Annotated in this window: 50 protein-coding genes and 2 pseudogenes; 33 read left to right on the plus strand and 19 right to left on the minus strand. The window is 63.4% G+C overall.

Annotation, left to right across the window (positions count from 1 at the left end; all coding sequences use genetic code 11):
• The first annotated feature begins 115 nt into the window (after positions 1–115).
• The 9 genes from GVL61_RS14375 (at position 116) to GVL61_RS14415 (ending at position 10,291) form a co-directional block, all read left to right on the plus strand.
• Positions 116–301, plus strand: a complete 186-nt coding sequence (locus GVL61_RS14375) for a hypothetical protein (RefSeq protein ID WP_159981275.1) — start codon at positions 116–118, stop codon at positions 299–301.
• 129 nt (positions 302–430) lie between these two features.
• Positions 431–997, plus strand: coding sequence for a DUF1003 domain-containing protein (locus tag GVL61_RS14380; protein WP_159981277.1), 567 nt, complete (start codon positions 431–433; stop codon positions 995–997).
• A 426-nt stretch (positions 998–1,423) separates the two neighbouring features.
• Complete coding sequence (locus tag GVL61_RS14385) at positions 1,424–2,137, plus strand: haloacid dehalogenase-like hydrolase (RefSeq protein ID WP_235037702.1); 714 nt, start codon at positions 1,424–1,426, stop codon at positions 2,135–2,137.
• 149 nt (positions 2,138–2,286) lie between these two features.
• On the plus strand, positions 2,287–3,138 hold the full coding sequence (locus GVL61_RS14390; protein WP_159981281.1) for a MipA/OmpV family protein: 852 nt from the start codon (positions 2,287–2,289) through the stop codon (positions 3,136–3,138).
• On the plus strand, positions 3,135–4,247 hold the full coding sequence (locus tag GVL61_RS14395) for an MBL fold metallo-hydrolase (protein WP_235037703.1): 1,113 nt from the start codon (positions 3,135–3,137) through the stop codon (positions 4,245–4,247). Before GVL61_RS14390 ends, GVL61_RS14395 begins: the two co-directional genes overlap by 4 nt.
• Positions 4,248–4,609: 362 nt before the next feature.
• Complete coding sequence (locus tag GVL61_RS14400) at positions 4,610–5,953, plus strand: SRPBCC family protein (RefSeq protein ID WP_159981283.1); 1,344 nt, start codon at positions 4,610–4,612, stop codon at positions 5,951–5,953.
• A 29-nt stretch (positions 5,954–5,982) separates the two neighbouring features.
• A complete protein-coding gene (locus GVL61_RS14405; protein WP_200844775.1) occupies positions 5,983–6,438 on the plus strand; it encodes a hypothetical protein in 456 nt (151 codons plus the stop codon).
• Between the two features lie 32 nt (positions 6,439–6,470).
• Positions 6,471–7,172, plus strand: coding sequence for a TetR/AcrR family transcriptional regulator (locus GVL61_RS14410; protein ID WP_159981287.1), 702 nt, complete (start codon positions 6,471–6,473; stop codon positions 7,170–7,172).
• A gap of 650 nt (positions 7,173–7,822) precedes the next feature.
• Positions 7,823–10,291, plus strand: coding sequence for an AMP-binding protein (locus GVL61_RS14415; protein WP_200844776.1), 2,469 nt, complete (start codon positions 7,823–7,825; stop codon positions 10,289–10,291).
• 82 nt (positions 10,292–10,373) lie between these two features.
• Here GVL61_RS14415 and GVL61_RS14420 read toward each other — a convergent pair.
• From GVL61_RS14420 to GVL61_RS14445, 6 genes and pseudogenes are all read right to left on the minus strand, one after another.
• A pseudogene (locus GVL61_RS14420) lies at positions 10,374–10,505 on the minus strand (IS630 family transposase); the annotation flags it as partial.
• A gap of 156 nt (positions 10,506–10,661) precedes the next feature.
• Positions 10,662–11,765 (minus strand): NAD(P)/FAD-dependent oxidoreductase, encoded by a 1,104-nt coding sequence (locus GVL61_RS14425; protein WP_159981291.1) that lies wholly within the window; start codon positions 11,763–11,765, stop codon positions 10,662–10,664.
• A 1-nt stretch (position 11,766) separates the two neighbouring features.
• Entirely contained in the window at positions 11,767–12,855 is a 1,089-nt protein-coding gene (locus tag GVL61_RS14430) for a type III polyketide synthase (protein WP_159981293.1), read from the minus strand.
• On the minus strand, positions 12,852–14,072 hold the full coding sequence (locus GVL61_RS14435; RefSeq protein ID WP_159981295.1) for a beta-ketoacyl synthase: 1,221 nt from the start codon (positions 14,070–14,072) through the stop codon (positions 12,852–12,854). The genes GVL61_RS14430 and GVL61_RS14435 overlap by 4 nt, the downstream gene beginning before the upstream one ends.
• Positions 14,069–14,299 (minus strand): acyl carrier protein, encoded by a 231-nt coding sequence (locus GVL61_RS14440; protein ID WP_159981297.1) that lies wholly within the window; start codon positions 14,297–14,299, stop codon positions 14,069–14,071. Before GVL61_RS14440 ends, GVL61_RS14435 begins: the two co-directional genes overlap by 4 nt.
• Entirely contained in the window at positions 14,296–14,643 is a 348-nt protein-coding gene (locus tag GVL61_RS14445; RefSeq protein WP_159981299.1) for a DUF2147 domain-containing protein, read from the minus strand. The genes GVL61_RS14440 and GVL61_RS14445 overlap by 4 nt, the downstream gene beginning before the upstream one ends.
• A gap of 242 nt (positions 14,644–14,885) precedes the next feature.
• Between GVL61_RS14445 and GVL61_RS14450 the strand changes: the two genes are divergently transcribed.
• On the plus strand, positions 14,886–15,551 hold the full coding sequence (locus tag GVL61_RS14450) for a methyltransferase domain-containing protein (RefSeq protein WP_159981301.1): 666 nt from the start codon (positions 14,886–14,888) through the stop codon (positions 15,549–15,551).
• Positions 15,552–15,636: 85 nt separating this feature from the next.
• Here the strand turns inward: GVL61_RS14450 and GVL61_RS14455 are convergent, their stop codons facing one another.
• Genes GVL61_RS14455 through GVL61_RS14465 form a run of 3 tightly spaced genes read right to left on the minus strand, consistent with a single transcriptional unit; the run spans position 15,637 to position 23,383 of the window.
• Entirely contained in the window at positions 15,637–18,762 is a 3,126-nt protein-coding gene (locus GVL61_RS14455) for a CHAT domain-containing tetratricopeptide repeat protein (RefSeq protein ID WP_159981303.1), read from the minus strand.
• A 34-nt stretch (positions 18,763–18,796) separates the two neighbouring features.
• Positions 18,797–22,072: a FecR domain-containing protein gene (locus GVL61_RS14460; protein ID WP_159981305.1), complete on the minus strand. Its 3,276-nt coding sequence runs from the start codon at positions 22,070–22,072 to the stop codon at positions 18,797–18,799.
• A 15-nt stretch (positions 22,073–22,087) separates the two neighbouring features.
• Complete coding sequence (locus GVL61_RS14465; RefSeq protein WP_159981307.1) at positions 22,088–23,383, minus strand: tetratricopeptide repeat protein; 1,296 nt, start codon at positions 23,381–23,383, stop codon at positions 22,088–22,090.
• A 284-nt stretch (positions 23,384–23,667) separates the two neighbouring features.
• On the opposite strand from GVL61_RS14465, the gene GVL61_RS14470 reads away from it, so the two are divergent.
• Complete coding sequence (locus tag GVL61_RS14470) at positions 23,668–24,096, plus strand: hypothetical protein (protein ID WP_159981309.1); 429 nt, start codon at positions 23,668–23,670, stop codon at positions 24,094–24,096.
• Positions 24,093–24,599 (plus strand): hypothetical protein, encoded by a 507-nt coding sequence (locus GVL61_RS14475; protein WP_159981310.1) that lies wholly within the window; start codon positions 24,093–24,095, stop codon positions 24,597–24,599. The genes GVL61_RS14470 and GVL61_RS14475 overlap by 4 nt, the downstream gene beginning before the upstream one ends.
• A gap of 49 nt (positions 24,600–24,648) precedes the next feature.
• Here the strand turns inward: GVL61_RS14475 and GVL61_RS14480 are convergent, their stop codons facing one another.
• Both GVL61_RS14480 and GVL61_RS14485 read right to left on the minus strand, forming a co-directional pair.
• Complete coding sequence (locus GVL61_RS14480) at positions 24,649–25,806, minus strand: aldo/keto reductase (protein ID WP_159981312.1); 1,158 nt, start codon at positions 25,804–25,806, stop codon at positions 24,649–24,651.
• A gap of 14 nt (positions 25,807–25,820) precedes the next feature.
• On the minus strand, positions 25,821–26,678 hold the full coding sequence (locus GVL61_RS14485) for an aldo/keto reductase (RefSeq protein WP_159981314.1): 858 nt from the start codon (positions 26,676–26,678) through the stop codon (positions 25,821–25,823).
• Between the two features lie 585 nt (positions 26,679–27,263).
• On the opposite strand from GVL61_RS14485, the gene GVL61_RS14490 reads away from it, so the two are divergent.
• On the plus strand, positions 27,264–28,157 hold the full coding sequence (locus tag GVL61_RS14490) for a LysR family transcriptional regulator (RefSeq protein ID WP_159981316.1): 894 nt from the start codon (positions 27,264–27,266) through the stop codon (positions 28,155–28,157).
• Between the two features lie 168 nt (positions 28,158–28,325).
• Here GVL61_RS14490 and GVL61_RS14495 read toward each other — a convergent pair whose 3' ends face one another.
• Positions 28,326–29,234, minus strand: coding sequence for a LysR family transcriptional regulator (locus tag GVL61_RS14495; protein WP_159981318.1), 909 nt, complete (start codon positions 29,232–29,234; stop codon positions 28,326–28,328).
• A gap of 146 nt (positions 29,235–29,380) precedes the next feature.
• On the opposite strand from GVL61_RS14495, the gene GVL61_RS14500 reads away from it, so the two are divergent.
• The 6 genes from GVL61_RS14500 to GVL61_RS14525 all read left to right on the plus strand — a co-directional run bounded on the left by GVL61_RS14500 (position 29,381) and on the right by GVL61_RS14525 (position 33,236).
• On the plus strand, positions 29,381–29,869 hold the full coding sequence (locus GVL61_RS14500; protein WP_235037704.1) for a cupin domain-containing protein: 489 nt from the start codon (positions 29,381–29,383) through the stop codon (positions 29,867–29,869).
• 4 nt (positions 29,870–29,873) lie between these two features.
• Positions 29,874–30,182 (plus strand): tautomerase family protein, encoded by a 309-nt coding sequence (locus tag GVL61_RS14505; protein WP_159981320.1) that lies wholly within the window; start codon positions 29,874–29,876, stop codon positions 30,180–30,182.
• A complete protein-coding gene (locus GVL61_RS14510) occupies positions 30,157–30,300 on the plus strand; it encodes a hypothetical protein (protein ID WP_159981322.1) in 144 nt (47 codons plus the stop codon). The genes GVL61_RS14505 and GVL61_RS14510 overlap by 26 nt, the downstream gene beginning before the upstream one ends.
• A gap of 483 nt (positions 30,301–30,783) precedes the next feature.
• Positions 30,784–32,049: an MFS transporter gene (locus tag GVL61_RS14515; RefSeq protein WP_159981324.1), complete on the plus strand. Its 1,266-nt coding sequence runs from the start codon at positions 30,784–30,786 to the stop codon at positions 32,047–32,049.
• A 260-nt stretch (positions 32,050–32,309) separates the two neighbouring features.
• Positions 32,310–33,050: an aquaporin Z gene (gene aqpZ, locus GVL61_RS14520; RefSeq protein WP_159981326.1), complete on the plus strand. Its 741-nt coding sequence runs from the start codon at positions 32,310–32,312 to the stop codon at positions 33,048–33,050.
• Between the two features lie 24 nt (positions 33,051–33,074).
• Positions 33,075–33,236: a hypothetical protein gene (locus GVL61_RS14525; RefSeq protein ID WP_159981328.1), complete on the plus strand. Its 162-nt coding sequence runs from the start codon at positions 33,075–33,077 to the stop codon at positions 33,234–33,236.
• Positions 33,237–33,476: 240 nt separating this feature from the next.
• On the opposite strand, the gene GVL61_RS14530 is transcribed toward GVL61_RS14525, so the two are convergent.
• Positions 33,477–34,382, minus strand: coding sequence for a LysR family transcriptional regulator (locus GVL61_RS14530; protein ID WP_159981330.1), 906 nt, complete (start codon positions 34,380–34,382; stop codon positions 33,477–33,479).
• A gap of 103 nt (positions 34,383–34,485) precedes the next feature.
• Here GVL61_RS14530 and GVL61_RS14535 point away from each other — a divergent pair, with 103 nt between their 5' ends.
• From GVL61_RS14535 to GVL61_RS14545, 3 genes and pseudogenes are all read left to right on the plus strand, one after another.
• Entirely contained in the window at positions 34,486–35,667 is a 1,182-nt protein-coding gene (locus tag GVL61_RS14535) for a sulfotransferase (protein ID WP_159981332.1), read from the plus strand.
• The gene (locus tag GVL61_RS14540; protein WP_159981334.1) at positions 35,664–36,695 is read left to right on the plus strand and encodes a hypothetical protein; all 1,032 of its coding nucleotides are present in this window, start codon (positions 35,664–35,666) and stop codon (positions 36,693–36,695) included. Before GVL61_RS14535 ends, GVL61_RS14540 begins: the two co-directional genes overlap by 4 nt.
• A 101-nt stretch (positions 36,696–36,796) precedes the next feature.
• Positions 36,797–36,940, plus strand: a pseudogene (locus tag GVL61_RS14545) (IS3 family transposase); the annotation flags it as partial.
• 28 nt (positions 36,941–36,968) lie between these two features.
• Here GVL61_RS14545 and GVL61_RS14550 read toward each other — a convergent pair.
• The 3 genes from GVL61_RS14550 to GVL61_RS14560 all read right to left on the minus strand — a co-directional run bounded on the left by GVL61_RS14550 (position 36,969) and on the right by GVL61_RS14560 (position 39,654).
• Positions 36,969–37,550 carry a TetR/AcrR family transcriptional regulator gene (locus GVL61_RS14550; RefSeq protein ID WP_159981336.1) on the minus strand — a complete coding sequence of 194 codons (582 nt, stop codon included), beginning with the start codon at positions 37,548–37,550 and terminating at the stop codon, positions 36,969–36,971.
• Positions 37,551–37,821: 271 nt separating this feature from the next.
• Entirely contained in the window at positions 37,822–38,403 is a 582-nt protein-coding gene (locus tag GVL61_RS14555) for an outer membrane protein (RefSeq protein ID WP_159981338.1), read from the minus strand.
• Positions 38,404–38,667: 264 nt separating this feature from the next.
• On the minus strand, positions 38,668–39,654 hold the full coding sequence (locus tag GVL61_RS14560; protein ID WP_200844785.1) for an endonuclease/exonuclease/phosphatase family protein: 987 nt from the start codon (positions 39,652–39,654) through the stop codon (positions 38,668–38,670).
• A gap of 154 nt (positions 39,655–39,808) precedes the next feature.
• Between GVL61_RS14560 and GVL61_RS14565 the strand changes: the two genes are divergently transcribed.
• From GVL61_RS14565 to GVL61_RS14605, 9 genes are all read left to right on the plus strand, one after another.
• Positions 39,809–40,531 carry a hypothetical protein gene (locus GVL61_RS14565; protein WP_159981342.1) on the plus strand — a complete coding sequence of 241 codons (723 nt, stop codon included), beginning with the start codon at positions 39,809–39,811 and terminating at the stop codon, positions 40,529–40,531.
• An 87-nt stretch (positions 40,532–40,618) separates the two neighbouring features.
• Positions 40,619–41,227 carry an RNA polymerase sigma factor gene (locus GVL61_RS14570; protein ID WP_159981344.1) on the plus strand — a complete coding sequence of 203 codons (609 nt, stop codon included), beginning with the start codon at positions 40,619–40,621 and terminating at the stop codon, positions 41,225–41,227.
• The gene (locus GVL61_RS14575) at positions 41,211–42,161 is read left to right on the plus strand and encodes a FecR domain-containing protein (RefSeq protein WP_159981346.1); all 951 of its coding nucleotides are present in this window, start codon (positions 41,211–41,213) and stop codon (positions 42,159–42,161) included. Before GVL61_RS14570 ends, GVL61_RS14575 begins: the two co-directional genes overlap by 17 nt.
• Before the next feature lie 91 nt (positions 42,162–42,252).
• A complete protein-coding gene (locus tag GVL61_RS14580; protein WP_159981462.1) occupies positions 42,253–44,532 on the plus strand; it encodes a TonB-dependent receptor in 2,280 nt (759 codons plus the stop codon).
• The gene (locus GVL61_RS14585) at positions 44,519–45,265 is read left to right on the plus strand and encodes a DUF2334 domain-containing protein (protein ID WP_159981348.1); all 747 of its coding nucleotides are present in this window, start codon (positions 44,519–44,521) and stop codon (positions 45,263–45,265) included. Before GVL61_RS14580 ends, GVL61_RS14585 begins: the two co-directional genes overlap by 14 nt.
• 60 nt (positions 45,266–45,325) lie before the next feature.
• Positions 45,326–46,489: a glycosyltransferase gene (locus tag GVL61_RS14590; protein ID WP_235037705.1), complete on the plus strand. Its 1,164-nt coding sequence runs from the start codon at positions 45,326–45,328 to the stop codon at positions 46,487–46,489.
• A 47-nt stretch (positions 46,490–46,536) separates the two neighbouring features.
• Complete coding sequence (locus GVL61_RS14595; protein ID WP_235037706.1) at positions 46,537–47,499, plus strand: hypothetical protein; 963 nt, start codon at positions 46,537–46,539, stop codon at positions 47,497–47,499.
• Positions 47,499–48,023 carry a DUF2141 domain-containing protein gene (locus GVL61_RS14600; protein ID WP_159981352.1) on the plus strand — a complete coding sequence of 175 codons (525 nt, stop codon included), beginning with the start codon at positions 47,499–47,501 and terminating at the stop codon, positions 48,021–48,023. Before GVL61_RS14595 ends, GVL61_RS14600 begins: the two co-directional genes overlap by 1 nt.
• A 5-nt stretch (positions 48,024–48,028) precedes the next feature.
• Positions 48,029–49,183 (plus strand): glycosyltransferase, encoded by a 1,155-nt coding sequence (locus GVL61_RS14605; RefSeq protein ID WP_159981354.1) that lies wholly within the window; start codon positions 48,029–48,031, stop codon positions 49,181–49,183.
• A 41-nt stretch (positions 49,184–49,224) separates the two neighbouring features.
• On the opposite strand, the gene GVL61_RS14610 is transcribed toward GVL61_RS14605, so the two are convergent.
• Genes GVL61_RS14610 through GVL61_RS14620 form a run of 3 tightly spaced genes read right to left on the minus strand, consistent with a single transcriptional unit; the run spans position 49,225 to position 54,625 of the window.
• The gene (locus GVL61_RS14610; protein WP_159981356.1) at positions 49,225–52,275 is read right to left on the minus strand and encodes an efflux RND transporter permease subunit; all 3,051 of its coding nucleotides are present in this window, start codon (positions 52,273–52,275) and stop codon (positions 49,225–49,227) included.
• Positions 52,272–53,297: an efflux RND transporter periplasmic adaptor subunit gene (locus tag GVL61_RS14615; RefSeq protein WP_159981358.1), complete on the minus strand. Its 1,026-nt coding sequence runs from the start codon at positions 53,295–53,297 to the stop codon at positions 52,272–52,274. Before GVL61_RS14615 ends, GVL61_RS14610 begins: the two co-directional genes overlap by 4 nt.
• Entirely contained in the window at positions 53,294–54,625 is a 1,332-nt protein-coding gene (locus tag GVL61_RS14620) for a TolC family protein (protein ID WP_159981360.1), read from the minus strand. The genes GVL61_RS14615 and GVL61_RS14620 overlap by 4 nt, the downstream gene beginning before the upstream one ends.
• A gap of 192 nt (positions 54,626–54,817) precedes the next feature.
• Between GVL61_RS14620 and GVL61_RS14625 the strand changes: the two genes are divergently transcribed.
• Both GVL61_RS14625 and GVL61_RS14630 read left to right on the plus strand, forming a co-directional pair.
• Entirely contained in the window at positions 54,818–55,492 is a 675-nt protein-coding gene (locus tag GVL61_RS14625) for a response regulator transcription factor (RefSeq protein ID WP_159981362.1), read from the plus strand.
• Positions 55,482–56,855, plus strand: a complete 1,374-nt coding sequence (locus GVL61_RS14630) for a HAMP domain-containing sensor histidine kinase (RefSeq protein WP_159981364.1) — start codon at positions 55,482–55,484, stop codon at positions 56,853–56,855. The genes GVL61_RS14625 and GVL61_RS14630 overlap by 11 nt, the downstream gene beginning before the upstream one ends.
• The last annotated feature ends 387 nt before the right edge of the window (positions 56,856–57,242 follow it).

Here is a 57,242-nt window from a genome sequence, read left to right on the forward strand (position 1 = left end):
CGGGCCAGTTCCGTTGTCGTGCCGATGGTCACGAGCGGGACCGCTTGCTTCCAGAAGGCGGCGGCGGCGGCGCAGAACTCCGTGCTGGGTACGGGCGGCGCGCCGCATCGTCACCTTGGGCGCGGGCTTTGCGGCGGGCGAAGAGATTGTCGACCATATGTTCGGCGGCGGCGAACGCAGGGCGGGCGCTGGCAGCGAGTATGACCCCGGGGTCAATCAGGACATGGGCGGAGCGGACTTCGGCATCTCCAACGACAGTTCGTGGGACGATGGCGCATCGGGCAGCGACAGCGGCTGGTAGGTCGAGGTTCTGCCGAACGCCGGAGAGGTGTGCGCTGCATTCGGCATTATCGTCGAACCGCCGTGGATCGTTTGCCCATAATGCCCTAGGAGACAGAACGACTGCGATGGCGTTATGGAGGCAGAAGCCATGACCAAGGCGGATATCAGGTACCTTGCCCAGTCCCTGCTCGGGAAACAACCCGATGCTCTCGATACCGAGGAGCAGAATGTCCTTGAGGACATTCAGAACCAGAATCCGACGAGCCAGGACGCTGCCGATATCGCCGATCAGCGCGCGTCGTTCGGCGACAGGCTGTCGGACAAGGTCGCCGGTATAGGCGGTTCCTGGGGTTTCATCATTTCGTTCGGGGTCGTCCTGTTCGGATGGATGGTGCTCAACACCGATGTTCTGGGGCACTGGCACCTGGCCTTCGATCCCTACCCCTACATCTTCCTCAATCTGATGCTTTCGATGCTGGCAGCCGTGCAGGCGCCGATCATCATGATGAGCCAGAACCGTCAGGCCTCCATCGACAGGCTGGCCGCCAGCATCGACTACGAGGTGAACTTGCGCGCCGAACTGGAGATCATGCGGATCCAGGACAAGCTGGACCAGGAAGTAGCGGCGCAGATTTCAATCCTGCTCGATGGGCAGCGGGCCATGGCCGAGCAACTCGGGCAACTTCAGGTTACCTTGGCGGCTCAAAGCAACTGAGCGGGTTGTCCGAAGATATGCCTTCGGCATATACCTCCAACATTCTTATCCGTTTCGGATTTAAGCTGATTTTGAATAAGAATCTTCGCCCCTATTCGCTACGATAGACGGGCCTTGGTCTGCCAGAATCTGCGTCTTCTTCGCCGTGCCAATCGACCTCGCGCTGGTCGTCAGCCTGGTCGATGCCGTGATCAGCGTGATGCAGTAAGGCTGGCCCAGACTCAGATCGATGTCCTTCGTATGGTGTGTGGCTGGGTCGGTTGAGGCAAGCTGGAGCGCAGCGGCAGAGTCGGCGCTTGAAACGCCGTAATTGTGCGTGCGTGATTACGCGGATTTCATCGGGCGGCCACTGCCCGGTAGCCCACACCGTGCGAGGATCGTGTCGCCATCGCTGCTTTCACCGCAGCGGTGCGAAGGATGAATGCCATGGTGCACGCCGATATCGACTTTCGCGAAATGGTTCAGGGCGCGGGGATACCTGCAATGCAGGAGGGACGGTGTGCCATGTTCGACCTCGACGGCACGATCCTGACCCACGATTCCACGGCCCGGTGGATCGCCGTGCGCCTGCGTCGCTCGCCGCTGCGCTGGCTTGTTTCGGGCATGGTGGCAGTGCTCGCCTTGCCGCTCCTTGCCGTGCCGCAGTGCCGGAAGGTCGCCGGATCGATGCTGCTTTGGGTGGCCAGCTTCGGCATGGACGAGGCCGGGTTGCATCGCTCGTTCGCAGCCTTCGCGGATGAACTTTGGGCCGGCAAGGCTACGGCCTGCCGCCAAGGTGCCATTGCCCGTCTGAAGTGCCATGTCGCAGAAGGCGACAGGATCGTGGTGGTGACCGCTGCGCCGCTGCCGCTCGCGCAGGCGATCGTCGGGCATCTGGGGATAAGGGTGGTCACGCTCGGCTCGCGGCTGGAGCGCAGGGCGGGGGGCTGGGTGCTTGCCGATCACTGCCGGAATCGCCGCAAGTGCGCGGCTCTCGCAGAAGCTGGCTACGGCAGCGGCTGGTCTTTCGCCTACAGCGACAGCCTCGATGATCTTCCTTTGCTTGAAGGGGCAGAGCACCCTTTTCTGGTGAACGCCAGCAGTCGCACCCGTCGCTATCTGCGTGGTCATCTGCCCCCTATCGCGGCGGTCTGCTGGTAGCTGCGACGGGCAGCAGACTCAATTCCCGATGACCGGGCACCGGAGTTTGTATTTTGAAGTTACTTGAGGCACTCCAAGTAAAAACAGGGATGGAGAAGGCTATGGCCGCGTTAGCGTATCCGTGGGCAGGTAGGCATGCACGAAAGTGGATGGCGCCGCTGATACTTGCTCCAGCAGCCATCTCATTCTGCGGCCTGGCGCAGGCGCAAGATGTTTCGGGGCGGCCGGACGATCTAAAAGTCGGCGGGGACCGGATTTCCGTCGGTGTCGGTGTGGCGTCGACGCCCACTTACGTGGGGTCCGACAAGTCGACTGTCATTCCCATGGCCGCAGTACAGGGGCAGGTTTCCGGCATCAGTTTCAACACGATGGGAACGGCGATATACGTCGACGCGGTGCCCTCCAGTGGAAAACCCGGCTGGAAGCTGGAGCTTGGCCCGCTGGCAGCGCTGCGGCTCGACCGTACGAGCAGGATCGGCGACAGTGCGGTTCGCGCGCTGGGCAAACTGAACACCGCAGTCGAACTGGGCGGTTCGATCGGTGTCCAGCGGACCGGGGTGATCACCAGCGCTTACGACACTTTCTCCGCCAGCCTTTCGTATCAGTACGATGTTGCGAAGGCGCATTCCAGTTACGTGCTGAGCCCTGAAATCGATTATGATACTCCGCTTTCCGAACATGCCTTCGTGTCGTTCTCAGGCTCCGCGGATTATGTCGGCAAGGGGTTTGGCAACTACTACTACGGCATCGACGACGCTGGCAGCCTTGCCAGCGGGCTGCCGGTCTATACCGGTGCGGACAAGGCTGGGTGGAAGGACTGGAATGTCAGCATGATGGTGCTGCATTCTCTGACCGGCAACCTGACCCATGGACTCGGCATATTCGCCACCGGCGGTTACCAGCGGTTGCTAGGCGCCTACCGCCGCTCGCCGATCGTGGCCGACGTCGGTAGCGCGAACCAGTGGAGCGGAGCCGTTGGCATCGCCTATACCTTCCGATGATGGCGGCAGCATACTGTCGGTCGGCCAAGGCGATACTTGTACCGATCGCCACCCTGTCCATACTTGGATTGTCCGGGTGCCTCGATCGCAACCGGACACCGGCCTCGCGGGTCTATTACCACGGACCGAAGTCCGATCACTTCGATGGGGCGCATTTCTTCAACCCTGAAGGCGAGCAGGGCAGCGGCGGTGGGAAACGTGACGGTGTCGGCACGTTCCTGCGCATTGCCGAAGGACGTGGGGGGCATCACACCTGGCCCTCGTCTGTTCCGGTGGTTCAGACCGTACCGCCGCTCCGCGTGGAAGGCGGGCGTATGCTGGTCACCTGGATCGGGCATGCGACGACGCTGGTGCAGACGCAGGGTGTCAATATCCTCATCGATCCGGTCTGGGCCTGGCGTGATTCCCCGCTGCCGTTCGTCGGCCCCAAGCGCGTCCGGGAGCCGGGCGTGAAACTGACCGACCTGCCGCCGATCGATATCGTCCTGATCAGCCACAACCATTACGATCACCTCGATATCGGCGCGCTCAAGGAGATCGAGCGGCGCGATCATCCGTTGATCGTCACCGGTCTGGGGAACGATACCCTGCTTGCGGAACATGGGCTGAAGGCCACGGCGGGCGACTGGGGTCAGTCGATTCCCTATCGTCCGGGTATCGCGATCGAAATCACGCGCGCCCATCACTGGAGTGCCCATTGGTACGACGATATCGACCGCGCGCTGTGGTGCGGCTTTCGCGTCGAGCTTCCGGGCGGCGATGTCTACTTCGCTGGCGATTCCGGTGACGGCAAGATGGCCTGGGCGAGCGAGGTCGCCCGCGAAGGCCGACCGATCCGGCTCGCACTACTGCCGATCGCCCCCTACAAGCTGACCTCGCCGCAGACAGGTAACCACATGGACCCGGACCAGGCCGTCGACGCCTTCCGTATCCTGCGCCCGGCCCATGCCCTGGCGGTGCATTGGGGGACTTTCGAACTTGGCGCTGAAGCCATCGGAGATGCGCCGGTTCGCCTCGGCGAGGCGCTGCGACGAAATGGCATAGCGGCCGATCGCTTTCGCGCGATGGACGCCGGGCAAAGCTGGGACATCCCTGGCATGGAGGAGTGACGGATTGCTCATGCTCCGTACTTCGCAGGCCGAGGCATGAATAGTAGCCGTCTGAAAGACAGGCGCATTGAAGAGAGTGTCGGGGCCTCAAGGGACGAGCGAATCGCGCTTCGCGATGTGCGTTTCGTGGATTGATGTTGAAGCTGAAATCATAAGATGAAAGCCGGCCGGATGCCGATGCCGGCTGGTTCACCGCGACTTTTCGCTTTCCGACGATTCCCGCAATAGCCGCCGCGCACCGTTGGCCGGCAAATAGGTGAAGCTGCGCCGTCAAATAAGAGAATGATCCTACATATTTCCTATTGTAGCGATACGCTATGTATCATAAAAGGGTGGAAATCACGAACCAGGGAGAGGTTCACATGAATGAACAGACTGGCGTCCGGCCGTTTGCCGACATCGACTTTTCCGCCTTGAATTGGCGGATCGGGACCGACCGTTATACTTCGCCCGAAATCCAGGATCTCGAACGCGAAACCATATGGAGCAAAGTATGGCAGATCGTCGGGCGGGCGGACGAACTGCCAGATAGTGGCGACTGGAAGCTCTACACCCTGTTCGACCAGTCCTACGTCATCGTGCGCGGCCGCGACGGTGTGCTGCGCGGTTTCGTCAATGCCTGCCGTCACCGGGGCAACATTCTGTGTACCGAGAAAAAGGGGCACGCAGGCCGCTTCACTTGCCCTTATCACCTCTGGACCTACGGGCTCGACGGTAAGCTGATCGCCGTCGCCCGGCCGGATCTTGTCGGCGACATCGACAAGGGTGATCACGGCCTGGTGGAAGTGCCGGTCGAGGCTTTCGCGGGTTTCATCTTCCTCACCCCCAACAAGGACACCAAGCCGCTGGCCGAGTTCCTGGGCGAGGAAGTGATGGAACGCCTTGCGGCCTACAGGCTCGACGAGATGACGCCGGTCGGCATGGACGTCCGGGAGGCCCTTGATTGTAACTGGAAGGTCGTGATCGATGCCTTCTCCGAAGGATATCATATCATCGGCGTTCATCCTGAACTGCTCTCGGTGATCGACCTGGAAGCCGGCAACAGCCGCCACGGCTTCTTTGGCGATCACGGCATGGCCGTATCGCCCTTCGAAGTGAAACAAACCGCCGAGTGCGGCCTGGACGCGCAGGTGGAAGGCATCCGCAACCTGCCCGGCACATTTCCGACCGTCGCCGAAGTCCTGCCGCGCTTCGAGGAGTTGGTGAATGCATACCGCGATCCGTCGAGCGCCATCTCCTTCCCGGAAGGAGTGACGGTGCGCACGCTGTTGCAGCAGGCCACGCGAGAAACGCTTACGGGCAAAGGCCTCGATGTCAGCGCCCTGACCGATGACCAGATGAGCGATAACCAGGGCTGGTTCCTGTTCCCTAACTTCTTCATGACCATCCGCGCCGGCGAGGCAACGACGATCATGGCCTATCCACACCCAGGCGGCGATCCGAACAAATGCGTGTGGCACGTCACGGCCTACATGTGGCTGCCCCCGGCAGTGCGTACTCAGTACCGTGCCGAGCCAATCGAAGTGACAGAACCGAATAGCTATCCCTACTTCCTGGCGCTGCAGCAGGATTACGAACAGATGCCGCGCCAGCAGAAGGGGCTGCGTAATTCCGGCCTCGGCCACATGTCGCTAATCCGCGAAGAACTGAGCATCGCCCGGTTCCACACCGTCCTCGATCGCTATCTTGCCCGCCAGTCCGCCTGAATGGAGACCCTGCAATGACGATGTATGAAATGGCCGATGTGATCGGCAATTATACCGGCCTTACGCGCAAGGCGCTCGATTACGGCGAAACGATCAAGGCGCTCATTGACGCGTCCAAGAATGCTGGCTTCGATCCCGTTCGGTGGGATGAGCTGGGCGCCTTTCTGAATATCCCGACTTTTGAGCGCATCGGAAACTTCAAGGAAGTGATGGACTGGCAAACCTACCGAAACTTCCTCGTTGACTGGGCGCCCGCCGCAGATTGGGAATGCTCGTTCAAGCGCGTGACGGAAATCGGCAACCTGGTTCTCCTCGAACTGGAGGAGCGCACGGTGATGGGCGGCGCGAAAAATGAGGTCAATTCGCTCTCGGTCTACGAGTTCGACGACTTGGGCAAGATACGCCACCTCGACATCTATCTCCAGATGGCGCTACCCGATCCCGCGATGCTCGCCAGCTATGCAGACGTTAACATTGCGGGGTGACAGCCTGCCCGCGGGTCCTCTAGTCCAGCAGCATGGAAGCGAAAAAGCCCACACACCTCTTTGATGGCAAGCCGCAACGCGAACCGCGCACGGATGGCCGGAGGCCGGGGCGCCCGACGCGTGAGATGATCGAGCAGCGCAACGAGGAGCTGCTCGATCGCTCTCTCGACTTGTTTCTGGACAAGGGCTTCGATGCGACGACGATCGACATGATCTGTGCCGAAGTCGGTATGGCCCGCAAGACCATCTATTCGCGCTACGGCGACAAGGACACCCTGTTCAAGGCGGCCCTGCAGCGCGCGATCGACCAATGGATCATCCCGGTAGACCGTCTGCGCGCGCAGGAATGCGACGACCTCGAGGCAACACTCGTTGCCGTCGCTCGCCTGTGGGTTTCCAATATCAAAAAAGATTCAGGGATGCGGCTGGTGCGGATCGCAAATACAGAAGTATTTCGCAGCCCTGAAATTGCCCGCTATCTCTGGGAACGTACCGCCGAACCGACGATCGGTTATATCTCCGACCTGCTGGAACGACGTCTGCGGCCGGGTGCTCCATCCGTTCCCGATGCGCGTGACGCTGCCGCTTCGTTCCTGATCCTTGTCGTGGAAGGGTCGGTGCAGCTGACGTTGTGGAACCAGATGTCACCTGACGATTACGACCGCCAGATTCTGTACCGCACTCGCCTATTTCTCAATGGGGCTTCGAATGAAGCAGGCCCATTGCCGAACTGATCTTGCTTCCTCAAGGACGGCCGATCTTGATCCTGGTATTGGATCGCGCGGTTTGACGGTGCGATCCTGGAAGTCACATGTGGTCCGTGCGTGACGGAAGCGCCACGGCCAGGCATGCCGTAAGAGCAGCAATGCAGCGATCGCAAACTTCACTCGCGGCGCTGCATCAAAAGCGGGAGCGTTAGGCCGTGCGCAATCTGCTCCATCGCTTCCTGTCATCAAAATCAGGATTGAAGGCATCCGAAAATTTAGAGCCTATTCAATGGCGGCATGAATTCGGTAGCCAACGCGGGGCATCGGTTCGGTCGTACCATCCCATCTCCATATAACGCCCTGGATCAGCAGTTCGAGGAAACCGGCAGATGTTCCAATCGGCCGTTGCCGATGCCTTATCAGCCAAATTAGCGCACCTCCGACAGGCCCCTCATATTCTGGGCCGGTCCACGAGACCCGATCTTTCGACCAAGCTTCTCTGTGGGCATTTCTCACTACTTGCTTGAGATCATGAGCAGAAATATTCTTCGCCGTACTGCATGGTCCCGCTTTGTCTACATGGCTGATTCGTGCCGTATTCATCGAAATCGCTTAAGTGGCGATCAACGCGGGGCTCCATAGTGCGGCAACAAAAGTTGACATCCGTAGCGCTCGTTATGCGCAATTCGCTATCTTATCTAGACAGCGTTTTTGCGCTTAATGAGGCGCGTAAGCCATTTGTAAATGTTCCCGATGAGAATTTCACGAATGCGCTTGCAGGCCTGGACGTTGAAAGTTGTATAAACCCTGATGAAGGGGGCGGATGGTTTGTTGAAAGTCATCCACTGATCCGTGACGATCTGCCCGCTCAGGTCACCTATACTTCGGGAACAGAAGGAAAGCCTAAAGGCATTGTCCTGACTTACGCAAATATCACGGACGCGGCCGAGCGGATCATCAATCAGATGGGGCTGACATCCGACGTGCGTGAGTATGTTGGCGTCCCTGTCACCTATAGTTTTGGCATTGGTCGTATACGCGCAGTCAGTGCGGTAGGAGGTAGGTCATATCTCCCGCCCCGAGGTTTCGACCCGCTCGAGCTTTCGCGAATGCTGAGTTCGGGTGAGGTCAACGCCTTGTCTGCGGTTCCTACGCTTCTGCGGATATTGCTTAGGGCGAGCGCCGTTATCGCCGATGCGGGCAAGAATCTGCGTTGGCTGGAAATCGGTTCGCAATACATGACCGGCGCTGAGAAGCGCGGGATTCGCGAGCTTTTCCCCAACGCTCGGATAATTCAGCACTATGGTCTGACGGAAGCCTCCCGCAGCACTTTCCTGCAGATCTCGGAAGTTCCCGATGAGCTTCTGGAGTCAGTCGGCACTCCCGTCGGTGCGACAGAGGTTGCGATATCGGCCGAGGGGCGCATCCGTATTCGCGGCCCGCACGTTGCGCGATGGCGGGTGGATGATGATGGGTTGCTGGCGCTTTGCGACACTGACGGTTGGCTGGAAACAGGTGACCTTGGCCGCGTGGAAGATGGCTATCTTTACTACGATGGCAGAGCGGACGACCTGATCAATACAGGTGGTATAAAGATCAATCCGGACATGCTTGAGGCGCGCATCGGTCAGCTCTTGGGACAAGGCGGCAAGATAGCTGTGGCAAAGGTGCCCGACGCGCTTCGTGGCGAAGGCATTCTGGTTGCGACAGAAGCGCCTGATCTTACTGTCGATCGGCTTCAGTCGGTTTCGGTAGAGGCCCTGAAGGAGTTCGGGGTAGTTGTGGGAGGTGCGTTGCACGTCAGGGTCATCCCGGCGATTCCGCGGACCGCGACCGGCAAGCCAATGCGTCGCCTCCTGACTGAGGAATTTGTCGAGAGGGGCAAAGCCGCCGCCTTTGACGCCGCGGTGGAACCGGCGGCGGAAGCGGGCCGGTGCGACGTACAGGCCTTCTTCCGGGAATTTTTCCCCGGGCGGCGTATCCGCCGAAGTGACAGCTTTGAAAGCATGGGGGGCGATTCCCTCAGCTACATTCAGTTTTCGCTTGGGTTTGAGGGGCGCTTTGGCGCTCTCCCGGGGGGATGGGAATCTCTGACGATCGACCAGTTGGAAAACAGTGCGGGGACCGGCGTAAGGGGAGGCTGGCCCAGCCTGGATGCTGCCGTATTGACGCGCGCATTCTTCATGATTTGTATAGTTGCTCTGCACTTTGATACGTTCGTTTATAGCAAGAATTGGGGGGCCGCATATTTCCTGTTCATGCTTTGCGGTTACAGTATCATGCGCTTCCAGTGGCCGGAAATAAGCCGCACCGGCAAAGTCGGTACGATATTTGGTACGGCTTTGAGTGTGGCGATTCCAACCGTAATGGTAATCATCGTAATGCAGCTTTGGTCCAGAACTTTCGAGTTGAAACCATTGCTGTTGATATCGAACTGGTTTGACCCGCATCAATATCATGTCGCGTACTATTATTTTGCCGAAATATACATTCAGCTGATTCTCGTGGTGGCGGCGATAATGTCGTTTCCGGCCTTGCGAAAAATTCTGAAAAATAAACCCATGGTTTTCTGCATCGTCCTTCTGGTTTCCGCAACGGTCGTAAGCGGGCTGGTTGAGAAAGTCTGGGATACGAACTACCTCTACCATCGCACGCCCATCTGGTATTTTTGGACAGTCGCCGCTGGCATGTTGATGGCAAGTGCGCGTGATATGCAAAGCCGTGTTCTCGCCATGGTAGTCGTGAGCATTGCTGTTGTAGACCATCATGGTTTTACTTCCGCCAGCGCTTACATATGCGGTGGTTCGGCGTTGTTGCTTTTTGGGACCTCGATAAGGTTGCCCTCTACGGCAAAGTTGATGATATCCGAGGTCGCCGGTTCGTCGATGTTCATGTATCTCAGCCATTGTCAGGTCTGGTCGTTGGTTATGCGGGTATTTCACGGGCCGAGACCGTGGATTGCTCTTAATCTCGCAATCGGGGTTGGTATTGTCTTTGCGCACTCATACCATTGGATCGAGCGCAGGGTGCGGGCGTTCCTGAGTGCCCGGGGTGAGGGTGGTGCCGGGGGTATTCTTCAGGATGCTCATTTGCTTGAGCGAAATATGGAACTTCGGCAGCTGCCAGTTCACGCTATAAATGGATAAGTAATTCCGGGACGGACCTTTCCAGGCAGCGTGGACAAATTCTGCGTTTGTTTGGTGCAAATGCCCATGGAGCGTTTTCCGATCACTTGGGGTCATATCCGCAAGAGCTGAAGTAATTGGCGTATTCGGTCGACTGGAAGATGTCGATGAACTTGCCGATGAGGCCCCACAGGCCGCCGACGGTGCGCTCGCCGATTTTCCTGAGCATGGCCTTGCGGCAATGTGGCCACGGGAATGCCGTCGGTACTTTGTTTCAGATGAACGCTTTTCGCGCGTCTGAGAATTGGGATGCTTTCATGTTCCTTCGCTCATCCCAACCAGGAGCCGGTCCGCGAAAAAATCCAGCTCAAAACGACCCAGTTTTAAGGTATTATATCAAGTTACCGCGCGGCTCCCATTCGGGCAGCCGCGTTGCCCGTGCCGCGTGGGTGAGGAGCGGCGGGTACAACCGGGCCAGCCGGACCCCGGCCCACCGCATCCGCGGGTGATGCAGCGCGTTCTGCAGTAGCATTGCGCGCCCAACCTGCCCCCGTGCCTCGGCAGCGATTTGCGCGGGATAGCTGCGCGCATCTCCAGCCATTACGCACTGCGCCGCAAGGAAGGCGCTCCGTAATGCTATTGCCATGCCGTCTCCGGTTAGCGAGGCGGTCATCGCCCATTGGTCGCCAAGGCGCAGAACGTGGCCTTCGTCGACGAGCGAGGGCAGGCCGTAGGTGAGGTTGGCGATTGTCACCGGGCGCTCGAACAGGGGTTCCGCATCAGCCAGCAGGCCGCGCAGGCCGGGACTTTCGCCGAGCCAGCTACGCACGCCGTTCCAGTCGCCGCCGATGAGGGCCAGCCGGTTGCGCCGCAGCACGAGACATAGGTTCGCGCGGCCCCCCTCGATCATCTGCAGCCCGGCATAGCCGTCTTCGAGCAAGGCCAGTACGATCGTTCCAGCCAGATCGCAGACAGCGCCCGGTGCGAGGCGGTAGTGCATCTTGAATCCGACGAAGCTTTCTGCTGCACGTCGTGGCAATGCACCGTCGGGCTTCCGGACCGACAGCTTTCCCGTCGCGAGCAGTAGATGGCGGCCGGTCCGGTCGCCGTGGCTGGTCCGCACGGATCTGTCGCCCAATTCCAGCACCCGAACACCGCGTTCCACCTGCACACCGGCTGCCTCGGCGCGGCCGAGCAGCACTTCGTCCAGAGCATGACGGCTTAGGCCCAGTGCACCGAAAGGAAGGGGCGCTTCGGCTTTAATCGTTCCGCAGAGCAGCCGGATGCGCGTGATCGGCATAGCGCCAAGGGCCTTGGGATCGACGCCGAGTTGTCTTAGGTGCGCGACCGCCTCGACCGACAGGAACTCTCCGCAGACTTTGTGGTGCGCAGCGCTTTCCCGTTCCAGCAACCGCACGCTCATTCCGCCGCGTGCCAGCAGGCAGGCGGCAGCACTGCCTGCGAGCCCCGCGCCAATGACGAGGGCATCGGTCACCTCAATCTTCCAGCATGAAGCGGAAGCTCTCTGCAGCCATGCCGGGCCCGAAAGCCAGCGCAAGCCCAGGGCCGCGTGCCTGCCCGGCCAGCATCCGCGCAAGTATGAACATTAGTGTAGACGACGACATGTTGCCGCTATCGTGGAGCACTGCCCGGGACGGCGCCAGTGCATCGGCGCCGAGGCCCAGCCCATGCTCGACGGCATCGAGCACGGTACGTCCGCCTGCATGAACCGCGAAAAGCGTGAAATCATCCACCGCTGATCCGCGCAGCAGGCCGCCGTCGTCGTTGCGCGCGGATTCCGCGGCGAGAGCCTTGGCGATCCGGGTGGGCACTTCACCGCCGAGGTGCATGTCGAAACCCTGGTCGCCAATGCCCCACGTTATTGCATCGGCAGTGCCGGGAATCGCCGCAGAGCGGAAATCCTGCAACGCGATGCCACCGCCGTCGGACGTCACCAGCGCGGCTGCCGCGCCATCTCCGAACAGCAGCATGGCGAGCAGGCTGGCGAGATTGCCGCTACGCTGGAAGTGAATGGTACATAGCTCCACCGTCACGACCAGGACGCGGGCTTCCGGCTCGGAGCGGATAATGTGATGCGCCGAGCGGAGTGCGGTGACGGCGGCATAGCAGCCCATGAAGCCCACTACGGTGCGCTCCACGCCGGGGTTTAGCCCGGCCCGTGCGATGATCGTCTGGTCGAGGCCCGGCGCCATGAATCCGGTGCATGAGGCGACGATCAGGTGAGTGATGCCCTGCGATCCGATGTCGCCCCCTAGAGCGGCAATGGCATCGAGCGCAAGCTTCGGCGCATCCCGCTCATAACGGGTCATACGCTGCCCGGTGGAGGGCCAGGAACCGGTTCCGTAGAAACCCTCGACGTCGGTGACGGTGCCGTCGTCAAGCGTCAGCGGTTCGAGAAAGGAATAACGCCGGGCGATACCTGAGCGTGCGGCCATACGCTCGAACACATGGCGCGAGCGGGCGTCGGGCAAGCCGGATGCCACGAAGCGTACGAAAGCGTCATGCACCTCGAATGGAGGGTTGGCGGTGCCGATGCGATTGATGCGGGCGATCGTAGTGGTCATGCGCGGCGTCCTATCAGTACGGCGTTGAGGCCGCCGAAGGCGATGCTGGCGGATACGAGTGCATCGGGCTCGAACGTCTGGGATTCCAAAACTAATGGCAGATCGCAATCGGGATCGGGCCCAAGGTGGTTGAGGATCGGCGGCGGAGCACCCTCGCGCAGGGCCAGTAACCCGAGCAAAAACTCCATCGCGCCGGTCGCGCCGATCATGTGACCATGCGCGGACTTGGTGGCGATTACGCGGTGCCGGGAAAGGGAAGCGCCATAGACCCGGTGCAAGGCGGCGGTTTCGGCCGGATCGTTGAGCGCGGTTCCGGTGCCGTGCGATGAATAGAGGATGGGCTCATCGAGCGCGAGGCCTGCGTCTTCGTGCGCGGCGAGGATGGCGGCGGCGATGCCCGCCACGTCGGGCGCGGTCATGTGGCCGGCGTCGCTCGACAGGCCATAGCCCGCCAGTTCGCCGAGGATACGGGCGCCGCGTGCAAGGGCATGGTCTTCGCTTTCCAACACCAGAATGGCCGCTCCTTCGCCCAGCACCATGCCCTTGCGATCTCGTGAGAAGGGGCGGCAGGTGTCGGACGCCAACACCCCCAGCGATCTCCACCCGGTCAACGATCCGAGCGTGAGACAAGCCTCGCTGCCACCGGCGATCACGACGTCGGCGCGGCCGGCGCGAATCATGTGCATCGCTTCGCCCAGTGCATGGGCTGACGAGGCGCAGGCGCTAGATAGTGTGAAGGCCGCGCCGTGAACGCCCAGCAGCATGGAAAGGTGCGCGGCGGGTGCTGCGATCATCGAACTGGGGATGGTCTGTGGGTGGACCTTGGGCTGCCCATGCGCGAACAAACGTTCGTAGGCGGTTTCTATCGTCGCATTGCCGCCGCTACCGCAGCCGACCAGGATCGCCGTCCGGTGTGCGAGCGAGGGATGGCCGCCGAGGCCCGCGTCGGCCACTGCTTCGATCGCTGCCTCCAAGGCGAAGGCGGATAGCGGGTCGAGCCGGCCCAGCCGGCGCAGCCGGTCCGCTTCCACGCCGGGAAAGCGCACTTCATCGCCGGGCGGTTCTTGCGTCCATGCCGCGATTCCGGCCGTTGCCGGCGATGCCAGGGCGCGGATTGCACCGTCGCTGCTTCGCGCGCGCCTCCAGTTCGCTGCAACACCGCGGCCGAGCCCGCTTACGCAGCCCATGCCGGTTACCAACACGCGAGGTGCGGTCATTGCGACGAGGCGACGCCGATGCGGTCGAACAATTGTTGCAACGTCATTTCGCGCGTGAGTTCCTCGGGCTGGATTTCGATGCCGTACTGGTCCTCCAGTTCGAAAAGCATGCTGACGAGGTCGATCGAAGAAATGTCGAGCGTCTCCAGCGTGGCCTGCGGAAGCAGACGTTCCACCGGCAGGCCGGTCTCTTTCGCGATCAATGCGGTGAGATCGTCGGGGTTCATCGGTGATTCTCCATGGTCGGGCAGGCCCGCTGGCGGGTGCGGAAAAACAGCAAAACGCAGTCGGTTACGTCCAGCGTGCCATTGGCGCCGAGCCGATAGCTGGCGCGATAACCGCGGCCTGACTTGGGCTCGTATGCTCGCCCGCCCGGCCAGCCATCCCCCTCCGGCGAAAAACCGGAAAGGTTTGGGATGCCCAGTAATGCGCGGCGGCGCTGCGGCGGATGGGAGGTGTCGATGTCTCGGCCGGTCTGCCAGCGGTCCGGCAAGGCCGCCTGCGCGGCATGTGTGGAGGAAGCGCGCAGCGTTGCCAGAGTGAAAGCCACGGCAATGCTAACGCACTTCATCGAATCCCTCCGCTTCCACTGTGCCTTATGGGGTTGCGCGCTTTGCGTGATATCCGCAAGCGCGCCGTATTCGCTTCTTCCAAAAGCCGGTTGGTGTCATGGTGGAAGCGCCCGGAAGTTGCGCGATCGCATCCGTCGACAAGGAAGAGGAGACCGGCCATGAGCAGCTGCCGCCTAGCTAGCACCCGCTCGATAATAGCGCCGTGATGGACCTTTCGGTCAGGTCGCATCGTGAGGAGCAGATGGATGCAGCCGATCTCGACGTCGATGTCTATGGGCAGGTCCTGCGCGATCTGGCGCGGGTCAACCGTTGGACCTTCACGGCGCGCCCGGCGTTGTCGTTTGTTGCGCGTGCGATCGGCGATGCGCGTGAATTCAGCATGCTGGACGTAGGTTTCGGCTATGGCGATATCTTGCGCGAAGTCGCCCGCTGGGCTGCCCGTCGCGGTATCGCGGCAAGGCTGGTGGGCGTCGACCTCAACCCCGCGAGCGAGAACCTGGCGTGCGCGGCGACGCCGGAGGGCATGGGCATCACCTATGTCACTGGGGACTACGCAGACCAGTGCGGTCCCTTTGACTTCATCGTGAGTAGCCAGGTCGCTCATCACATGAGCGACGCGCAACTCACCCGTTTCCTGCAGCATATGGAGCAGATGGCGCGGCGCGGCTGGATGATCTGCGACCTGCATCGGCATGGCTTTGCTTATCACGGCTTCCCTCTGCTTGCCCGCGTCATGGGCGTGCACCGCATCGTCCGCGAGGACGGGCAGCTTTCCATCGCGCGCTCGATGCGGCCCGGCGAATGGGCCGATGTGTTGGCGCGGGCCGGTCTTGCTCCGGGCGCTGCGCAGGTGAAGCGCCGGTTTCCTTTCCGTATCGCGGTTGAGAGGACGTTCGACCGGCCATGATGGTGCCTGTTGCTGGCGCAGGGCTTACTTCAGTTCCAGATGACCGGGCCGAAGCTTGAGGGTCAGTTAGCAGCGGTTAAGCGGGTCATCGGCCGACAAGGGCGAACGGCGCCCAGAATAGCGGATGAGAACGGATCGATGACGCGTCGCCTGCCATCTGGAGCATCGACAGGCGCAGTCCTTGTGCCCGGCTCCCGGTGCTCAGCGCGCCGCGCACGGCAGCAGTGACAAGGTCGGCGGCCGCCCCTGTCTCCACGGGCCAGTGAGAAACGAGCAGAGACCGGGCACCGGCATAGAAAAACGCTTTGGCCAGACCCGAGAGTGGCTCTGCCCCGGCGCCGTCCGCGGCGGCAGTGTTGCAGGCGGAGAGAATGACCCAGTCGCTGTCGAGGCGGAGCCGCGCGATCTCGCTGGCACTCAGGAAACCGTCATCGCGCTCGCTGGGCGTGCGCGGGGATGTGAGCGCCAGCGCGGGCTCTGCATCACCTGCAATCTGTCCTGCCACCAATCCATGGGTTGCAAAGGCAAGCAGGGCAAAGCCGCTAAGGTTCATGGCGCGCACGCGCGGTTCGGATGCGCGGCGACCCAGAAGCAGCGTCGCATCCCCCCGCCCCAGTGCATCGGCCATGGCGTGAAGTTCGCGACGGGTGTCGGGCAGCGGGGCGAGTTGCACAGCCTTTGCGGTCGTAATGCTGACCGTGGGACCGGGGCGACGAAAGAGCGGGTCGCCGACGCCCAGCATCGTCATATGGGGGCCAGGCTGGCGCTCGACTGCCTTCGTCTGCGGGATCGAGGCGACCGAGGGAAACTCGACTAGCGCGAACCGCCGCACCAGCCAAGGGAGGGCGGCATAGTCCTTCGAGGTCTTCGGCGCTGCTGGCGGCGGTGCCGTCAACAAAACCGACAAGGGCAGGCTGGAGAGCGGCGCATCCGATACTAGCAGCAGGGTGTCAGCAGTGCGCAACACGGGCTCCAACGGAGCAAGCAGAGAGCGGTAGAGCAGAAATGCCGCACCGGCATCGAAACTGGGCGGGCCCGCGGCCTGCCAATGCTGGGGATCGAGGCCGCTTCGAAGGCGGTCGACGATACGCCGGGCGTCTGCATCTCCCAGGCCGGTGCGGACAAGAGCGGCATCGGTTGGCGTGACGGCAAGCATGTATGTTTCGCGGTCGCCGACGATCAGCGCCACCATAGCCTCGCGCGGCCTGATGGCGTTCGTGATCTGCGCCAGTTCCACACTGGGCGAGCGGACAAGTAGCAGCAGCTTTGGATCGCTGCGGGAGAGTTCGGTGTCGATCGCGCCAATCCGTTGCGCGATTACTGCCTGCCGCTCGCTGCGCTCTTTTTGCCGGAACGCACCTTCGGAACGGCTGCCGGAACCTAGGTCCGCGATCAGATTGTCCTGCACGCCGCGCCACTCGAGCATCAGGTCGCTGCGCTCGCGCAGCAGGGCGGCGTTGCGGCCGTCGCTCTGGCCCAGGCGGGATGCCATCTGCGCGATGGCCGTGCCGGCCCTCGTGGTGTTGGCGGCTTGCATCGCCGTGAGTGCGGCCGTTACTATATTTTGATCGCGCAGAAGCGTGCCCGCCGGCTTCGCGGCGGCCAACAGCCGCAGATGGTCGACGAGGATGGCGCGCGCCGCGCGCCGCTCCGCCAGCGCATCGCTCCATGGCTGCGCCTCTCCGATGGCGAGACGGTGAAGGATGACATCGACCGCTTGCCCGCTTTCTGACAGGGCCTTTCCGTCGCCCCGCGCTTCCGCAAGACGGGCAAGGCGAGCATAGGTGACGCCTAGGGCGAGCGACGCGCCGCCGCCCGCTTCCTCCTGAATGGCGAGTGCGCGGGCGTATCGCGCTTCTGCCTCGGCCAGCCGTCCATTGGCCAGCGCGATGTCCCCCAGGGCGATCAGTCCGGGTGTCAGGTCGAACGACGCTCCGCGCGTCTTCTCGAACGCGATGAGAGCCATGCGCAGATGCTGTTCCGCCGTTGCATGGTCGCCGGCCGCCTCGGCCACCAACCCTAGCGAGGCATAAGCATAGGCAAGGTTGAGCGGCTCGCTTTCGCCCGTGCTCTCCGATATCGAAAGTCCCTTGCGCGCGGCCGCCATCGCCGATGCATGTTGGCCGGCTTCGCTCAGCATCAGCGCCTTTTCGATCGTCACCTGCGCAACCGCGCTGCTGTTCGAGCCGGTCATCGCCATGCTTTCGGCGGTCGCGCGGTCGAACAGATCGGCGGACCGGGCGAAATTACGCGCGAAGCGGGCAGTGACCGCCATGCCGTAGAAGATGTCGCGGGTGCGGCCATCATGCCGGTCGCCGAAAGGCGCGAGCGCCGCCGCTGCGCGGCCGAACGCGGCTTCGGCCTCGGGCACCTCCCGGCGCAGCATGTGGATGGTACCCAGCCGCTGCGCGACGTCGGCGGCCAGCAGTGGGTCGCATCGGTCCGCGGGCAGGGTGCTCAGCGGTGTAACCAGGTCGAGGGCCTCCCGCAATGCGCCGGCTTCCAGCGCGACGCCCGATCGGATAAGCGCCAGGCGTGGGGCGCTGGCATTCGTCTCGTGGGCCACTTGCGCGGCGGCCGCCAGCGCCGCTCGCGCGCCGCCGAGATCGAGCGCGCGGCGGTCTGCCTCCGCGATCCGCATCCAGCCGGTCAGGCGCAGTGCGGAGGGGATGCTTGACAGCGGCGTTAGCGTTGCCGCCTCGGTCAGCAATGCGCGCGCGTCCGCTCCATGGCCACGTCCCCGCTCGAACTCGGCCGCGGACAGGAGGGCGGCCAGCAGCGGCGCCTCGCGCTCCGGCAACCGTAGCGGCGGCAGGATGCGCGCGTAGAGCGCTGCCGCCTCTTCGCGCTTCCCGAGTTGGGCCAGTGCCACCGCCATGTTCTGGGCAACCTGCGCCCACGCCGCACTATCAGCGCCATAGCGGGCGGCGGCGAGGTCCAGCGCAGCTCCGGCCTGCCGCTCCGCTTCGTCATGGTCGAGCCGCTCATTGGCGAAGGTCGCCGCATCCTGGCGCGCCAGCAGCGCAAGATCCGGCGACAGACGGCGGCGCCCCAGAAGCCGGACGAGCCGCTCGCCCGCGTCCGCATATTTGCACTGAGACGCCAGGCTGCGGGCGGCGCGGATTTCCGCCGCCGGATCTTGCGCGGCGCCGGCAGGGACGCTGGCAAGGACCGCAGCGAGCAGCGCGAGCCACGAGTTGAGGGTTCGCATCTTTTCGGCCGCACCTCTTCGCACGCGGATGCGCCTAGTTGGCGCGGTCCCCACCGAAGGTGCCGTTCGCCTGATAGGCGCCGGACGCACTACGGATCTCGAACGTGCCGATGCTGCCGTGGGGGACCGACTGCTGAACGTCGACCAACTCGCCCGCGATCCGCGCCTGCCGATCCTCGCCTCCTGCCGCAACCCGGTCGGACTGCCCTTCGTAGGTCAGGCGGCTCTGGCCCGTGACAGCCAATCGGGCGACGCCGTAATTTGCCTGGTCGAATGATAGCGCCATGGAGCCGGTACGCGCATCGAGGTTCCAGCTCTGAGTGAAGCTGCCGACCACCTGTCGAATGCCGGAGTTACCGTTGAGCACGGCGCCGATCGCATGACCAGCATATTGCGCGCTTCCCCGGATTCCGCAGTCGGCAGACGCCGCGCCCGTCGCGCAGCTCGGCCCCGTGTAGGGCTTGCCGGCCACCCACGAGGAGAGGGCCGTATGCGCCCGCGCCGTGCCGGGTATCGCCACATCGCCGAAGAAGAACCCCCACTGCAGATGCTGGTACGTCCTGATCGCCGCACCCGCCTCGCCAAGTCCCCCCTTCACCGCGTCGCCCGCGATGATAGCCGCTGCCGGCGCTCCTTCTGTCGTCGCCGCGCCATAGCGGGAAGCGTCGATATAGGCGCTGTCACCAGCGACTGTGCCGCGAGTGCCCAGGGTGAGGGCCAGAGGGTCCGCCGCGTCCCCGATCTGCGCACCGACCGTATTCGCGGCAGCGTCGAGCGAAAGGGCGATGGTGCTGAGATAAGGCGCGGCGGAGATGGCACCTGCGCTATCCTCCCGCTCGATCACGCCGGCCACCCGGCCCACGAAGCTGTCGCTCGGCGCGGTGCCGATCCGGTCGGTATCCGCTATGCTGCGAACACCCGCCGCCAGCCGCAAATAGCCGAAGCCATCGTCCACCGAGGTGCCCAGCGTGGAGGAGAGGCCGCCGATCGTCGTCGTGCCGTTCGCTGCGGTGCTGCTGTTTTCAATCACCAGATAGCCTGCCCGGCCCGGTCGCAGCGTATCGCCGGTGTCGCTGTGCCACAACCGTCCGCCGCCTATTGCGGTCGCCTGCAGGGGGCTGGAGAATAGCGTCGCTCCGCCGCTGCTTCCCCGTGTTGATCCCAGCGTACGACCGGTGAGCGTTACTTGCGTCCGCGGATCGTCGATGTGGTCTGCGGGCACGATGCCGATCGTCGGGTCGTCGTTGATGTTGGCGTCGGGATCGGGGCGTCGGTCGGGGAGGCCTTCGGGAGTATACTCGATCGTACCGAATGTCGCGGATACGGTCGATATGAGGCCGTCCTGCGAGAGCCCGAGATCGGCATGGAACAGGCGCGACTGGCTGGTCGCGCCGGCGCTGATCGCAGGATTGGCGACCAGCAGGCTCGTCTGCGCGATTTGTGATAGCGGCAGCCCGGCCGTGCTGGCATCCGGCAGGAAGGCGCGGAAGGGCACCGCCAAGGAGTCCGATCCCGTGAGGTCGCTACCATCGAAAAGGCCCCGCGCCACCACGAAGCTGTCGATGCTGGCCGGTAGCGATGTGCCCGCCGGCAGTGTGCCGACATCGCCGGTAGCGTAGACGATGGACCGGCCGTCGGCGTCCTGGATTTGCGCGAACAGGAAATTGTCTACGGCACGTCCGCCGCGCTCCAGCGGGTCTTCTGGCAGGAAAAAGCCGGACTGTACGGTCGCGACCCGAACCTGCTGCGCGGCCGTGAAACCGGTGCCGCTGGCGATTTCCACCGGATCGACGAAGATATTCCCGTCGACGAAAGCGATCAGCGACTGCATCGCCTCCTCGTAGCTTGCGAAGCCGGTAGCGGCGAAGCTGTCGAATTTCGCCTGATCGAAAGACTGGAAGGCCCGCGCCGCGCTGGGCCCCGCCGTGCCGGTGGTGACCGTGTCGGCGGCTCCGAAGATGCTGCGCGGCAATACGATCTGGTCGCTGACGAACTGGCCGTTGCTGCCTAGCCTGACGGCGCCGGATGTGGTGACGACGAACAGGCCGGAGAAATAGCGGTCGCGTGTCGGCACGGTCGGAACCAGCTTATAGAAGGGCGTAATTTCGCTCGTGTCGCGCAGTATGGTCTTTCCGCCGGCCGTGTATTGGGTGCCGGTCGCATTGGCCGTGTAGGTCTCGCCGAAAATCTGGATGGAGGTGGGGAAGGCGCCGCTGCCGTTGATCTGCTCCGGCGTTACCCGGACGAAAAGATTATTGTCGGCGGCAAGTTGTTCGATCCCGTCGATCCCCAGTATTTCGCGCAGGCCCGAGGAGAACAGATAGACGAGGCTGCTGTCCTGCGGTCCGAATGTGGGCGCGGCGCCCCCCGTCGCAGCCGCATAATCCAGCGATGCGGTCGGCAGTAGGCGGCTCGTCGTGCTGTTCCGGTCGCGGAACGCCGCATAGGGATCATCCTGCACGATGCCCTGCACGCGGTCCTGCACTAGCAGGATGTCGTCCGGACTGTCGGCAGTGTTCGCCGAGCCGTTGGCTGATGCCGCGCCGAGAGAGGCGAGGCCGAGCTGAAGGTCCCCGCTCCCGGAAAGCGCGGCGGGACGGGTGTCGAACGCGATCGGGGTGAGTTGGGGGACGAGCGCAAGGCTTTCGCCCCGAGTTCCCGCACCTTCGTCTGGCCGGTCGTAACGCGGCTTCGTCTGTGCGTCCTGCGCCATGTGGTCGGCCACCGTCATCGTGAACGCGGAGTTGAGCCGGCCGCTGTCGGTGCGGGCCTCGGCGAGTTGCTGGCGACGCGGCTCCGAAATCTGTGTGCCCGTCACTGATACTGCGAAACCCGGCCGCTCGACAATGACGGCACGTCCAGCGGCATTGACCGCGAGCGTGCCGCCGAACTGGAGGACGGCGCGGATCCCGGTGGCATCGTTTGATACGAACGCCGCGCCATTGGCCAGTTGCAGGACGGCGGCGCCAGCCGAGATGGCGATAGGATGGTGGCGGTTCAGCGCACCGCCGATGATCCGGGTCGCCCCCCGATCCAGCACGATGTCGAGTTCGCCCGAATCCTGCGCCGCACTCCACCGAAAGCGCCGGATGATGAGACGCGACTGCGGTCCGATCAACACCGATCCGCCATCGGCAAGGATGATTTCCTGCGTCTCGCCTGTGCCCGTTTCGATGACCCGGTCGCTCGCTTCGCCGAGCGTCAGATGACCCGGCGGTCGGGCAGAGGCCGGCGTAACGCCTGCCGTCAGGATGAGGCCGAGCGCGAGCGCAAAGCTGATGCCGGGGCAAGGATCGAGACGTGACGACATGGCGTGCTTCCTCGTTCAGAACCGATAGCTGATGCCCAGCGACCCGACGGTATTGGTGTAGTCATAATTGGGCAGCGCGGACGGGTTCCATATCTGCTGCCCGCGCAGCTCGACCGTCAGGGCGTGCAGGACTGGGACCGCCGCGGCAGCGCTCAGCTCGTATCGGTTTTCCCTGCGACGCGCCGTCAGGTCCACCAGCGGGTCCGGCGCATCGTAGACGGAGCGTCGATAGCCGAAGGTCAGGCTGGCGAAGACCGGCCGGGCCGTGCCCCCCAGCACCTGATCGATGCCAGCCGAGCCTCCGAAGCTGTCGCGGCTCCAATAATCCCGGCGCGCGTCGGCGCGCTCGTACAGTCCGCCAATCGTGAGGCGGGTACGAGGCCGCACCTGCCAGCCGAGGTCGACGCTTCCGCCATAATAATTGCCGGTCTGCTCGCTGGCTGTGGGACGCCGATCGGAATTCTGATAGTCGCGCCGCTCGTAGCTGGCGCGGGCGGAGAGAGCCGTGAAGAGCGAAAGCTGCCGGCTTGCGCTGATGCCCCCGCCCACCGCGTGGAAATAGCTGTCCTGTCCCAGGGCCAGATAGGTTGCCGATCCGAATGGCCGCACGAACCCGTCTGGTGCGGTCGCTGGCCCCAGGAAGAGGCGCGGCCCGATCTGGCCGGAGACGTAGAGTGCGTCGATGGCGCTCAGCTCGGCATAGCCGCTGTAGCCGCCGGAGATGTTGGCGACGAGGTCGTGTCCACGCTGGCTGCCGAGGTCGTAGCGCAGTTCGAGGCTCCCGCTTACCGATCCGGAGGCATCTCCGTCCGGCCGGATCGACAGCTGGCTGCCGTCGAGGATCACCGGCACCCCGCCGGGGCCGACGATGCTGATCGCGGCGGGCGAGCCATTGGGATTGCTTTGATATTGTGCGCCGACCTGAAGGATGCCGGATGCGGACAGGCGCCGTCTTTCGCCCCGGGCCTGCGCTAGTGCGCCGCGCGCGCGGATGCGGGCGGGCTGCGGTACGTCGGGCGCGTCGACCACCGCCTCCAGATAGGATTGGGCGAGTTCGGCATTGCCGAGCCGGAGGTAGAGGAGCGCCAGTTCCAGCCTGATGTTGGCAAGCGATGGATTGGCAAGCAGAACGCGTTCCAGCGCCGCGACTGCGCCGGGCAGGTTGCCGGCAGCCACCTGCGCCCGTGCTTCGGCGAACCATTGCTCCGTCCGGTCGGGGGTGACCGCCTCCTCCTGTGCGTGAGCGGACGACGCTTGCATAAAGGTCGAAAACAGCAGGGCGGAAACGGCGATCCTTGACCAGCGGCGCATTCGACTCGCCTCCCTAGGCGCGTTTCCATAATAAATTGCGCATGATTTTCCGAGAGATGCAAGGCATGAGAGGAAAATGTTTTAGTAAGTTACCAGAAATGAAGCATTTCATTATAAAAATAGTCAAGAAGTTCAAAAGTTAGCGGTGATGATCGTCTAGATGTATTGAGAGGTTGACGGTCAAATCACGGAAATCTTGCCTCCGGTAGTAAATTAGCCATTATGTCGACGTGGTTTTCAAGAGGGCTTGGATCATGTCGCTTCGTCGATTTGCAGGCTGTTGCATGGCGCTGCTGTCCGCCATCGCACTCGTGCAGCCCCTTCGGGCGCAAACGCCGGATACTGCCGGTGCCGCGCGTCTCCTCATCCAGCCGTCGAGCCAGAAATGGGTATATCGCGAGACCCTGAGCTTTCGCGGCGACACTGAATGTACGCAGGGGGAAAACTGGCGCTTCCGCTCCGGCGGACGCTTGGACGTGGTGCGCTGCATCGATGGTCATCTTGTGAGTTCGGCGCATCGCTGGTCGATCCGTTCCGCGTCGCCCATCGATCTGGACATGGACGTGACCGGCGGGGATTCCGATCGCTTTCCCTTTCTCGGCACATACCGGCTGCTATTCCGCGACGACGGCAAGGCGATGGTGCTGCGGCGCATGCCGTCGTCCAAGAGCGGCGCTTTCGAGGATCTGACCTTCCGGCGGGCCGCGCGATGACCGACCCCGCGCAGCGACCCCGGTTCGACTGGGACATCCTGCTGCGCTTCGCGGCGCCGCTCCTTACCATGACCGGCATCCTGGTTGGTGTCTGGCAGTTCAATGCTGGCGAGGAGCACCGCCGCGTGGGCGAGCGTGACGCCGCGTTGCAGCGGGACGAAATCGAGTTTCGCCGCCGGCTGTGGCTGGAACGGCTCGACATCTATCGCAAGATCACCGAGATGGCCGGTCGCATCGCCGCCGGGGGATCGACGCCGGAGGAGCGGCGTCAGGCCGCAAAGGAGTTTCAGGCCGCCTATTGGGGCGCCATGGTGCTGGTCGAGGACAAGCCGGTACGTGACGCCATGATCGAGATTGAGGCGGAACTGCATGACTTCGACGCTGGCCACAGCGACCTGCAACGCCTCCAATATCGCGTGAATGCCCTTGCCGAGGCGTGCCGGCGCTCGCTGAACGCCGGTTCTCCGACCGCGCTGGCAGCGGACGGGGCGCGACGGGAGTGAAGTGGACGCCTTCGCTCCATCATCAGCCTCGAAAGCTGCGGCCCGTTGCTCACGATGCCCCTGGCGGTGCTTCGACATCCGAAAATGCCTGGACAGTAGGCGGCAGACGCTCACCCTTGACGGTGATCGCCGCGACGGCGGCGGTCAACTCTGCCGCTTCTGCAGTAGTGAAGCGGACTGCAGGCGCGCCGGCGTTTTCCATCATGTGGGCCATCTGGGTCGTACCGGGGATCGGGACGATCCACGGTTGCTGGATCAACAGCCACCCCAGCGCGATCTGCGCCAGCGTTGCTTGCTTTCGATCCGCCCAGCTTCGCAGCAGGATCACCAGGGCAAGGTTTGCAGTGATGTTCTCCTTGGCGAAGCGGGTTTCGTACTTGCGGATGTCGCCATCGGCATAGGCCGTCTGGCCATCGATCGCCCCCGTTAGGAAGCCTACGCCAAGCGGGCTCCAGGCAACGAAACCTATGCCTAGTTTCTCACAGAGCGGAAGGACCTGCGATTCCGGTCCGCGCCACATCATCGAGTATTCGCTCTGGACTGCGGTAAGCGGCAGCGCGGCATGGGCGCGGCGCAGCGTACCCAGCCCCATTTCGCTCAGACCCCAGTGCAGCACCTTGCCCTCGGTCATCAGATCCTTGATCGCTCCGGCCACGTCTTCGATCGGCACCGCAGGGTCGACACGGTGCTGGTAGAGCAGGTCGATGCGGTCCGTCCGCAGCCGCCTGAGTGACCCTTCGACCGCCAGTTTGATATGCTCGGGACGGCTGTTCAAGCCTTGGCGGCGTTCGCCGGTTTCCAGATCGATGTTCCAACCGAACTTGGACGCAATGACGATGTTGTTGCGAAACGCCTGCGTCGCTTCGCCCAGGATGCGCTCGTCTTCGTGCGGCCCATAGGCTTCGGCCGTATCGAACAGCGTGACGCCGTGGTCATGGGCGCTGCTGATGATGCGGCGCATTTCCGCGCGGTTGGGGATGGTAGTCTGGTAGGTCCGGTGCATGTTCTGGACACCGAGGCCGACGGCAGAAACCTCGAGCGAACCCAGCTTGCGGCGCGCGCCGACCTGTACAGCGTTGCCCGGCGTAGCCGCGCTGGCGCTCGCTGCGCCTCCGCTCGCTCCGAGCGCTGCGAGGGCCACGCCTGTACCGGCCACCCCCAGCAGGCCGCGTCGGCTGACCTGCCCTGATGCGATTTCGTCTGACATGTGTGCTTCTCCGATCAGAGCTTGCGGGTGCCGAGCCATTTCACCATCGCCGGATCGCGATGGTCGAAGAAGCTGCTGGCCTTCTGGTCGAGAGCGGCGATCGCGGCGATGTCATCATCGTCGAGGGCAAAGTCGAAGATCGCGAAATTCTCGGCCATGCGCTCCTTGCGGACCGACTTAGGGATCGCGACGATGCCGCGCTGGTTCAGCCAGCGCAGGACCACCTGGGCGATGCTCTTGCCGTGCTTGTTTCCGATCGAGGCGAGCAGCTCATTGCTGAACAGCCCGTTCTTCCCTTCGGCAAACGGCCCCCAGGCCTCCGTCTGAACCTTGTATTCCTCAAGCAGGGCCTGGGCGTCGTCCTGCTGGTGGAAAGGATGGATCTCGATCTGGTTCACGGCAGGCGCAACCTCGTTGTGCAGCACGAAATCGAGCAGACGATCAGGATAGAAGTTGCTCACGCCGATGGCGCGGATACGGCCTTCGCGGTGCAGTTCCTGCATGGCGCGCCAGGCGCCGTAGACGTCACCATAGGGTTGATGGATCAGCCAGAGGTCGAGATATTCGAGCTGAAGCTTGTTCAACGAGCGCTCGAACGCTGCTTTCGCTCCTTCATAGCTGACATCCTCGATCCACAGCTTGGTCGTGACGAACAGTTCGTTGCGGTCGATGCCGTGATTGCGGATGGCGTGCCCGACGGCTCCTTCATTGCCGTAGGACGTGGCCGTATCGAGCAGGCGGTAGCCGACATCGATGGCGTCACGCACGCTGCGCTCGCATTCTGCCGGATCGGGAACCTGAAAGACGCCGAATCCGAGGCTCGGCATTTGAACGCCGTTGTTCAGCGTGACGTGGGGAACGGTATGGGACATGGAAGATCCTTCGTTTCAGATCAGCGATTGACGAGGCTTTGGTTGGCGGTGGAATAACGTTCGCCTGCCAGTTCGATGGCGGTCAGCGCCTCGGGGATACGGGTAAGATCGGGCTCGGTCAGTTCGATGGCAACAGCGCCGAGGTTTTCTTCGAGCCGGTGCAGCCTGGTCGTACCGGGGGATCGGCACGATCGACGGTCGCTGCGCCGGCAGCCAGGCCAAAGCGACCTGCGCCGGGGCCACGTTTTGATCGGCCGCGAGGCTCACGACCAGTTCGACAAGACCCTGGTTGGCCTTGTGCGTCGGCCTGGAAACGCGGGGCCGCGTTGCGGAAATCATCCTTGGCGAACATGGTCGAGGACGATCATTACGTAGCTCCCGAGGGTGATTGCCAGAATGGCGCCCTTGTGCGGTTCGCCTGGGAGAGGAAGGCGTTGCATCATATCGAAGTCTTTTCGAAGCTCTCGTCAGGCTGCCGGGCAATCGGGCACGGGCAGCACAGGAAACTGTGGGATGGGTATAGCCCGGGCACGAGAATGCGATTAGACGCCATAATCGGCATGTCGCTATAAGGTGGCCTAATCAATGGCAGGCGAGAACTACAACGAGCTGGCCGCCTTCGTGATGGTGGCGCGCGAACGCAGCTTCACCCGTGCAGCAGCCAAGCTGGGGGTTTCGCAGTCGGCGCTCAGCCAGACGATCCGGGGGCTCGAGGAACGGCTGGGCCTGCGCCTGCTCACTCGCACCACGCGCAGCGTCTCACCTACCGAGGTGGGTCACCGGCTGTTCGACACGGTCGCGCCACGTTTTGAGGAGATCGCACAGGAGCTGGCCTCTCTCAGCCAGCTGCGCGACAAGCCTTCAGGCAAGATCCGCATCAACGCCGGAGAGCATCCCGCAGTGTCCGTACTGCAGCCGGCCCTGCGCAAGTTACTACCCGACAATCCCGATATCAGCGTCGAGATCGTCGTCGATTATGGCCTGACCGATATCGTTGCCGAAGGTTTCGATGCCGGGGTGCGCCTTGGCGATCAGGTGGCCAAGGACATGATCGCGGTGCGCATCGGCCCTGATCTGCGCATGGCCGTCGTCGGTTCGCCCGACTATTTCGCCCGCTATACTGTGCCGAGTTCGCCTCATGATCTGACTGGTCACAACTGCATCGGCATCCGGCTGCCCACGTATGGCGGCATTTTCCCTTGGGATCTCGACAAGGACGGCCATGAGATCAATGTCCGGATCGAGGGGCAGCTGGTCTTCAACAACATTGGCCTGCGATTGAATTCGGCCCTGGACGGGCTGGGCCTTGCCTATCTCCCCGAGGATCAGGTGCTGCCATACATCGAACGAGGTCAGCTGATCCGCGTAATGGAAGACTGGTGCGAACCCTTTCCCGGCTACCACCTCTATTATCCCAGCCGCCGTCACGCTTCTCCGGCTTTTGCGCTGTTTGTAGAGACCGTGCGTTATCGGGCCTGAGTGCGCCGCGTCCGCATACTCGGCATCGCTGACAAGTTCATCCCACGCCACAGACTGGCCATTGCTGTTTTCCGCCAGCGCGACGTCGCCGTTGCCCCTGCTAGGACTTTCCCGCCAGTCCGCGCCCAGTGCCTTAAATCAAGAAGCAGCGCAGAAACACACGCCCATTTACAAGCCCGCCGGCCGCAACTCGCGGATCAGGTCGATGAGAAGTCGTAGTCCCGTTGGGACCTGCCGACGCCCTGAATAATAGGCATGGAAGCCGCTGCCCATCGAAGACCAGCCCTCCAGTACAACTTGGAGCGCACCACTTTCGATATGTGGGCGGAGTATCGGCTCGTTGCCATAGGTGATCCCGACGCCCTGCAGGCACAGGCCGACGGCGGCATGGCTGGCATCGACCGTCAGTGGGCCGGGCGTCGCGATCGCGACTGCCTCGTCGCCGCGCTCGAACTCCCAGTGGTAGACCTGGTCATTTCCAAGCCGGATGCGAATGCACCGATGGTCCTTCAAATCTTGCGGAGTTTCGGGTTTTCCAAAACGTTCGAGATAAGCGGGGGAGGCCACCGCCATCCAGGGTATGTCGCTTGAAAGTTTCTGGGCGATCATGTCCTCCGGCACCGTGCCGCCGTAACGGATTCCTGCGTCGAAACCGCTTCCGATCACATCAATCAGCCGATTGCTTACGCTGATATCGACTTCGATGTCCGGATAGCGCTCAACGAAGACCGGCATGACGGGATCAATAAGCAGAGAGACAGCGTCCTCCAGGACACTGAGCCTGACACGACCTGTCGGCGCATCGCGGTAGCGGTCAAGGTTTTCAGCGGCCTGGCCGATAGCGTCCAACGGTCCCGCAATTTGGGCATGCAGTTCCTCTCCGGCAGCCGTGAGGGTCACGCTCCGAGTGGTTCTGTTCAACAAACGCACGCCCCGTCGGCTTTCCAACGCCCTGATCGCATGGCTCAATGCGGAGGTGGTTACGCCGATTTCGAGGGCAGCGAGCCTGAAGCTGCGATGCTTGGCGATTGCGATGAAATAGGCGAAGTCGGCAAGATCGGCGCGATGGAGAGACATGGCCCCTCTTACCACATTGTTGAGGAATGTTCATCGGTTCGTTGCCAGAGGCGGGTCTAATTACGGCGCCCCGGAACGCCCAGATGATGAACCGGCGGTTCGCTCGCGCGGGGCGCCCATCAGCAATTTCGAAAAAGGCGGTCGGCATGATCAGATTGGCAATCATCCTGGCCGCTCTATCGGCGCCCGTCGGCGTCGCTCAAGCTCAGGAAGGCAGCCTCCCCATGGATATCACCCGCAAAGCAGACATGAAGACCGTCGACGGCCCCGAGGCCTATTTCACGGGTAAGGTCACGATCACCGGCCAGTTCCAGCGCGAAGATCCCTCGCGCGTTTCCGGCGCCATCGTGCATTTCGAACCGGGCGCGCGAACCGCCTGGCATACCCATCCGGCAGGGCAGACGCTGATCGTGACCGAGGGTGTGGGCTGGACCCAGATCGAAGGCGGCGGCAAGCTCGAATTCCATGCCGGCGACATCCTCTGGTGCCCCGCCGAACACAAGCACTGGCACGGGGCCACGCCCCACGAGGGCATGACCCACATCGCCGTCCAGGAGGTGGTCAACGGAACCCCCGTCACCTGGATGGAGAAAGTGACCGACGAGCAGTATCTCGCTCCCCTGGCCAAGGACTGAGCCAATGCCGCATATCATCGTGAAGCTATGGCCGGGTAAGTCCGCCCAGCAGAAGCAGGCTCTGTCCGACGCCATCGCACAGAGCGTGATGGACCATCTGGGCTACAGCGAGGATGCGATTTCCATCGGGTTTGATGAGGTCGCTCCTGAGGCCTGGGACGATCAGGTCGTAAAGTCCGAAATCCTGGGCAAATGGCCGAATTTATTGAAGCAACCGGGATATATCGAATGGCGCCGGGATGCCGGCGCCCGGCCTCGGCGTCTATCTCGCCAAACCGCAGGACACGATGTCTGCTGTCGTCGCGATCGCTAGCGGCTATCGCCTGATCGACACTGCCAAGGCCGACCACAACGAACGCCAAGTCGGGGAAGCCGTGCGCGACAGCCGCGTCGATCGCCCCGAACCGTTCATCACCGGTCCTGCCCTTTAGCTGGACAACACGGCAGGGTGCGAATAATAATACCTTATGCGTATCATTACTCGCGAGTCGCTTGGCGACGTAAGCCAAATCGGACAGGACTGGGTCTGTATTCGATGATACGCCTTCCGTTCGCGCCCGCTGCCTCACCCGCGAGCGGTTTCGAGCCCGCAGGTCGGCCTGTTCCGCGCATCCATACGCAATGGCACTGAGCGGCGCGTGGTGGGTCCCAAAGTGATCGCAGCGACACGCGGGCAAACGCTACGTATGATGGTCCGCGGCCCAGCTCCTTCCAATCTTTCGGGTAACAAACTTAAGCACGAGGACATTGACCCGCGTGTGCGCTTCGCAACACGCCTGTTCCTCAAGGGTATCCAAGCTCGATGATGTAGAGTTGTCCGAGCGCGGCACCGGGTCGCCAAATTCGTCTTCAGCGGATTTGCGCGCAGTCACGACGCGACCCGGCAAACGGGCGCAAGATGGGAGAGAGCCGAAGTGACGTATTTCCGCGAATTTCGGGTGAACTGGACAACATTGCTCGGCGCAATGCTGGGGCTCGCGCTCGGCTCTGCGATGAACCATTACATGACCAACTTGTTCGCGCCCGAACTGATCGCAGAGTTTGGATGGGACAAAGGGCAGTTCGCGCTGGTCGGCACACTGGGGCTGGCCAGCATGTTCGTCGTGCCGTTCTGGGGCCGCTTCGCTGACCGCTACGGCGCACGCCTGTCAGCAGCGATAGGCTTCGCAGTTGTACCGCTGACCTTTCTCGCTTTCAGCCTGATGAGCGGCAACATCTACGAGTTCTTCGCAATCACCATCTTCCAGAACCTGTTCGGCGTGCTGACCACGACGCTGGTGTTCAGCCGCGTCATCGTCCAGCGGTTCGATCTCGCGCGCGGTATGGCGCTGTCCGTACTGATGAGCGGCGCACCGCTGATGGGAGCGATCGTCGTACCGCTGGTGGGTGAGGTTATCGATGCGCAGGGCTGGCGCGCGGGCTACCGCCTCCTCGCGCTGATCTCCCTAGTCGGAGGCATTGCGGCGGTCACTCTGGTAGGCAGGAGGCCGAAGGGCGCCGCCGCCGCTCCGGCACGCACTGCCCAACGCCTCACAGGGGCACAGTTCGCGGCGCTCCTGCGCCATCCAGCCTTCATCCTGATTGTGGCGGGCATGTTCTTTTGCAACGTGCCTACGGTGCTCGTCTCTTCGCAGTTCAAGTTGGTGCTGATGGAGAGCGGCGCGCCAGGCAAGCTGGCGACGTGGCTGGTCTCGCTCTACGCTATGGGGGTGGTGGTTGGGCGCTTCCTAAGCGGCCTTGCGCTGGACCGCATCTCGCCGCAGTCGGTGGCGCTCGCCGCTCTCGGTTTGCCGGCGATCGGTTTCCTTATCCTGGCATCGCCCATCGAACACCCCTGGCTGCTGGCTGGCGCGGTGATGTTGATCGGACTGGCACAGGGGGCCGAGGGCGACATTGGTGCCTATCTCACCTCACGCACTTTCGACATCGCCAACTTCAGCCTGATTTACAGCTTCCTGATAGCTTCGATGGGACTTGCGGGCGCGGTCGGCTCGGTCCTGCTGAGCATGACGCTCGGCGCGACCGAACGGTTTGATTTATTCTTGGTCATCGCCGCCGCACTGACAATCGTGGGCGCGCTGTGCTTCTTCATGATAGGGCGTGTTGGCAAGCCGCAGATAGTCGAGGCTTATCCTCTGGTTGCTGCTTCAGGGCTCGATCCGAAAGTGGTTCAGCAATGACAGCGCTTTATGATGCACGCTGTCCTTGCGAGAAATGGAGTGATCAATGGCATGGAGGTGTTCATTGAACGGCCGAAAGTGGTCGGCGCCGATGCATAACCGTTATAGCGACCAAGCAGGATCCATTTCGACGATAGGATCGCACTATCAAACCGTGGGGTCAAACACCTACGGGTTATCAACGATACCTTGTCAATCGAGGCATCATACTCTTCCCCGGTCAGCGAAAACCGTCGCGCAAATCCAGGAGGGAAGCCACAATGATTGTCACACCCCATATCGGTCGAAGGGCGGCGGCGGAGGCGATTGGTACATTCTGGCTGGTGCTGGGCGGTTGTGGCAGCGCTGTGCTCGCCGCCGGACCGCCCGCTTCTATCGGCGCGCTCGGCGTTGCGCTGGCATTCGGCCTGACGGTGCTGACTATGGCTTACGCGGTCGGACATATTTCGGGCTGCCACCTGAACCCGGCGGTGACCGTGGGCCTTTGGGCGGGTAAGCGCTTTCCCGCGCGTGACATATTTCCTTACGTCATCGCGCAAGTGGGCGGCGCCGTGATTGCCAGCATGGTGATCTATCTTATCGCCAAGGGGGGGCCGTCGTTCGATTTTCCCTCCGGCGGCCTGGCACAGAACGGCTACGGGAAGGGCTCGCCAGGGGGGTATCCGTTGGCATCCGCCGCGATCATCGAATGGGTTCTGACGGCAGCTTTCCTGCTGGTGATCCTGGGGTCGACCGACGGACGCGCGCCTGTCGGCTTCGCCCCGATCGCGATCGGCCTGGCGCTCACTCTCATCCACCTGATCAGCATCCCGGTCACGAATACCTCGGTGAACCCCGCCAGGAGCACTGGGCCTGCCTTGCTGGTCGGCGGACTGGCTCTCCAGCAACTCTGGCTCTTCTGGATTGCCCCGCTGGCAGGCGGACTTACCGGTGGCGTCATCTACCGCGCAATCTTCTCCGAAGTAATTAGGCCCGACGTTTCGGGCACGGAGAAAGGCTAGCTGCGAGAACGTTAAGGCGGGTCAGTGGGCGTTCTCCCCGCGTTGATCTCAACTAAAATCCTGTTCGTCAGTTGCGAGGATTTGGCCGGGATCATGGGCGCGGGCCTGCAATTGCCGCTGGCCTGCAACCGCAATCCGGCCGCTGAGCACGGTGCTCGTGGACAGTTGGTGAAAAAGATCGGTTAGGGTGCGAACCGGCTTATCCGCCATTTGAGTGGCGTAAATTGGTGCTGGTACATCTCACTCATCGTTCTGCGGCCCCGACGGGTGAGATCCTGGCATACTTGCGCGTTGAATCAATGAGATAGCGAGAGGGGAGCGAAATGACGTCGGCCAAGGAAAACGCCGGATGACACCCTGAAGGATGCCGGCCGGCGCGCGCAGCCAGCGGTCCGGTTCTTGTTCGGCAGGCGCCGTGCCTCGCTGTCAGGGCGTTTTGGCATAGCCTCGGGTCAACGATAGCATCTGTTGCTGGAAGTCGGATCTGAGCTTCAGGGCGCCCGGTGACAGCGATCGTCTTTCCAGGCTGTACATCGCGATTTGGATATCGGCCGGCTCGTAATCTTCCGTGGGAAGGAGTTCGCGGATGCGGCCTTCGTTGATTTCCTGCGCGACGGCGTAAGTGGAAGCGATCAGGATTGCATCGGAATCTTCGGTGAGTCGGCCGAGAAGGCCATAGTCTTCGACGATATGGCGAGGACCGGAGACGAGCGTGCGCAGAGATGCGGGCAGGTACTCGAACTGGCCAGCATCGCCGGCCAGTAGAACCGGATAGGCGGCGGGAGCCTGCCGTTTGTCCAGGGCAGGGTGACCCGAACGCACGAGGAGCGACAGGGGAAATGTGCCCAGCCGGGTGACCTTGGGCGGTGGATTCCAGGGCAGACGCTTCTGGGCGCTGATGAAGAATTCAATGTCCCCGCTTACCAGCATTTCCCATAGCGCTTCGATGCTGCGGATCAGGACCCGGGTCTTGAGACGCGGGGACCGGGTGAGCGAGGTGGAAAGCACTCCATGCAGCAGGGCACGGGCAGGCAAAGGCTCGATGCCGAACGAGACTTCGCCTTGCTCTGCGCTGGCGGTTTGCTCCATCGTTTTGTCCAGATCGTCCATGCCGGCGATCAGCGTTTGGGCGCGTTCCACGAAAAGCCTGCCTTGCGGCGTCAGGCGCACCCCCGAACGGTCGCGGTCAAACAGCCTCAGGCCGACCTTGCGCTCGGTCGCCTGGATCGAGCGGGTTAGCGCGGATTGCGAAAGGCCAAGATCTTCGCCTGCCTGCATGTAGTTCATGCGATTTGCGAGGGCGACGACATGCCGCAAATTGCGAATTTCCATTGAGCGTCTTTTACATCAAAAATGGGCGTATCATGCATTGGACGCTTATCACGGGTGATGCAATCATTCCGGAAAGCGCAAAGCTGGAGAGAGGCGTGCAACAATGCTGACAGCGGCAGAGATCATCGCGAAAGCCGAAGTAAAGGCGGGCTTTCGTGACACCGAGACAGGTCTGCACGAGAACCTGGCGGCGCTTGTCGCAGCGATTGACAGCGGCCCCGCCTTATCCGCTACGGGCCTGGCATCGGTAGAGAACGGGCTGGTTACCCGAAGCGCCGAACGCATCGAAGGGCTCAAGTGGGTTCACGAATATCCCGAGATTGCGGACGAACAGATCGCGGCACCGGTCATCCTGACCGGGCTTCCGCGATCGGGGACGACGTATCTGCAATATCTGTTCGATCGGGACGATCGTTTTCGCCTCATCCGTACCTGGGAGGCATTGGCTCCGATGCCTCCGCCGGGCTTTGACCCGGCTTCAGTGGCCCAGCGTAAAGCGCAGGAAAGCGCAGTGCGCGCGCGTAGCCGGCCGGCAGTCGCAAACTTCTCGGCGCTTCACCTGCACGATGACGATGGTTCGGAGGAATGCCACGCCTTTCTCGAACAAGGCTATGCGGCGGCCGGTTTTTTCAATTTGTACGACGTGCCGGACTTCTTCGACTTTCTGATGGACGAGGTCGATCTCGATGCCGTCTACGCCGTGCACAGGCGCCAGTTGCAATTGCTCCAGTGGAAGTCTTCGCCCCGCCGGTGGGCACTGAAGTATCCCAATCATGTCATTGCCTTGGAGGCGCTGGAACGAACGTATCCTGGGGCACGTTTCGTGATGACTCACCGCGATCCTGTCCAATTGCTGGCGTCGATTTCCAAGATGACGCTGGCGCTGCGTTCGGCACGTTATGCCCAACCGGTAGACCCTCATAAGGTCGGGCGTCAGATGACGCTTTTCGTGCGCCGCCACATCGACCGCATCCTGGCCCATGCGCGCTCCGCAGCCGGCGAGCGTGTCACCCACGTCGACTACTATAGACTGCAGGCGGATGCCGCTGGTGTGATAGGCGAGGTGCACGAGCGTCTCGGCCTCGATACGCCGGATCGCGTGGGATCAGCGATCGCCTCCTGGCACCGCGATAATCCCAAGAATGCTCGCGGTGCGAACGACTATGCGCTGGAGCAATTCGGCATCGACGCAGGCGAGGTCACTGATTTGTTCTCGGACTACATCAGCCACTTCGACATTCCGTCGGAGCGTGAGGGGCTTGCACGCGCCGGTGTGTCGGCATGAACGCAGGATGGGAAGCGCTGCAGGTTGCCGTGGCGCAGGCGCGGGAGGAAATCGCCGCTCACGCGACGGATGCGGATATGCTGGCGCAAGGCGATGCCTATGTCATGCGTGTGGTGAGCGCATCACTGGCCGATGCATTTCTCGGGCACCTGTTAAATAACGACGGACTCAGCCGTGCGCTGCCCTCGCGCGGTGGCCCTAATCCGCACTATCTCATGGACAGCGCCCGGATTGATCCGGCGAGACGATACGCGCTGACAGGACGACTTAACGCTTCCGAGCGGGTGGGCATCGGCCTTTACGCCCTGGATGCCAACTCGAGCTTGCTCGAAGTGGGCTACAGCACCTTCGACAGAACCAACACCGGGGAAGATGGCGAGTTCCGGCTCGATATGGCGGCCCATGCCAGCGGACCGAGCACGCTTGCCATCCCGCCCGCTTGCCGGCTCATACTCGTAAGGACGCTTCACCGGGCGGATGGGCAGCCTGCCGCCCAGCTCAGGCTGGAGGGGGGCGACGCAGCGTCTGGACTTGCCCTTGCGACGGGTTCTGCGGACGGCGCGCTAGCCCGCGTTGCGCAAGGGACCATCGCCTCGGTGCGTGAATATCTGAGATGGACGCGCGCTGTCGCATCGAAACCTAATTGCCTGGACATCGCTCCCCCTGAGTTGGCGGCGACGGTGCAGGGCGACCGGGACACCCAGTATTATCTCGGGTACTTCGATCTACGGCCCGGCGAGTGGCTGGAAGTTTCGATGCCGAGCGGGCTACCAGGATATTGGTCGCTGCACGCGTACAATCATTGGTTCGAAAGTCTTCAGATAGAGGGCGCCCATGACCGGAACACCATTTGCGATGCGGACGGCTTGATTCAGGTGCGGGTCGGCCCGGACATTCCCAGCAAGCTTCCCAATCGCATGGAGACCACAGGTTTGAGCTGCGGTGCTTTGATATGTCGTATCATCGGAAATCATGATGGAGAAGTGCCTTGTGCGAGGGTGATGACTTCTTCGGATATACCCCGCTGAGTGGCCCAGAGACCGTGATAGTCCGGACTGCGAAAGGGACATTGAACGCCGACAAGAAGCACAAGCCGAAAAGGAACATCGGGAAGCGGCGTTAAGTTGCGATTGTGCTGGCGCAAAGAATATGGCGGCCTGAAGCCTGATCAGGCGCGGCGTGTGAAGGGCCTGAAAAGGATAACCAGCGGCTACGCCCTGCGATTTTGGATCTGACGCTGGACAAGCCGAGCTTGCAGGAAGCCGCAAAAGGAAACTCCTGAGTCCCGCGCGGCGGCTGCGTCAGAACTTCAGGTTTGGGGAGGTCGAGGCTTTCCGGATCGGGTCGAACAACAGTTCGATCAGCATGTCGGCAAAGAAATCGACAGAGTGGCCTTGGTCCTGCCGCAGCCACCAGCCCACGATCTCCACCAGCGCGCTGGTCGCGAAAGCGGTAGACAGGTCATGTGGCAGGCGGTCACCGGGATGGGCGTGTTCGCGGGCCTGAGATCTCGCCAGCTTGAGCCATTCTTCCCGGACGATGGCATTGGCGCCCCCGTTCAGGAGGACCGACCAGAGTTCGCGCTTCTCGATGAAGTAGTCCGCATAGGAGAGTGCGACTGCCCTGAGACCCGACGTGCCTAGCAGTTGGAGCTGGCGTTGGTGAAGATCATTGATCTCCTTTTTCGCCAGTTCGTCGAGCATCGCTTCCTTGGACGGATGGTGACGATAGAACGTGCCGTGCGCGAGCCCCGCTTTGGCTGCGATATGGCGCGGGGTGATCTGGTCGAAACTATCCGTCTTCAACAGTTCCAGCAGCGCGTCCTGCAACGCCTTGCGCGTGCGGATCGCCCGTGGGTCCATCGACTGCTCGGCCCGGATCATGGCGGAATTGGGGAGGATGCTGTTGTCTTTCGTTGTTTCCGTGGCAGGGCCACCGGCTTTGCCACAACCTTGGAGCGCGCGACCAATGTTTTTTTAGGTCTATAGCTCCGGCCCCCTAAATGGCGCAGAGACTATGATAGTCTGGACCACGCGTGACCCTTTCCCAGTTCTGCCCCCGGCCAGAATGAGAGATACGGCTTTTCATCGGCCGGGGCTAACCTCGGCCGATGAAGTGAATCAGGCCGAGGTCATGAACCCCGGTGAGGGCGGGTCAGAAGTGGTAAGCTACGCCGACGAGCGCCTGATGGCGGTCGAAGTTGCTGTTATTGGAGCCCAGATCAGAATAGCGATATTCGAGACGAGCTGAAACATGCTCCATCACTTCGCGCTCGATGCCGCCGCCGACGCTCCAGCCATCGAAGGTGTCATGGCCGTTTTCGACACCGTTGGAGACACGGGCCCGCGCGTTTTCATAGCCACCGCGAACGTAAAGCAGCGTGGTAGGGGTAACAAGATAGCCGGCGCGTGCCGAAACGTCGAACGAGTAGTTCGGGTCGATCAGGTTCGGGCCGCTGCGTGCCTGGTCGCTGGCAGCGATATCGAAGCTGGCTTCCGCACCGATTACGATATCGGACGTCACCTTGTGGTCGTAGCCGACGAAAGCACCGCCAACGAAGGCATCGCTGCTTTCACGTACATCAAGGTGACCGATATCGGTGTTGGCGCCGTGAATGCTGTCACGGTTCCACCCGGCTTCGACACCGACATATGGGCCTTGGAAAGGCTCGGCGAACGCGGGCGAGACTGCAAAGATGGAGGCCGCTGCTAGAATCCCTGCGATTATCTTTTTCATTTTCTTTACCTTTTCTTGCTTTCCGCTGAGGAAGGCCGCCCCTATGGACCAGAAAAGGTTCGGACATTATCCGGCAATATATCGACACACTGTTTCCCTGGCGGCGACAATCAGGGGCTTCGATCGCCACGGATGGCAGGGACGCGTGGCATGACAAGGCCGTGCCGAAAGCCTGCGATGTTTCGTGAAATACCGAGAGGTTTACTGCACGCCTATAGTGATTGCAGTGCGGTCCCGAACTCGGCGAAACCCGGCTCGAGCCAGTCAGAATTGGTAGTCTGCAACATATCCGAGATGATCCGACAGAGTACTGCCGCTCTGAGGTGTTGCGAAAGGAACACGGATATTGCGCAGTGTGAAGCTACTGCTGGTCCCGGCGCGGAAGTATTGCTTGTCCTTGCCTCGGGTGATGATGGCGACTGGAACGGCATCACGGCCACCCGCGATTACTGCTGACTTCGTTGCCTCATTACCGGCGTTGACGATGCCGCCGTCAGCGGCTTCCTGTGCAATTCTTTGCCTGTCATGGCCAATGTTGAAGTCTCCTCCGAACACGAGGTCAGACTGCGGCGAAACGTTGGCGCGAATGAAATCGCGCAGTGTGGCAACCTGTCTTGCGTAAGCGGTGTTGGCGCGTTCGATCGCCACACCGGAAGCGCCACGGGAATTAAGATGCGTATCGGCAATGGCAATAGGCCGTTCGCGGCCGGGGACCTTGATCCAGGTGAGGAGCACGCCCTTGGCGGCCAGACAGTCATACCCGGCGCACATGTCGTCGGGAAAGGCCATCCGCCGCGTTTGGACGATGGGATAGTCGGACAGGATCACCAGGCCGCTGTCCACCCACTTCCCGACACGCTCGCCTTTCAACCACGATGCATCCGCTGAAAATGCATTGTCCGTTCCTGGCGCCGCATCGGAAACCCGGGGTCCGATCGCGACGTGAGTGTAGCCGGCTGCGGCGGCAATCGCCTTTGCCTCCGGAATAAAAGCTTCCTGGAGCAGTATCACGTCAGGCTGCTGTGCCCCGCGGCGCAAGTCGGCAAGGCGTTTGCCGATTTCCGCCAGCTTCTCGGCGCGGCCAAACGCCGCAGGAAAGGGTAGTCCCTCGACGTTGTAAGTCATTACGGAAAGCCCTGTTGCGGGCTGCGTCATGGTGCCCACAGGCAAATTCGCCACAGCGGCCGGGGAAGGCAAGGGCAGGTTCATGGCGACGAGCCCGCCCAGGGTCGCAAGGGTCAACATGCGCATGCGCTTCACACGAGGTACTCCGACAGTTCATGCGATAGACGCCGCGCGGACGGTCGATCCGCACCGCGAAATTCGATGTGCGGTTTCGTGCGGTCGATGGAGTCTCATGGTTGTCCCGGTTTTTGCCGGGCGGCAACAGAGGGAAGCGGGGCGGATGCGCGGAACCAAAACCATGGGCGTTATCTGCGTGCTCGCAGCGACTGCCCCGACCGGCACCGAGGCGCGCTCTTTCAAAGTACATGGTGCGCACGCGGTGTTACTGCTTCCCGAGCAGGTACAGTGGACCGGCAGGGACCGCGCGGCGGTCGATCAGGCAAAAGCCGTCGATCTGGTCACGGACGGCGGTGATGCCGGCTGGAGTCTCGATATGCTGGCCCTGCGCTCGTCGCGGACCGGCGATGCGGATTGCTGCGCATCGGGCGGTCACTTCAACGATATGCAGATGGGCATGCAGGCCTGGCACGCGGTTGGCAGCGACGATGCGATCCGGCTGGGCACCCATCTGGGCAAGGCCAGCCGGCGCACTCTTTCTCCCGCCGTGTTTCCGGCCAAGTCGACAGCAGGCTACGCCGATGCCGGATTGACTTGGGAGCATGGCGATAGATGGGCGGTTTCGACCGGGTGGTTCCGGCAGGGCGGCTGGGGTGGTCGGCGCATGGATCTCGACGTGGTGCGGATGGGCAACGGCGAGCCCGCTGCAGCCAGCGGCATGCGCGCAGCCGTGCGGCTGGCAGTTGGCGGTTCCGCGCGCGAAGTGCGTTCCTGGCTGACGCTCGAGGCTCGTGAGGGTAGCCGTGCGGCTTGCCTCGGCGCTTGTGCCGGCGGCGCGATGCGCCATGCCAGCGACATCGGCCTTACCCTTAACGCGATGTTTTGAGGAGCGGGCATGACTTCATCGGCCCGATCTCGTATGGATCTGCTCTATCCGGGAAGGGAGACTGCATTTGCGGACGGAGGGCGAGCGATGACGTCCCAGGGGCAGGAAGTGCCCGCCGATTCCGGTTTGCGCCAGTTGTGCCTGGCGCTGGGCCCTGAACTGCGCCGATTTCTCCTGGCGCGCCGGGTGAGCGAGGCGGATGCCGAGGATTTGTTGCAGGACCTGTTCCTGCGCGTAGAAACGAGCGTTACCGGGCCTGTACGTTCCCCCAAGGCCTATCTCTATCAGATGCTCAACAACATGGCGCATACCCGCCGCCGCACCGAAGCGCGCCAGAAGGCACGCGACGCGGACTGGCTTGATGCCCCGGTGGGCTCTGCCGGGACAGATATGGAAATGCCGGACCTTGCGCCAGACGCGGAGACCGCGCTGCTCGCCCGCGACCATCTGGCGCGTGTGGAAGCGGCGCTGGAGAAACTGCCGGAACGCACGGCCCATGTCTTCCGCCAGTACCGGATCGACGGAATTTCGCAGAAGGTCATCGCGCGCGACCTGGGGATCAGCCTGAGCGCGGTCGAAAAACATCTCCAGCGCGCGTACAATGCCGTACTCGAAATTCGTAACCGGCTCGATCCGGGCGGTACGGGGTGGAATCCCGCAGGCCAGACCGGAGGCACCGATGCAAGGGCTCGCTGAAAACACCATGCGCGAGGAAGCGATCGCGTGGCACCTGCGGCTGAACGGCAGTGTGGATGCGGACTGGGACGACTTTGCCCGCTGGCTTGAACTCGATCCGCGCCACAACGACATCTACGAAGCTGTCTGCGATGCAGATCTGGCGTTCGAGCAGGCCGCCGGACTGACCCGCAGCACGTCTCCCGAAGCAGGCGCCGGGGATGATGCCTTCGCGATGCCGCAACCTCGTCCCGCGCGCCGCTGGATGTGGCCGGCGATGGCCGCCTCGGTAGCCTTCGCGGCGCTGGGGACATGGGCGATGATGGGCGGTCAGGCGAACGAGTACACGGTGCAGACCGCGCCGGGCGAGACCCGGACCCTGGCCTTGTCCGACGGCACGCGGATCGTCCTCAACGGCGCGACCGAAATCGCGCTCGACAAGTCGGACACGCGCGTGGCCCAGCTCAAGGCGGGCGAGGCGCAGTTCACCGTCCATCATGATGATGCGCGGCCCTTCACGCTGTCGGTGGGTGATCAGCGCATCGTCGATGTCGGCACCGTCTTCAACGTGCGCAGCGGCAAGGGCGCGCTGCGGCTGGAGGTGGCAGAGGGGGCAGTGCGGTTCGAGGACGGCATGACGCGGCTGCGCCTCAATGCCGGGGATACCCTTGAGACTACCGGCAGCAGCATCGTCGAAGGTGCGAAGCCGGTCGGCGAGATCGGTGGATGGACGCGCGGGCGGCTTGTCTACCGGGACACGCTTCTGGTTGAGGTCGCGGCGGATATCACCCGGACGCGGGGCATTGCCATCGAACTCGGCCCCGACGTTTCGGATCGCCGGTTCTCGGGCGTCATTCAACTTGATGGCGGTGACGGGGCCCTGCAAAAGAGAATTGAAGCCCTGCTTGGTGTGAAGGTGACGGCAACCGCCGATGGCTGGTCGATTACGCGTTGATGGTTTGATGAGGGCAGGCCGCGCGTGCATATGTTATGTCGCGACGGTTGCCGTTGCCTGCGCGACACCCGGGCAGGCACGCCCGTTGCCGATGTTCTCGGTCCCGGCCGGGCGGTTGTCCGACGCGCTGATCGCGCTGTCGGAGCAGGCGGATATTTCCATCGCGATCACCGATCCGCGGCTCGATTCCCTGCGCACGCGGGGGATCGAGGGGCGCTATGAGCTGTCCGATGCGCTGCGCAAGTTGCTGGCGGGCAGCGGCTATGGCTTCGTCTTCGTCGATGCGCGGACTGTCCGGCTTGTGCGGCAGGCCCCGCCCAAACATCCGGCCGTGCCTCCACCCGTCCGTTCGGCACCTGCGGCCGAGGGATCGGGTCCCGACATTCTCGTCACCGCGACCAAGCAGCGGCTGGGCCTCCTGGCCTATCCAGCCAGCATTTCAGTGGTCGAGCCGCAGCGCACCGAGCTGGCCCGCGCGGGCGGGCAAGGCACTGGCTTCATCCTTGGCAAGCTGCCGCAGCTTTCTTCGACGAACCTGGGGCCCGGGCGTAACAAGTTGTTCATCCGCGGCATTGCGGACAGCAGTTTCAATGGCACGAGCCAGGCGACGATCAGCCAGTACCTGGGCGAGACGCGGCTGATCTACAGCGCGCCTGACCCCGACCTGGCGCTTTACGATGTGGCCCGGGTGGAAGTTCTCGAAGGCCCCCAAGGCACTTTATATGGCGCTGGCACCCTGGGGGGCATCATCCGGCTCGTTCCCAACGTGCCTGACCTCAATGCCTCGGAACTCGATCTTTCGGCGGGCGTAAGGGCAACGCAGGACGGTGCGCCCGGCGGGGACGGTGCGGTCATCAGCAATGTGCCTCTGGTCAAGGGCAAGCTGGCGCTCAGGGGCGTGGCGTACCAGAGCATTGAAGGCGGCTATATCGATGATGCCGAGCGCGGCCTCAGGGACATCAACCGCAACAAGACCTCGGGCTTTCGAGCGAATCTGCGCTGGCAGCCGGACATGGCCTGGACGGCAGATCTCCTGGTGCTGAGCCAGGACATCGCTTCGCGTGATGGGCAATACACTCTGCGCGGCGAGCCCGACCTCGTCCGCCGCTCCGCCATCGCCCAGCCCTTCGACAATGACTATCGGCTTGCCGATCTGACCGTGCGGCGCGACTGGGGCGGTCTCCAGTTCGTATCCGCCACCGGATACGCCGACCATTCGATCGGCTCCACTTTCGATGCTACGCCTGCGGGTGCTGGCGCCGCCCCGGTCCAATTCACCGAGGAGGTCAACGTCCGCCTGCTGTCCCACGAAACACGTCTTTCGGGAGGATGGGGCGGATCGGGCACCTGGCTGGTCGGGCTCGGCCTGCTGCACAATGACGACCGTGTCGTGCGCAGGCTGGGGCCCCCCGGCGCGCTGGACCTGCTCACCAGCCTGTCGAACGCCACGCTCGATCTCGCGGTATTCGGCGAGGCGGGCATGCCGGTTACGAGCAATCTGGTACTGACACTGGGCGGGCGGCTCAGTTACGTGCGCCAGACCAGCGAGTTTACCGGGCAGATGGCCTCGGAAGACTATGAGCCGGTACGCACCCAGAAGCGGTTCCTGCCATCCGCCGCGCTATCTTGGACGCCGGGGGCGGGCATGCTCATCTACGGCCGGTTCCAGCAGGGCTACCGCCCCGGCGCGCTGCAAGTGAGCGGCTCCTCGAACTCCCAGACCGCAGAACGCTTCGGCGCCGACCGCATCAGCACGATCGAGGCCGGCCTGCGCTTCGGCATGGAAGAGGGCTCGCACCTGACCGGAAGCATTTCCGCTTCGCTGGCCCAGTGGCGCGACGTGCAGGCCGATCTCGTCGGCCTCGACGGACTGCCCTACATTGCCAACATAGGCACGGGCCGCGTGCGTAACCTGGCGTTCTCGCTCGCCTGGCGTCCACGCAATTTCCTTTCGTTCGAAGCGGCGGGCTTCCTCAATTCCAGCGACCTTTCCAGGCCCGCACCGAACTTTGCCGATACCACCGACCGCGACCTGCCCAATATTGCCGACGAGGGCTGGCGCGTCGCGGCCAAATACGACCGGGCGATGTCCTGGGTGCAGCTCACGCTGGACGCCGCCGTGCGCTATGTGGGCCATTCGAAACTGGCGATCCGCGCCCCCTTTGCGCTGGGGCAAGGGCGCTATTACGACGTGTCCACCGGCGCGCGGCTGGGGTTCGGAAAGTGGGGCGTGGCGCTTGACCTCGACAACGTGCTGAACACCCGCGCAAATACTTTCGCCTTCGGTAATCCCTTCTCGGTCGCAGATGGTTTGCAGCAGACCCCCATGCGTCCGCGTTCGATCAGGATCGGTTTCGATGCGAGTTTCTGAAAGACGCCTCTTGGCCTCGATCCATGACGTGGCACCCTGTTTCGAAAGCGAGGTTGACCGGCTGGCGGACCTGATCGAGGCGCGGCTCGGCCCCGTCCGTTACGCCATGCTAGTGGTGCCCGACCATTGGGGCCGCGCCCCGCTGTTGCAGGCCCCGGCGTTCCAGGCACGCCTGCGGGCTTGGGCAGAGCGCGGGGTGGAGATGTTCGTCCACGGCTGGTTCCACCGCGACACCGCCGAGCATCAGGGCGCCGCCAGCTTCAAGGCGCGGCACATGACGGCGGGAGAGGGAGAGTTCCTCGGCCTGTCCCACGTCGATGCGCTGCGCCGGATGCAGGATGGCAAGGCGCTGGTGGAGGACGTGATCGGTATGCCGGCGGCGGGCTTCATCGCGCCGGCATGGCTCTATGGGCCCGGCGCCATGCAGGCGCTGGCCGAATGCGGCTTCCCGCTTGCCGAGGACCATTTCCGGGTCTGGCGGCCGGGGCATGAGGACACGCCGCTCGCCAAAGGGCCGGTGGTGACCTGGGCCTCTCGCAGCACGATGCGCACGGCCTCGTCGCTCGCCTTCGCGGCGCTCGCCCGGTCCGCGCTGCAACCGCTGCCCACCGTGCGGCTGGCGGTCCATCCCGGAGACGTAAGCAAACCCTCGATCATCGCTAGTGTGGATGCGACCTTGCGTGCTTTTTCCCGCCGCCACGTTCCGGGCCGTTATTCCGACCTTCTGAAATAAATCGCGTTTCGCACGCGCGTCGGCGGTGCGGGTCTGGCCGGGGCGCGGAGTCTCATGGGCATGACAGCGCCCCTTCGGATCGCCATGCCCATCCATAGCTTCGAGCCCGGCGGGGTCGAGCGTGTAGCACTGAACCTGGCGGAACACTGGCAACAGACCGGGCACCAGGTCATGATCGTGCTGGGGCGCGACGAAGGCCTCGACCGTGGGCGCGCCTCGGCCAGCCTCGACTACCGGGTCCGTACGAGCCGCTTTCCCACCGCGCGCCTCGAGACGTTGTGGATGATCTGGTGCTGCTTCCTGTCTCTTTCGCGTGAGCGGGTCGACGTGATCTTCTGCCCCGGCAATACCTACGCGGTGGTCTGCGTCGCCATGCGGCTGCTTTTGGGCGAAAGCTGCCCGCCGATCGTATGCAAGATCAGCAACGATCTTGTCCGCCGTGACGAACCGGCGCTGCGCCGCCGGGTGTACCATGCATGGCTGTGCCTGCAGGGCATGGCTTTCGACCGCTTTGTGGCGCTGGCCGAGCCGATGCGCGGTGAAGTGATGGATGTCATGGGCGTGGGCGCGCACCGAGTCATGACGATCCACGACCCCGCGATGACGAGAGCGCGGTTCGATCGCCTCGCCGCCATCTGCCGAGACCGCGTGGGCCGCCATCGCTACCGTTTCCTCGCCCTCTCGCGCCTTGTCTCCCAGAAGAACCTCGAAGTCATGTTGCGCGCCTTCGCCAGTGGCTTCCGGCCGGGAGACGAACTGACGATCGTGGGCGACGGGCCGGAGCGCATTCAGTTGGAATCCCTTACCCGGCGTCTCGCCATCGAGAACCAGGTGAAGTTCTGCGGCCATGTCACCGATCCCGATCCGTACTTGCGCGATGCCGATTGCCTGCTCCTTTCGTCCAACTACGAGGGCGTCCCCGCCGTCGTGCTGGAGGCCATCGCAGCAGGTCTGCAGATCATCGCCACCGACTGTTCCTCCAGTATGCAGGCGCTCGCCGGGCGAGGCCTAAGGGCCACACTCGTTCCCGTGCGCGACGTTGATGCGCTGGCCTGGGCGATCGCCCGGGTCGACCAGTTGCCCCGGCCCGGCCCGGCGCAGCGCGACTACGCGGCGCGCTTTACGGTTGAGGCTGCCGCTGGCGCCTATGTCACGGTGATGCACCGGGCGATCGCTTCGGCTCGGCAGGTGCGCATGCTGATGGCCTCGCCGACCGCTCGATAGCTGCGCGTTGCCCCCCGGACGTCCCGTTCAATCTCAAGGAATACCTTGTGCTACAGCCCGCTTCTCTCCTGACTGCGAAGCCGCCTCGCGACCCGGCCGTCGATCTTGCCGCCCATCGGCCCACAGTCACGCTGCGCGCACAGGATACATTCTCGTGGAAGCGCGGGACGGCGTTGCTGCCGGTGGTGTTCTCGATCCTGATAGCGCTGGGCGTGGTGCTCGAACTGCGCGGCATGGACATGGCGCGGATCGTCGCCATGGTGCCGCGCGGCGCCGGGTTCTGGCTGGTCTTCGGCGCCAGCTATCTCGCCGGGCCTGCCAGCGAGTGGCTCATCTACCGCCGGCTTTGGCGGCTTCCGGTCGAGGGGTTTACAGCGCTCCTGCGTAAACTGGTCTGCAACGAACTGCTGCTGGGTTACCTTGGAGAGGCCTATTTCTACACTTGGGCGCGTCAGCGCAGCGCGATGACCGCAGCGCCGTTCGGGGCGATCAAGGACGTCTCGATCCTCTCGGCGATGGTCGGCAACGGGGTGACGCTGGTTCTGCTGGTAGCCCTGTGGCCTCTGGTCGGCTCCACCAGCATCGGGCTGGAGAACCGTACCGGGCTGCTTTCACTTTCTGTAGTGCTGGCCACGTCGATCCTGGCGATGGCGTTCCGGCGGCGCATCTTCTCGCTGGACCGCGACGTGCTTGGCTTCATCACGGTGATGCACCTGCTGCGCATCGTCGTCACCACGGTCCTGTCGGCGGTGCTGTGGCATATGGTCCTGCCGGCGGTCCCGGTGACCTGGTGGCTGCTGCTGGCGACCCTGCGCCTGCTCATTTCGCGCCTGCCGTTCATTCCGAACAAAGACGTCGTCTTCGCCGGCGTCGCCGTCTTCACGCTCGGCCATGAGACCGACATAGCCGCGCTGATGACGATGATGGCATCGGCGATTCTGCTGGTTCACCTGCTGCTCGGCCTGGGGTTGGCCGCGTCCGACCTGGTGCGCCGCGTGGTCCGTTCGTGATGACACGGGCGGGCCTGTTGGCCGCGGGGCTGCTGTTGTCGGCGGCGGCGATGCCCTCATCGCCGGACCTCGGTAAAAAGGAAGGTCAGTGCCGTCCGGGCGAGTGGGGCCCGTCGCTGCTGGTCACGGTCGCGGGTTTGAAGGACCGTCAGGGCAACCTGAAGCTCGAGATCTATCCAGCCGACGACGAGGACTTCCTTGCGGACGACAATGTCCTGCTAGATGCCGGCAAAGTTTTCCGCCGGGTTGAAGTGCCGGTGCCGCCCTCAGGGCCTGTGGATCTGTGCATCCGCCTCCCCGCACCGGGGATCTATGCGGCTTCGCTGCTCCACGACCGGGACGGCAACCACAAGTTCGGCTGGGCCGTCGACGGCATCGGCTTCTCGGGCAATCCGAAGCTGGGCTGGAGCAAGCCCAAGGCCGCCAAGGTCGCGTTTACGGCGGGTTCCGCCCCGACAAGGCTTTCCATCGTAATGAATTACCGTAGCGGCCTGGGGGTCGCTCCACTCAAGGTAAAGGGCTGATATTCTTGAAGATCGTCGACGTCTGCGCCTTCTACAGCCCCCACGGCGGCGGGGTGCGCACTTACATCGAGCAGAAGCTGCGCATCGGTCCGCAACTGGGCCACGAGATCGTCGTGATCGTCCCGGGGGAAACCCACGAGGTCATCGAACGCGGCCCCGGCGCCCGCATTCTCACGCTGCCGTCGCCCCGCTTCCCGCTCGACCGCAAGTACGGCTATTTCGCCGACGAACCCGCTCTGCACGCGGTATTGGACGCCGAAAGGCCGGACGTGGTGGAAGTATCTTCGCCTTGGCGCAGCGCCTCGATGGTCGCCCGCTGGCGGGGTAGCGCCCGGCGCAGTCTGGTGATGCACGCAGACCCGCTGTCCGCTTACGCCTACCGCTGGTTCGCACCGTTGCTTTCCCGCTCTTCCATCGACCGTGGATTCGAACGGTATTGGGAGCATTTGCGCCAGCTAGGCGGCGTGTTCGACATGACGGTCTGCGCCAATCACGATCTTGCAGGCCGGCTTCGTGATGGCGGCGTGGCCGGGGTTCGGGTCCACTCGCTAGGGGTGGAAACCGGCGTGTTTTCGCCCGAGTGCCGCGACCTGGACCTGCGCGGCAGGTTGCTTGCGCAATGCGGCCTTGATGAGAACGCGCGCCTTCTGGTCGCGGCAGGCCGTCTGGCCCCGGAAAAGCGCTGGCCGATGGTAGTCGATGCCGTGGCCGCAGCCAGCCTCCACACCCCGGTCGGCCTCGTCCTTTTCGGGGAAGGCCGCGAGAAGCGCGCGATCCGCAGCGCGATCGGTGGCAATCCGCACGTTCGCCTGTTCGAATCCGAGCACGATCGTACCGCCTTTGCGGCGATCCTCGCGAGCGCCGACGCCGTGGCCCACGGCTGCGAGGCAGAGACGTTCTGCATGGTCGGAGCGGAGGCCCGGGCCAGCGGCACAAGCGTGATCGTGCCCGACAGCGGCGGCGCGGCCGACCATGCCCGCAATGGTGGGGGGCTGACCTACAAGGCCGCCAACCGGTTCTCCCTGACCAACGCGGTCGTGAAATTCTGCGAGCATCCCCGCCGCTCTCCAAGTCCGAACAGCGTCGTCAGCAACGTCCAGCATTTCGAGGGGCTGTTTGCGGACTACGGCCGGGTCGTCCGCAATTCGCAGGCGGCCTGATACCGCCAGATGTCTTCACCGCGGGAGGGCCGGCCTGAGCGTCAGCCCTCCCGCGGCGTCTCCTTCGGCAGGGTCAGCCGGACCAGAACCGGCATCGCCAGCAGGACCAGTGGATACTGGAGCAGGAGGCCGGCGATGATCGCGATCGCCAGCGGCTGCTGGATTCCCGAACCCTGGCCGATCGCGAAGGCGAGGGGCAGCAGCGTCAGGATCGCGGCCAGCGTGGTCATGGTAATCGGGCGCAGGCGCCCTCGGCTGGCCGCTCTCGCCGCCTGTGCGGGCGGCATGATGCGGGACAGTTCCTCGAATTCCGAGACGTAGAAGATCGCCATCTCCGTGCCGATGCCGATAATCATCGTCATGCCCATCAACGCGGTGATGTTGAGATCGACCCCCGCCAGCCACAATGCGGTGAACACCGCAGTGGTCGAAAGCAGCGAGCAGCCGATGATGATCACGGGCAGCCAGAACCGGCGGTAAAGGATCAGCAGCAGCACCAGTTCGGCCACCAGTGCGGCTGCAAAAACCTTGATGAGTCCGGAGAAGGCGATCTGCTGCTGCTGAAATAACCCGCCCAGTTCATAGCGCACACCGGGGCTGAGGGTGCCCGGCCTGTCGAGCGCCGTCTGGACGTCGCCGACGGCGGCGCCGATGCCCCGACCCTGGATGCGGCCCGTGACGGCGATCATCGGTTCAAGGTTCTCACGCCCGATCTGCGGCTGGCCGGTGACAGGTTCGATGGTCGCCACGCGCGATAGCGGGAAGACGTGGCCGTCGGTTGCCCGGATCGGCAACTGGGCGAGGCCCACTTCGCTGATGGTCATCGCATCGGGCAGGCGCACGCGCACGTCGACGGCTTTGTCGGGCAGCGCCAGCGTTGTCGCTACAGTGCCGGTGAGGGCGGCGGAAAGCTGCGTTTCCACCTCGGCCGGGGCCACGCTTTCCATCGCAGCGCGAACCGGATCGACGTGGACATCCAGCGCGTCTCCGGCCAGCTGCACGCCGTCGTTGACCTCGACGACGCCGGCAACCTTGCTCACCAGCGCGGCGACTTTCTGTGCCTCGGCTTCCAGGATGCGGGGGTCGGATGCGTAAAGCTTGACCTCGACAGGCTGCGGCACTGCGGTGAGATCGCCGATGAGGTCTTCGATCAGCTGGGCCACCTCGATCCGCACCCCGGGAACCTTGAGCGCGATATCGTCGGCGATGGCGGCGGCGACGTCCTCGGTGGGCCGGCTGTGGCCGGGTTTGAGGCGCACGAAGTAGTCGCCGTGGTAGCTCTGCCCCAGATCGCCGCCGAGCCCGGTGCCCAGGCGCCGCGAGAAGGTGAGGACTTCGGGGTTGCTGTGCAGCATCGCGTCGATCTGGCCGATCTGGCGCCCGCTTTCGTCCAGCGATGTCCCGGCTGCCGTGTAGTAATCCATGACGAAGCCGCCCTCGTCGACCTTGGGCATGAACCCGGTGGAGACGTTGGAATAGCCGATATAGCCGATGACCAATACGGGCACGGCGATCACCGCGAGCAGCCAGGGACGGGCGGTCAGGCGATCGAGCGTGCGGGCATGGACGCGGGCGGCGGCGTCTTTCCCGGCCTCGCCGGGGTCGTGCCACTTGTCGAAGTCGACCAGCCAGCGGACTAGGATCGGCACGACGAAGGCCGTCATCGCCCAGGATATCGCGAGCGCCGCCGCCATCGTTACCGACAGAGCCTTGGAGAACGCGCCGGTCACACCGGTGAGGAACGACAGCGGGAGGAAGACGATCAGCGTCGCCATGCTCGATCCGGTAAGCGGCGCCATGAATTCGCGGGCGGCGGGCATTACCGCGGCATTACCGGCGGGTTTGCCATCTTCTCCCGCAGCGCCGGCGCGGCGGGCTATGTGCTCGACCATGACGATTACGTCGTCGATCAACAGGCCCACTGCAGCGGCGATGCCGCCCAGGGTCATGATGTTGAAGCTCATGCCCAGCATGCTCAGCACCAGCACCGTGGCCGCCAATGTCGCCGGTACGACGATGACGGCAACCAGCGTCATCCGCCAGCTGCGCAGGAACCACAGCAGTACCAGCCCGGCCAGCACCAGCCCGATCAGCACCGCATCGCGAACGCTGGAGACCGACTGCGTGACCAACTGGCTCTGGTCGTACCAGTTCACCAGTCTGACCCCCGGCGGCAGTTTCAGGCCCGCGAGCTTTTGCTCGACGGCTTGCGCGATCTGTACCGCGTTGCCATCGGGCTGCTCGTAGATGTTGAAGAGGACGGCGGGCCTGCCGTCTTCGACGACGCGCTGCCAGACCGGGACGGCACCGTCCTGTACCACCGCTAGGTCGCGCACGCGCACCACGCCGGTGGGCGCTGCCTTCACGACGATGTCACCCACTTGCGCCGCGCTGGCGACGCTGCGGTCGGCGATGACGAGCGACAGGCGTCCTCGATCCTGGACCTGACCAACCGCACTCAACACGTTGCCGTTCTGGATGGCTGCGGAAAGGTCGGTCATCGACAGGGCGTGGTCGGCCAGCCGATGCGGGTCTGCCAGCACCTGAACTTCCGAAGTATCGCCGCCCTGCACGCCAATGCGGGCGAGGCCGGTGATGGAGGAGAGCAGCGGCGTGACCTGATACCTGGCGAAGTCCTGCAAAGCCGCCGGATCGGCGCTGTCGGATACCAGCGCATAGGAAATGATGGGGAAGACTGTGGGGTCCATCCGGCGCACGTCGTACCGGGTGCCGGCGGGAAGCGAGGGCACGGCGCGGCCCACGGCGGCATCGACCAGCAGGGTGCTGGCGATCATGTCGCGGCCCCAGCCGAAATCGACAGAGATCTGCGCCGAACCACGGCTCGTCTCCGAGCGCACGTTCTGCACGCCGGGGATTGCGCGGATCGCCTCTTCCACGGGCCGCGTGACGGTCAGCGCGGTCTGGTCGGCCGGGCGGCTGCCGGAATCGAGGTCAACGACCACGCGCGGGAACGAGACTTGCGGGAACAGCCCGATCGGCAGCGCCGTGGCCGCGATGGCCCCCGCCAGCGCCATCGCCAGCGCAACGAGGACGATGGCACGTGACTGCTCCCGCAGCAGTTTTTCGATCATCGGTTGCTCCGGCGCACGGCGTCGCCGTCACTCACCTGGTACGCCCCCTCGACGATCACCGGCTTGCCGATGTCGAGCGCGCCCTGAACCACGTCGCCCTCGTCGGATGCGAGCGTGACCTGAACGGGAACCGATCTGGCTTTGCCTCCGACGATCTGAAATACCCGTGCGGGCCCTCCTGCGGTAACGACGGCCTTGTGCGGCACGACCCAGCCGTGGACCGCGCCGGTTTCGATTGCGACCTGCATCGCCTCCCCGGCGAGCAGAGTGCCCGAAGGAAAGCTGATGTCGACATCGACGAGCCGGCTGACGGGGTTCAGGGCGCTGTCGACGCGGATTACCTTGCCGCGCAAGGCGCCGCCGCCCGAAAGGCGCTTGAGGCTTGCGGGCTGTCCGGCGGCGATGCCCATGTGGTCGGCCGGGTCCACGCCGACGGTGACGACGATGCCGCCCGCCTTTGCAACCGTAAGGATCGCCGCGCCCGCCTGGGTGCGATCTCCCTGCGCGGCGGCAACCGCCGTGACCACGCCGTCGAAAGGTGAAACGATCGTATGGATCGGCTTGCCGGCGCCGTCTGCCTGTAAAGCTGCGAGCGCGGTCCGTGCGTCCGTGACGGCCTTGGTCGCCAGGGTGAGTTGGTCCTGCGTCGCAAGTTGCTGTGACAGGAGCTGCGATGTCGAAACTTCCTGCTTGCGCGCGGCGGCCAGCGCGCTGACCGCCTGAAGATAGCTGCTGCGCGATGCGGGCGCGGTTACGAAGGTCGCAAGGTTCTGCCCGGCACGTACTGCCATGCCGGGCGCCACCGCCAGTGCGGTAATCTGACCGGGCTGGGCTTCGCTGAAGGTCACGGTGCCGTCTGGCGCGGGGGCGGCCGATCCGTAAGCGACCACAGTCGCCGGCAGCGCTCCCCGGCGGGCAGAAACGGTGCTCACGAGGACGCTGGGCGTGGGCTCAGGACCAGGCGTACCCGTGCCGCAGCCAGCGAGCAGAGCCATGGCAGGGAGCGCGATCAGCCCCTTCATCGGCCACCTGCCTCATTGTTGGAGGTGGGGGCCACCGTCGGCAACCCGGCGCCGACCAAAGTCTGGATTGCGATCTGGCGATCGAGCAGTGCAAGCTCCAGTGTCATGATTTCCTGTTCCCGGGCGAAGCGGTTCGAGACGAGGTCGACATAGCCGCGTTCGTCAAGGCTGGAGGCGCCGAACGCGGCCTGCGCACGTTCGGCGGCGAGGCGTGCGGCCGGCAGGTCCCGGCGGGCAATGGCTAGCTGCGTGGACAACTGCTCGTACTCGCGCAGCAGCGCGCCCACGGTGCCCACGGCGGCGGCAAGCCGCGCGTCGTACTCGGCGTGGAGCTGCTGCCGTGTGGCGCGGGCGATCGCGATGGCGCCCTGACCCCGGTCGAAGACCGGCAGGCCGATCTGGATGCCAGGCCCGCCGTTGATAACCCTGGAGTTGTCGCTGGAGACGCTGCCACCGAGGATGAGGTCCGGGAACTGCGACTGGATCGCCTGGCGGACCTGTTCGTCCGCTGCCGCATAGCCCATGCGCAGCGCCGCGAGGTCCGGTCGGCGATCCGGCAGCGTCGCGATCTGGCCGCGCACTTCTTCTGGATCGAAGGGGGGCAGGTCCGGCTGCGCGGCCAGGGGAACGACCACGTCGGGCGTGAGGCCAAGCAGGGCGCCGAGCTGGTGCATCAGCGCAAGTTGCTGCTGGTCGAGGGTATCCAGCGCGGTGCGTGAAGCCTGCAGGGCGACGCGGTCTGGAGCCACCGCGACCAGCGTGACCGTGCGCGCTGCCAGTGCCTTTTCCAGCTTGGCATTGCGTTCGGCCAGGAGTTGGTAGGCGGCGAGATAGCTCTGCCGGCTGCGTGCGCCGACGATGAGGTCAGTGGCGATCTGGCGCGCCTGTCCCGCGACCTGCCATTCCTGCCAGACCACGTCCGCATCGACCTGCCGCTCGCCGTCAAGCGCGGCGCGCCGGCGCGACTTGTAGGTGAGGATGCTCTTGATGTCTTGCGCGATACCGAGGTTCCACGCCGGCACGGTGCCGGAGCCCGAGAGCAGCGGCAGTAGGGCGCCGCTCAGCGAAGGATTGGCAAGCAGGCCCGCCCGCGTCGTCTGGCCGGCGGCGATGTCGCGTTGGAGTCGTACCGCTTTCAGGCCGGGGTTATTTGCCAGCGCCAGCGTCACCACTTGCCCGACGGTGAGTGGATGTTGTTGCTCCGGGGCGTTCAGGGACGGCGCGAGGGGCGCCGTGGTAGAAAGCGGCAACGGCGTGTACGCCGCGCAACCCGAAAGGACGGCGGCGAGGATCATCACGGCGGAGTGCTTGAATCGGGTGCGGGCCATGCCGGTATGCTGTCTTCCGAAATGGTGGAACGGCTGCATCCACCCTGCTGGGCATCGATCAGTCCGGGGTGCTGCCTTCGATATCGTTCAGTCACAAGACTGTTAGGCCTGGTAACCTTGGGTGAAGATGATCCGGACATTGATTTTTGCCAACTTGCGAATGCGGCCGATGTGGGGGCAAAAGAGCAGCAGATGAAAATCCTGCTACTCGAGGACGACGAGGCGACCAGAACCCATCTCGAACGCGTGCTGGGCGCTGCCGGGCATGTGGTGGATACATGCGCCAGCGGGCAGGACGCTATCTTTCTGGGCTCGACCGGCGATCACGGTGTATTGATCCTCGACCGGATGGTGCCGGGGCTCGATGGCCTCGGCGCGCTCAGGGCCCTGCGCGCCATGGGCATTCGGACGCCGGCGCTGTTCCTGACGGCGCTGAACGGCGTCGAGGACCGCGTCGAGGGACTGGAAGCCGGAGGGGATGACTATCTCGCCAAGCCCTTCGCCGCGAGCGAGCTTCTGGCGCGGGTCAATGCGCTCGCCCGGCGGCCTCCGATTGTGGAGATGCGGACGGTGCTGTGCGTCGAAGACCTCGAACTCGACCGTATGAAGCGGACGGTAACGCGCGGCGGAGCGCGCATTGATCTACAGGCGCAGGAACTGAAACTGCTCGAATATCTGATGCTCCACGCGGGTGAAGTGGTGACGCGTACCATGCTGCTGGAGAACGTATGGTCGTTCCACTTCGACCCCAAGACCAACGTGATCGAGAGCCACATGAGCCGCCTGCGCGCAAAGGTCGATCGCGGGTTCGGGCGCGAGCTGATCCAGACCGTGCGCGGCGCGGGATATCGCATCGATGGCGGCTGACACCGCGAAGCCGGGGCCGATGCGCAGCGCGGCTTTCCGCTTTGCGCTCCTACTGGCCGCAGTCTTCGCCATCGGCGCGGCGGCGCTGCTGGTGGTCGTCCAGCAGCAGATCGGCCGTTATGCAACCGAGGCGACTAACGGTGGCCTCCGGGCCGAGATGACTGTCCTTGAGGGGGAATATGCCCAGCTTGGCCAGTCCGGCCTGCTCGATGCGATGGCGCGCCATGCGGGCGGACGGCCCGAGGCGCCCTACCGCTATCTCCTGCTTGACGCCGATGGCCGCCGACTATTCGGCGATCTGCCCGGCACGGTGACCCTGAACGGGTGGAGTACTGTGGAGGTGACCGAGCGTGCGCCGGAAAACGGGCAGATCCGGCAGGAGAACATGACCACGCTGGGCGCCCGCCTGCCCAACGGGTTGGCGCTAGTCGTTGCCAGCGACAACTATGACGTCCAGATGCTGCGCCGAAGGCTTGGCCGCTTCACTTTGATGAGCGGCTTGGGCATTACGCTTTTCGCGCTGCTGGGTGGATACCTGACCGGACGGTTGTTCCTGCGCCGACTGGCGCGGGTCAACCACGCTGTCGACCGCATCATCGACGGGGACCGGGGCGAACGCCTACCGATGATCGGTTTTGGACCGGAATTCGACGATCTCACGCATAATCTCAATCGTATGCTAGAGCGCAATGCCGCTGCGATGGAAGCTCTTCGGCAGGTCACGACCGATATCGCGCATGACTTGCGCACCCCGCTCAGCCGTCTGCACCAGCGCCTGGAACAGATGCAGGACAGTTCCGTGATCGAGCCGGCGATGGTCGAAGATGCGCTTGCGCAGACGGCAGGAATCTTCGCGACCTTCCAGGCATTGCTGCGCATCGGATCGCTGGAAGGCGGAGTAGGGCGCAAGTGGTTCACGCGTTTCGATCTCAGCGAGCTGATGGATCGCATCCATCAGGCCTACGCGCCAGTGGCCGAAGATAGCGGCCAACGGTATCTGGCGAACCATGCCCAGGGCGTCATGGTAGAAGGCGATGCGGAACTGCTGGCGCAGCTTTTCACCAACCTCATCGAAAATGCGATTGTCCACACCCCGGTCGGATCGACGATCACGTCCAGTCTTTCGATCGACGGCGGCGTACTTCTCGTTGAAGTGCGCGATACGGGGAACGGGATTCCGCTGGCCGAAAGGGCAAATGTGTTTCGGCGGTTTTACCGGCTGGACGCCAGTCGCAACACCGAGGGTTCCGGTTTGGGACTGGCCTTGGTGTCAGCAATAGCGACGCTGCATGGAGCGAAAATATCTATAGTCGACTCGGATGTCGGTCTGGTTGTTCGGGCCACATTTCCGCTATCACGGTAAGCGTTACTGTGCGCTTGAAAGCACGCATAATAACGTATTCATAAAATGCAGCTGATAATGACGGTGTTCGGGGGCGCCGCGGCATGAACCTCGCCTGAAGCTGAGCGCGCGCCCACGTTCAACGGGTGGTCTCGACCGGTGTGCGCTATCAGAGCCATGGAGGCGGCCCAATCCTGTGCACTCGGCTTGATCTCTGATAAAATTCACCACGGTAAATGTGCCATCAGCTTGCCGGCAGCAATCGGGGCGTTTTTCGATGATAACCTGACAATCGTTAGTCGAAGGGCTCAAGGTTAACGGCTGCCGTGTCTGATTGCTCACAGTCCGACATCGCGAATTCCAGCGAGAAATAGGCTTACACTGTGATTTCCCTTCAGAAGCAACGGA

It is taken from the genome of Novosphingobium sp. 18050, from assembly GCF_902706195.1.
Lineage (GTDB): Bacteria > Pseudomonadota > Alphaproteobacteria > Sphingomonadales > Sphingomonadaceae > Novosphingobium.

Coding starts and splice junctions, on each gene's coding strand:
- GVL61_RS14550 (WP_159981336.1), bottom strand. CDS start 37,550: ATGATCCGGGCCGAGCAGTCGATGGACCCACGGGCGATCCGCACGCGC.
- GVL61_RS14625 (WP_159981362.1), top strand. CDS start 54,818: ATGAAAATCCTGCTACTCGAGGACGACGAGGCGACCAGAACCCATCTC.
- GVL61_RS14475 (WP_159981310.1), top strand. CDS start 24,093: ATGACCGACCCCGCGCAGCGACCCCGGTTCGACTGGGACATCCTGCTG.
- GVL61_RS14490 (WP_159981316.1), top strand. CDS start 27,264: ATGGCAGGCGAGAACTACAACGAGCTGGCCGCCTTCGTGATGGTGGCG.
- GVL61_RS14575 (WP_159981346.1), top strand. CDS start 41,211: ATGCAAGGGCTCGCTGAAAACACCATGCGCGAGGAAGCGATCGCGTGG.
- GVL61_RS14560 (WP_200844785.1), bottom strand. CDS start 39,654: ATGCGCATGTTGACCCTTGCGACCCTGGGCGGGCTCGTCGCCATGAAC.
- GVL61_RS14445 (WP_159981299.1), bottom strand. CDS start 14,643: ATGAAGTGCGTTAGCATTGCCGTGGCTTTCACTCTGGCAACGCTGCGC.
- GVL61_RS14480 (WP_159981312.1), bottom strand. CDS start 25,806: ATGTCAGACGAAATCGCATCAGGGCAGGTCAGCCGACGCGGCCTGCTG.
- GVL61_RS14585 (WP_159981348.1), top strand. CDS start 44,519: ATGCGAGTTTCTGAAAGACGCCTCTTGGCCTCGATCCATGACGTGGCA.
- GVL61_RS14510 (WP_159981322.1), top strand. CDS start 30,157: ATGTCTGCTGTCGTCGCGATCGCTAGCGGCTATCGCCTGATCGACACT.
- GVL61_RS14450 (WP_159981301.1), top strand. CDS start 14,886: ATGGATGCAGCCGATCTCGACGTCGATGTCTATGGGCAGGTCCTGCGC.
- GVL61_RS14440 (WP_159981297.1), bottom strand. CDS start 14,299: ATGAACCCCGACGATCTCACCGCATTGATCGCGAAAGAGACCGGCCTG.
- GVL61_RS14580 (WP_159981462.1), top strand. CDS start 42,253: ATGTTCTCGGTCCCGGCCGGGCGGTTGTCCGACGCGCTGATCGCGCTG.
- GVL61_RS14395 (WP_235037703.1), top strand. CDS start 3,135: ATGATGGCGGCAGCATACTGTCGGTCGGCCAAGGCGATACTTGTACCG.
- GVL61_RS14590 (WP_235037705.1), top strand. CDS start 45,326: ATGACAGCGCCCCTTCGGATCGCCATGCCCATCCATAGCTTCGAGCCC.
- GVL61_RS14410 (WP_159981287.1), top strand. CDS start 6,471: ATGGAAGCGAAAAAGCCCACACACCTCTTTGATGGCAAGCCGCAACGC.
- GVL61_RS14630 (WP_159981364.1), top strand. CDS start 55,482: ATGGCGGCTGACACCGCGAAGCCGGGGCCGATGCGCAGCGCGGCTTTC.
- GVL61_RS14470 (WP_159981309.1), top strand. CDS start 23,668: ATGGCGCTGCTGTCCGCCATCGCACTCGTGCAGCCCCTTCGGGCGCAA.
- GVL61_RS14600 (WP_159981352.1), top strand. CDS start 47,499: ATGACACGGGCGGGCCTGTTGGCCGCGGGGCTGCTGTTGTCGGCGGCG.
- aqpZ (WP_159981326.1), top strand. CDS start 32,310: ATGATTGTCACACCCCATATCGGTCGAAGGGCGGCGGCGGAGGCGATT.
- GVL61_RS14505 (WP_159981320.1), top strand. CDS start 29,874: ATGCCGCATATCATCGTGAAGCTATGGCCGGGTAAGTCCGCCCAGCAG.
- GVL61_RS14430 (WP_159981293.1), bottom strand. CDS start 12,855: ATGACCACTACGATCGCCCGCATCAATCGCATCGGCACCGCCAACCCT.
- GVL61_RS14465 (WP_159981307.1), bottom strand. CDS start 23,383: ATGCGCCGCTGGTCAAGGATCGCCGTTTCCGCCCTGCTGTTTTCGACC.
- GVL61_RS14530 (WP_159981330.1), bottom strand. CDS start 34,382: ATGGAAATTCGCAATTTGCGGCATGTCGTCGCCCTCGCAAATCGCATG.
- GVL61_RS14620 (WP_159981360.1), bottom strand. CDS start 54,625: ATGGCCCGCACCCGATTCAAGCACTCCGCCGTGATGATCCTCGCCGCC.
- GVL61_RS14400 (WP_159981283.1), top strand. CDS start 4,610: ATGAATGAACAGACTGGCGTCCGGCCGTTTGCCGACATCGACTTTTCC.
- GVL61_RS14615 (WP_159981358.1), bottom strand. CDS start 53,297: ATGAAGGGGCTGATCGCGCTCCCTGCCATGGCTCTGCTCGCTGGCTGC.
- GVL61_RS14390 (WP_159981281.1), top strand. CDS start 2,287: ATGGCGCCGCTGATACTTGCTCCAGCAGCCATCTCATTCTGCGGCCTG.
- GVL61_RS14495 (WP_159981318.1), bottom strand. CDS start 29,234: ATGTCTCTCCATCGCGCCGATCTTGCCGACTTCGCCTATTTCATCGCA.
- GVL61_RS14460 (WP_159981305.1), bottom strand. CDS start 22,072: ATGTCGTCACGTCTCGATCCTTGCCCCGGCATCAGCTTTGCGCTCGCG.
- GVL61_RS14380 (WP_159981277.1), top strand. CDS start 431: ATGACCAAGGCGGATATCAGGTACCTTGCCCAGTCCCTGCTCGGGAAA.
- GVL61_RS14570 (WP_159981344.1), top strand. CDS start 40,619: ATGACGTCCCAGGGGCAGGAAGTGCCCGCCGATTCCGGTTTGCGCCAG.
- GVL61_RS14610 (WP_159981356.1), bottom strand. CDS start 52,275: ATGATCGAAAAACTGCTGCGGGAGCAGTCACGTGCCATCGTCCTCGTT.
- GVL61_RS14435 (WP_159981295.1), bottom strand. CDS start 14,072: ATGACCGCACCTCGCGTGTTGGTAACCGGCATGGGCTGCGTAAGCGGG.
- GVL61_RS14540 (WP_159981334.1), top strand. CDS start 35,664: ATGAACGCAGGATGGGAAGCGCTGCAGGTTGCCGTGGCGCAGGCGCGG.
- GVL61_RS14555 (WP_159981338.1), bottom strand. CDS start 38,403: ATGAAAAAGATAATCGCAGGGATTCTAGCAGCGGCCTCCATCTTTGCA.
- GVL61_RS14500 (WP_235037704.1), top strand. CDS start 29,381: ATGATCAGATTGGCAATCATCCTGGCCGCTCTATCGGCGCCCGTCGGC.
- GVL61_RS14385 (WP_235037702.1), top strand. CDS start 1,424: ATGGTGCACGCCGATATCGACTTTCGCGAAATGGTTCAGGGCGCGGGG.
- GVL61_RS14485 (WP_159981314.1), bottom strand. CDS start 26,678: ATGTCCCATACCGTTCCCCACGTCACGCTGAACAACGGCGTTCAAATG.
- GVL61_RS14415 (WP_200844776.1), top strand. CDS start 7,823: ATGCGCAATTCGCTATCTTATCTAGACAGCGTTTTTGCGCTTAATGAG.
- GVL61_RS14455 (WP_159981303.1), bottom strand. CDS start 18,762: ATGCGAACCCTCAACTCGTGGCTCGCGCTGCTCGCTGCGGTCCTTGCC.
- GVL61_RS14535 (WP_159981332.1), top strand. CDS start 34,486: ATGCTGACAGCGGCAGAGATCATCGCGAAAGCCGAAGTAAAGGCGGGC.
- GVL61_RS14405 (WP_200844775.1), top strand. CDS start 5,983: ATGGCCGATGTGATCGGCAATTATACCGGCCTTACGCGCAAGGCGCTC.
- GVL61_RS14565 (WP_159981342.1), top strand. CDS start 39,809: ATGCGCGGAACCAAAACCATGGGCGTTATCTGCGTGCTCGCAGCGACT.